This window comes from Cobetia sp. 2AS (genome assembly GCF_029846355.1).
Lineage (GTDB): Bacteria > Pseudomonadota > Gammaproteobacteria > Pseudomonadales > Halomonadaceae > Cobetia > Cobetia amphilecti.
Genome location: NZ_JARWKQ010000008.1, coordinates 1 through 57671, shown reverse-complemented (window position 1 = coordinate 57671; position 57671 = coordinate 1). Strand labels below are relative to the sequence as shown.

Annotated in this window: 51 protein-coding genes and 1 tRNA gene (1 of these 52 running past the window's edge); 36 read left to right on the top strand and 16 right to left on the bottom strand. The window is 63.0% G+C overall.

What is annotated here, in order from left to right; translation table 11 throughout:
• The 7 genes from QD356_RS16630 to QD356_RS16600 all read right to left on the bottom strand — a co-directional run.
• Nucleotides 1–767 carry the 5' portion of an FAD-dependent oxidoreductase gene (locus QD356_RS16630; protein ID WP_192839457.1) on the bottom strand. 580 nt of this gene lie to the left of the window's left edge, so only the first 767 of its 1347 coding nucleotides appear in the window; it begins with the start codon at nt 765–767; its stop codon lies off the left edge, out of view.
• Between the two features lie 96 nt (nt 768–863).
• Nucleotides 864–1676: an SDR family NAD(P)-dependent oxidoreductase gene (locus QD356_RS16625; RefSeq protein WP_192839456.1), complete on the bottom strand. Its 813-nt coding sequence runs from the start codon at nt 1674–1676 to the stop codon at nt 864–866.
• Nucleotides 1677–1846: 170 nt separating this feature from the next.
• Nucleotides 1847–2347 carry a nuclear transport factor 2 family protein gene (locus QD356_RS16620; protein WP_225996678.1) on the bottom strand — a complete coding sequence of 167 codons (501 nt, stop codon included), beginning with the start codon at nt 2345–2347 and terminating at the stop codon, nt 1847–1849.
• 66 nt (nt 2348–2413) lie between these two features.
• Nucleotides 2414–3910, bottom strand: a complete 1497-nt coding sequence (gene phrB, locus QD356_RS16615) for a deoxyribodipyrimidine photo-lyase (protein WP_192839455.1) — start codon at nt 3908–3910, stop codon at nt 2414–2416.
• A gap of 49 nt (nt 3911–3959) precedes the next feature.
• Complete coding sequence (locus QD356_RS16610) at nt 3960–4871, bottom strand: MerR family transcriptional regulator (protein WP_043335996.1); 912 nt, start codon at nt 4869–4871, stop codon at nt 3960–3962.
• Nucleotides 4872–5137: 266 nt separating this feature from the next.
• Nucleotides 5138–5524, bottom strand: coding sequence for a CbiX/SirB N-terminal domain-containing protein (locus QD356_RS16605; RefSeq protein WP_192839454.1), 387 nt, complete (start codon nt 5522–5524; stop codon nt 5138–5140).
• Nucleotides 5525–5563: 39 nt separating this feature from the next.
• Entirely contained in the window at nt 5564–6763 is a 1200-nt protein-coding gene (locus QD356_RS16600) for an FAD-dependent oxidoreductase (RefSeq protein WP_192839453.1), read from the bottom strand.
• 163 nt (nt 6764–6926) lie between these two features.
• On the opposite strand from QD356_RS16600, the gene QD356_RS16595 reads away from it, so the two are divergent.
• Nucleotides 6927–7862 (top strand): TIGR01777 family oxidoreductase, encoded by a 936-nt coding sequence (locus QD356_RS16595; RefSeq protein WP_054556918.1) that lies wholly within the window; start codon nt 6927–6929, stop codon nt 7860–7862.
• Nucleotides 7863–7882: 20 nt separating this feature from the next.
• Here QD356_RS16595 and QD356_RS16590 read toward each other — a convergent pair whose 3' ends face one another.
• The 3 genes from QD356_RS16590 to QD356_RS16580 form a co-directional block, all read right to left on the bottom strand.
• Nucleotides 7883–8644: an RluA family pseudouridine synthase gene (locus tag QD356_RS16590; protein ID WP_192839452.1), complete on the bottom strand. Its 762-nt coding sequence runs from the start codon at nt 8642–8644 to the stop codon at nt 7883–7885.
• Nucleotides 8645–8889: 245 nt separating this feature from the next.
• Entirely contained in the window at nt 8890–11832 is a 2943-nt protein-coding gene (gene rapA, locus QD356_RS16585; protein WP_107335838.1) for an RNA polymerase-associated protein RapA, read from the bottom strand.
• A gap of 138 nt (nt 11833–11970) precedes the next feature.
• Complete coding sequence (locus QD356_RS16580) at nt 11971–12828, bottom strand: TlpA disulfide reductase family protein (protein WP_192839451.1); 858 nt, start codon at nt 12826–12828, stop codon at nt 11971–11973.
• Between the two features lie 199 nt (nt 12829–13027).
• Here QD356_RS16580 and QD356_RS16575 point away from each other — a divergent pair, with 199 nt between their 5' ends.
• Nucleotides 13028–13288 (top strand): hypothetical protein, encoded by a 261-nt coding sequence (locus QD356_RS16575; RefSeq protein ID WP_043335981.1) that lies wholly within the window; start codon nt 13028–13030, stop codon nt 13286–13288.
• 35 nt (nt 13289–13323) lie between these two features.
• Here the strand turns inward: QD356_RS16575 and QD356_RS16570 are convergent, their stop codons facing one another.
• The 3 genes from QD356_RS16570 to ispB all read right to left on the bottom strand — a co-directional run bounded on the left by QD356_RS16570 (nt 13324) and on the right by ispB (nt 14999).
• Nucleotides 13324–13554, bottom strand: coding sequence for a hypothetical protein (locus QD356_RS16570; protein ID WP_054556922.1), 231 nt, complete (start codon nt 13552–13554; stop codon nt 13324–13326).
• A 136-nt stretch (nt 13555–13690) separates the two neighbouring features.
• A tRNA-Pro gene (locus tag QD356_RS16565) sits at nt 13691–13767 on the bottom strand.
• A 242-nt stretch (nt 13768–14009) separates the two neighbouring features.
• A complete protein-coding gene (gene ispB, locus QD356_RS16560; RefSeq protein WP_131432825.1) occupies nt 14010–14999 on the bottom strand; it encodes an octaprenyl diphosphate synthase in 990 nt (329 codons plus the stop codon).
• A gap of 283 nt (nt 15000–15282) precedes the next feature.
• On the opposite strand from ispB, the gene rplU reads away from it, so the two are divergent.
• The 26 genes from rplU to thiO all read left to right on the top strand — a co-directional run bounded on the left by rplU (nt 15283) and on the right by thiO (nt 43287).
• The gene (rplU, locus tag QD356_RS16555; RefSeq protein WP_043335971.1) at nt 15283–15594 is read left to right on the top strand and encodes a 50S ribosomal protein L21; all 312 of its coding nucleotides are present in this window, start codon (nt 15283–15285) and stop codon (nt 15592–15594) included.
• Between the two features lie 33 nt (nt 15595–15627).
• Nucleotides 15628–15885, top strand: a complete 258-nt coding sequence (gene rpmA, locus QD356_RS16550) for a 50S ribosomal protein L27 (RefSeq protein WP_043335969.1) — start codon at nt 15628–15630, stop codon at nt 15883–15885.
• A gap of 125 nt (nt 15886–16010) precedes the next feature.
• On the top strand, nt 16011–17207 hold the full coding sequence (gene cgtA / locus QD356_RS16545; RefSeq protein WP_043335967.1) for an Obg family GTPase CgtA: 1197 nt from the start codon (nt 16011–16013) through the stop codon (nt 17205–17207).
• Between the two features lie 203 nt (nt 17208–17410).
• A complete protein-coding gene (proB, locus tag QD356_RS16540; protein ID WP_107335842.1) occupies nt 17411–18592 on the top strand; it encodes a glutamate 5-kinase in 1182 nt (393 codons plus the stop codon).
• A 289-nt stretch (nt 18593–18881) separates the two neighbouring features.
• On the top strand, nt 18882–19148 hold the full coding sequence (rpsT, locus tag QD356_RS16535) for a 30S ribosomal protein S20 (RefSeq protein ID WP_043335965.1): 267 nt from the start codon (nt 18882–18884) through the stop codon (nt 19146–19148).
• A 279-nt stretch (nt 19149–19427) separates the two neighbouring features.
• Nucleotides 19428–20924, top strand: coding sequence for a murein biosynthesis integral membrane protein MurJ (gene murJ, locus QD356_RS16530; RefSeq protein ID WP_234368289.1), 1497 nt, complete (start codon nt 19428–19430; stop codon nt 20922–20924).
• 134 nt (nt 20925–21058) lie between these two features.
• Nucleotides 21059–22192, top strand: a complete 1134-nt coding sequence (gene ribF / locus QD356_RS16525; protein ID WP_153636667.1) for a bifunctional riboflavin kinase/FAD synthetase — start codon at nt 21059–21061, stop codon at nt 22190–22192.
• Nucleotides 22193–22203: 11 nt separating this feature from the next.
• Entirely contained in the window at nt 22204–25035 is a 2832-nt protein-coding gene (gene ileS, locus QD356_RS16520; protein WP_192839449.1) for an isoleucine--tRNA ligase, read from the top strand.
• Between the two features lie 118 nt (nt 25036–25153).
• Nucleotides 25154–25681: a signal peptidase II gene (gene lspA, locus QD356_RS16515; RefSeq protein WP_054556926.1), complete on the top strand. Its 528-nt coding sequence runs from the start codon at nt 25154–25156 to the stop codon at nt 25679–25681.
• Between the two features lie 20 nt (nt 25682–25701).
• Nucleotides 25702–26145: an FKBP-type peptidyl-prolyl cis-trans isomerase gene (gene fkpB, locus QD356_RS16510; RefSeq protein ID WP_043335961.1), complete on the top strand. Its 444-nt coding sequence runs from the start codon at nt 25702–25704 to the stop codon at nt 26143–26145.
• Between the two features lie 59 nt (nt 26146–26204).
• Nucleotides 26205–27173, top strand: coding sequence for a 4-hydroxy-3-methylbut-2-enyl diphosphate reductase (ispH, locus tag QD356_RS16505; RefSeq protein ID WP_054556927.1), 969 nt, complete (start codon nt 26205–26207; stop codon nt 27171–27173).
• 221 nt (nt 27174–27394) lie between these two features.
• The gene (locus tag QD356_RS16500) at nt 27395–27883 is read left to right on the top strand and encodes a type IV pilin protein (protein ID WP_107335846.1); all 489 of its coding nucleotides are present in this window, start codon (nt 27395–27397) and stop codon (nt 27881–27883) included.
• Between the two features lie 74 nt (nt 27884–27957).
• On the top strand, nt 27958–28458 hold the full coding sequence (locus QD356_RS16495) for a GspH/FimT family protein (protein ID WP_192839470.1): 501 nt from the start codon (nt 27958–27960) through the stop codon (nt 28456–28458).
• Entirely contained in the window at nt 28455–29021 is a 567-nt protein-coding gene (pilV, locus tag QD356_RS16490) for a type IV pilus modification protein PilV (RefSeq protein ID WP_192839448.1), read from the top strand. Before QD356_RS16495 ends, pilV begins: the two co-directional genes overlap by 4 nt.
• Nucleotides 29018–30007 carry a prepilin-type N-terminal cleavage/methylation domain-containing protein gene (locus tag QD356_RS16485; protein ID WP_192839447.1) on the top strand — a complete coding sequence of 330 codons (990 nt, stop codon included), beginning with the start codon at nt 29018–29020 and terminating at the stop codon, nt 30005–30007. Before pilV ends, QD356_RS16485 begins: the two co-directional genes overlap by 4 nt.
• Nucleotides 30007–30585, top strand: coding sequence for a hypothetical protein (locus tag QD356_RS16480; protein ID WP_192839446.1), 579 nt, complete (start codon nt 30007–30009; stop codon nt 30583–30585). The genes QD356_RS16485 and QD356_RS16480 overlap by 1 nt, the downstream gene beginning before the upstream one ends.
• A 13-nt stretch (nt 30586–30598) precedes the next feature.
• Nucleotides 30599–34219, top strand: a complete 3621-nt coding sequence (locus QD356_RS16475) for a PilC/PilY family type IV pilus protein (protein ID WP_192839445.1) — start codon at nt 30599–30601, stop codon at nt 34217–34219.
• 10 nt (nt 34220–34229) lie between these two features.
• On the top strand, nt 34230–34568 hold the full coding sequence (locus tag QD356_RS16470) for a hypothetical protein (protein WP_043335952.1): 339 nt from the start codon (nt 34230–34232) through the stop codon (nt 34566–34568).
• On the top strand, nt 34568–35053 hold the full coding sequence (locus QD356_RS16465) for a type IV pilin protein (RefSeq protein ID WP_192839444.1): 486 nt from the start codon (nt 34568–34570) through the stop codon (nt 35051–35053). Before QD356_RS16470 ends, QD356_RS16465 begins: the two co-directional genes overlap by 1 nt.
• A 244-nt stretch (nt 35054–35297) precedes the next feature.
• Nucleotides 35298–35843 carry a GspH/FimT family pseudopilin gene (locus QD356_RS16460; RefSeq protein WP_107335855.1) on the top strand — a complete coding sequence of 182 codons (546 nt, stop codon included), beginning with the start codon at nt 35298–35300 and terminating at the stop codon, nt 35841–35843.
• A 7-nt stretch (nt 35844–35850) separates the two neighbouring features.
• Nucleotides 35851–36333 carry a hypothetical protein gene (locus QD356_RS16455; protein WP_192839443.1) on the top strand — a complete coding sequence of 161 codons (483 nt, stop codon included), beginning with the start codon at nt 35851–35853 and terminating at the stop codon, nt 36331–36333.
• Complete coding sequence (locus QD356_RS16450) at nt 36333–37334, top strand: hypothetical protein (protein WP_192839442.1); 1002 nt, start codon at nt 36333–36335, stop codon at nt 37332–37334. The genes QD356_RS16455 and QD356_RS16450 overlap by 1 nt, the downstream gene beginning before the upstream one ends.
• The gene (locus QD356_RS16445; protein ID WP_192839441.1) at nt 37331–37870 is read left to right on the top strand and encodes a hypothetical protein; all 540 of its coding nucleotides are present in this window, start codon (nt 37331–37333) and stop codon (nt 37868–37870) included. Before QD356_RS16450 ends, QD356_RS16445 begins: the two co-directional genes overlap by 4 nt.
• 1240 nt (nt 37871–39110) lie before the next feature.
• Nucleotides 39111–41285, top strand: coding sequence for a PilC/PilY family type IV pilus protein (locus tag QD356_RS16440; protein ID WP_192839440.1), 2175 nt, complete (start codon nt 39111–39113; stop codon nt 41283–41285).
• 211 nt (nt 41286–41496) lie between these two features.
• Nucleotides 41497–41952, top strand: a complete 456-nt coding sequence (locus QD356_RS16435) for a type IV pilin protein (protein WP_192839439.1) — start codon at nt 41497–41499, stop codon at nt 41950–41952.
• 189 nt (nt 41953–42141) lie between these two features.
• The gene (thiO, locus tag QD356_RS16430) at nt 42142–43287 is read left to right on the top strand and encodes a glycine oxidase ThiO (protein ID WP_192839438.1); all 1146 of its coding nucleotides are present in this window, start codon (nt 42142–42144) and stop codon (nt 43285–43287) included.
• 49 nt (nt 43288–43336) lie between these two features.
• Here the strand turns inward: thiO and QD356_RS16425 are convergent, their stop codons facing one another.
• Nucleotides 43337–43600 carry a PP0621 family protein gene (locus QD356_RS16425; protein ID WP_043337174.1) on the bottom strand — a complete coding sequence of 88 codons (264 nt, stop codon included), beginning with the start codon at nt 43598–43600 and terminating at the stop codon, nt 43337–43339.
• 180 nt (nt 43601–43780) lie between these two features.
• On the opposite strand from QD356_RS16425, the gene QD356_RS16420 reads away from it, so the two are divergent.
• Nucleotides 43781–45415 (top strand): NAD+ synthase, encoded by a 1635-nt coding sequence (locus QD356_RS16420; RefSeq protein WP_192839437.1) that lies wholly within the window; start codon nt 43781–43783, stop codon nt 45413–45415.
• 126 nt (nt 45416–45541) lie between these two features.
• On the opposite strand, the gene QD356_RS16415 is transcribed toward QD356_RS16420, so the two are convergent.
• Nucleotides 45542–46333, bottom strand: coding sequence for an outer membrane protein assembly factor BamD (locus tag QD356_RS16415; RefSeq protein WP_192839436.1), 792 nt, complete (start codon nt 46331–46333; stop codon nt 45542–45544).
• A gap of 106 nt (nt 46334–46439) precedes the next feature.
• Here QD356_RS16415 and rluD point away from each other — a divergent pair, with 106 nt between their 5' ends.
• The 5 genes from rluD (at nt 46440) to ilvN (ending at nt 53969) form a co-directional block, all read left to right on the top strand.
• On the top strand, nt 46440–47393 hold the full coding sequence (gene rluD / locus QD356_RS16410; RefSeq protein WP_192839435.1) for a 23S rRNA pseudouridine(1911/1915/1917) synthase RluD: 954 nt from the start codon (nt 46440–46442) through the stop codon (nt 47391–47393).
• A gap of 39 nt (nt 47394–47432) precedes the next feature.
• The gene (gene pgeF / locus QD356_RS16405; protein WP_192839434.1) at nt 47433–48212 is read left to right on the top strand and encodes a peptidoglycan editing factor PgeF; all 780 of its coding nucleotides are present in this window, start codon (nt 47433–47435) and stop codon (nt 48210–48212) included.
• A 327-nt stretch (nt 48213–48539) separates the two neighbouring features.
• The gene (clpB, locus tag QD356_RS16400) at nt 48540–51176 is read left to right on the top strand and encodes an ATP-dependent chaperone ClpB (RefSeq protein ID WP_192839433.1); all 2637 of its coding nucleotides are present in this window, start codon (nt 48540–48542) and stop codon (nt 51174–51176) included.
• A 577-nt stretch (nt 51177–51753) separates the two neighbouring features.
• Nucleotides 51754–53478, top strand: coding sequence for an acetolactate synthase 3 large subunit (locus tag QD356_RS16395; protein ID WP_136939691.1), 1725 nt, complete (start codon nt 51754–51756; stop codon nt 53476–53478).
• On the top strand, nt 53478–53969 hold the full coding sequence (gene ilvN / locus QD356_RS16390; RefSeq protein ID WP_043337227.1) for an acetolactate synthase small subunit: 492 nt from the start codon (nt 53478–53480) through the stop codon (nt 53967–53969). Before QD356_RS16395 ends, ilvN begins: the two co-directional genes overlap by 1 nt.
• 114 nt (nt 53970–54083) lie before the next feature.
• Here the strand turns inward: ilvN and ilvY are convergent, their stop codons facing one another.
• Nucleotides 54084–55013, bottom strand: coding sequence for an HTH-type transcriptional activator IlvY (gene ilvY, locus QD356_RS16385; RefSeq protein ID WP_192839432.1), 930 nt, complete (start codon nt 55011–55013; stop codon nt 54084–54086).
• Between the two features lie 320 nt (nt 55014–55333).
• Between ilvY and ilvC the strand changes: the two genes are divergently transcribed.
• Both ilvC and pssA read left to right on the top strand, forming a co-directional pair.
• Nucleotides 55334–56350: a ketol-acid reductoisomerase gene (gene ilvC / locus QD356_RS16380; protein ID WP_043337232.1), complete on the top strand. Its 1017-nt coding sequence runs from the start codon at nt 55334–55336 to the stop codon at nt 56348–56350.
• 209 nt (nt 56351–56559) lie between these two features.
• Nucleotides 56560–57411, top strand: a complete 852-nt coding sequence (pssA, locus tag QD356_RS16375) for a CDP-diacylglycerol--serine O-phosphatidyltransferase (protein WP_077373497.1) — start codon at nt 56560–56562, stop codon at nt 57409–57411.
• Nucleotides 57412–57671: the final 260 nt, after the last annotated feature.

Below are 57671 nucleotides of genomic sequence, written 5' to 3'. Positions count from 1 at the left end.
CCGTCGGCGTCGCGCAGGACCCGGGTGATCTTGCTGTTGAGGCGAATGCGCTCGGCATAGCCCTCGGTCAGTGGTGCGATATAGGCGCGCGAGCCACCGACCAGCGTGAACCACTGTGGGCGGTCATTGACCGACAGCAGGCCGTGATGGCGGAAGAAGCGCACGAAGAAAAGCAGCGGGAACTGCGCGATATCCGCGATGCTGGCGGACCAGATCGCCGCGCCCATCGGCAGCAGGTAATGCTCACGGAATACCTGCGAGTAGCCATTGGCATCCAGGTAGCTGCCCAGGGTCGCGCCCTCGGCGAGCTTGCCGTCGTCCAGATCGGCGGCAGCCTGCTTGTTGAAGCGCAGGATGTCGCGCAGCAGGCGATAGAAGCGCGGGCGCAGCAGATTGCGCTTCTGGGCGAACAGCGACAGCAGGGTATGGCCGTTGTACTCGAAGTCCTCGGCGGTGGTGTGCACCGAGAAGCTCATCTCGGTGGGCTGATAGGCCACGTCGAGACGTTCCAGCAGGCGCTGGAAATGCGGGTAGGTGCGGTCATTGAAGACGATGAAGCCGGTGTCGATGGCCCAGTCGCTGCCATCGGCGCAATGCACATCCATGGTGGCGGTGTGGCCGCCCAGGCGCTCGGCTGACTCGAAGACATGCACTTCATGCTTACGACTCAGGTAGTAGGCCGCTGACATGCCGCTGATGCCGCTGCCGATGACGGCAATGCGCTGGCGGGGTAGAGGCGCTGTCGCGTAGGTCGTTGTCGTGTTCATGCCACTCCAGAAGAAGAACGCACCATGTCGTCATGAGCAGAAGCGTTGCCGGGTATTCGGCGCGGGCAGGCCTCGTCGGGTTTGCCTGCCGCGCACTCAGTCGCGGGTCATGCGTAGACCGATGCTGCGTCGCAAGGGGGCGGGCAGGATGCCCAGCAACTTGACCAGCAGCGTGAAGCGGCGCGGGAAATGGATGTCGAGCCGATGACGCGCGAGCCCCGCCACGATCGCCTCGACCGCCTGATCGACAGTGACCTGCATCGGCATCGGGAAGTCATTGCGCTCGGTCAGCGGTGTCTTGACGAAGCCGGGGTGAATCACGCTGACATCGATGCCCTGGTTGTCGAGATCCAGTCGCAGCGACTCCAGGAAGTAGCTCACCGCGGCCTTGGAGGCGCCATACGCCTCCGCGCGTGGCAGCGGCAGGTAGGCCGAGGCACTGGAGACCGCTGCCAGCTGCGGTCGCTCACCGCCGTCTGCCGCTGCCATGCGCAGTAGCGGCAAGGCGCTTTCGATCACATCCACGGCGGCCTGGAAGTTGGTCGCGAACACGCGGTGGACCAGGTCTGCCTCGAATTCCCGTGCATCCAGATATTCGCAGGTGCCAGCGTTGAGCAGTGCAAGGTCGAGTCCACCAAAGCGGGCCTCTATCTGGCTGGCCGCCGCGCGGATGGCCTCACGGTCGGTGAGGTCGAGCGTCACGACCAGCGCTTCCCCGGGGCCTTGCTCGGCATCGGCTGCGATAGCCTCCAGCTTGTCGGCGGAGCGCGCGCTCAGGGCGACCCGGTGGCCATCCGCCAGCAGCCGGCGTGCCAGACCTTCGCCGATGCCGGAGCTGGCGCCGGTCAGCCAGATGCGTTTGCGAGCCTTTGCGATCGTCGATGTGGTGCTCGAACCATGACTGGCCATTTCCCCTCCTTGGCATGTATGTGTCTGGCGTGCCTGTCTGTGTCTGCGTGTCTGACTGTGTCTGCGTGTCTGCGCCTTGCCTGCCTGGCCTGGCAAATCTGGGTGACACTGACTCACAGAACGCCGGGCGTGTCCGTATGGATGTCGCCAGAGCTCAACCCTCTTGCTGCTCAGTCCATGCGACGTTTCAGCAGGCCGATCACGTTGCGCAGTACGGGCACCTGCTCGTAGAGCAGCTCACCGGCATCGAAGAAATCACGGTGCTGGATGACCTTCCCGTCTCGGAACTCGAGGCGTGAGGCGCCCTGCACGCTGATGTCCTTGCCCCCGTTCAGACGGGGATGGCGATAGGTCATCGTCCAGCTGAGCCAGGCAAGTCCCTGTTCATTGCCTTCATCCGCATTGCCTTCATCCGCAGGGCCGGCGTCTTGCGCAGGCATTGGCCCCAGCGGGTGATGAAAGACGAAGTCGATGGCGGCGACATTCATGTACAACCCTGAGAAATAGGCGTTGAGTGCCGTCAGGCCGCGGACTTCATGCAGGGGGTCGCGAAAGACGATATCGTCACTGTAGACTGATTTGAGCAGTTCTGTAGAGGTTTTGTCCAGCTTTTCGTAAAGACGACATACCCGAGTCAGGGCCGGGCTCATCTCGTCGGGTAGCGATTGCATGGCAATGCTCCTGAAGGGGCGGGATACAAGAGCGGCCTGCTGAAGATCAGCAGGCCGCTTGAGGGGTCATTCGCTTTTTGACAGCGCCTTGAAGGTATCCAGCGCCCGCTGGCGGGCGGCCTTGTGGTCGACGATCGGTCGTGGATAGCCCGTCTGTTGGCAGTCATCCGCACTGGGCTGGTGGCGCCGCTTGGCCGGCAGCTCGGCCAGCTCCGGCACCATGCTCGCGATGAACTCGCCGTCCTTGTCGAAGCGCTGGCCCTGGGTGGTCGGATTGAAGATTCGGAAATAGGGCGCGGCATCGGTGCCGGTGGAGGCCGCCCATTGCCAGCCACCATTGTTGGCGCCCAGCTCACCATCGACGAGATGGGTCATGAAGAAGGCCTCGCCACGCCGCCAGTCGATCAGCAGATGCTTGGTGAGGAACATCGCCGTCACCATGCGCAGGCGATTGTGCATCCAGCCGGTCTGCACCAGCTGACGCATGGCGGCATCGACGATGGGGTAGCCGGTACGGCCCTCGCACCAGGCGGTAAAGCCTGCGTCGTCATCGCGCCACTGCAGGGCTTCGGTGTGGCGCTGGAAGGGGCGGTGGCGATTGACGCGCGGGAAGCCGACCAGGATGTGCTGATAGAACTCACGCCAGATCAGCTCGTTGACCCAGCTGGTCAGGCCGACATCGCCATCGGCGAGGCTGCCGTTCTCTGCCAGTACGGCGGCGTAGCATTGGCGGGCCGAGATCATGCCCAGAGCCAGATAGGGCGAGAGCTCGCTGGTGCCACGGGTGGCGGGGATATCGCGCTGCTCGTGGTAGCGGCGCGCGCGGAAGGTCAGAAAGCGTTCCAGCCGCTCCTGCGCGGCCTCTTCGCCGGCCGGCCACAGCTCGGCGTCCAGCGTTGCCGCCGGCTCGCCCTTGAGCGTCTCGGGCAGTGGCGGGATGGCGTCGCCGTGGATTTCGCGCCCCTGGGCGTCGCGGGGCGTGGCTTGCACTTCAGGTGCCTCGTTCAGCGCCAGACGACGGGTATCGACTTCCTTGTGCCAACGCTTGGAGAAGGGTGTGAAGACGCCGTAGTAATCGCCCTTGCCGGTCAGCAGCTCGCCGGGCGTGAAGGCCAGCATGTCGGTGTAGCGATGCAGGCGGACGTCGCGCTCGGCAAGGCGCTCGCGCACGCGCCGGTCGCGTTCACGCTCATTGACGGCATATTCGTCATTGAAGTGCAGGGCCCGGGCACCCAGCTCGTCGCACAGTGCAGCCAGCGCCTCGGGTACCTCAGCGAAGGTGTCGCAGTCGAGCACCTTGAGCGGGATGTGATAGCCGGCGAGTGCCTGTTGCAGGACATGCAGGCCGCGGCGCAGGAAGTCGAGCTTGTTGGCGCCGTGGCCGTGCTCGACCCACTGCGCCAGGCAGGGGGCGACGACGGCCACGACCGGGCCGCGTGCGGCGGCCTGCGAGAGAGCGGTGTTGTCGTGTACGCGCAGGTCACTGCGCAGCCAGACCAGCTGCAGGGGAGCCCCCGCTGGCGCGGAGGCGGGGGAAGAGGCGGATGGTGAGTCAGATGACATCGGGGCTCCTTGGCGATCGGTGAAACCAATGCCGAGCAGGAGCCTGCGATCAACGTGCCATCAAGGACCTCAGGCGAGCGACCGCCTGAATCGGGTCGGCCCCCAGGCCTTCAATGGGCCCGTCTACCAGCTCCTGCTGGCGAATCTGGGCGGCCGGGCCAGCGATGGCCAGCGGCACGCTCAATTGTTCTGCGACCCGTGGCAGCTGACGGCGCATGACATCCGAGCGCTCGGCCTGGGTGCCGACAAGTACCACGGCCTGTGCCTGCAGGCGCTCTGCGGCCAGCGGCAGCTCCGCCAGCGGCAGTGGGCCATCCAGCAGGCTGACGTGATAGCCGGCGTCGCTGGCGACCAGCGCGAACAGCAGCAGCCAGCTCAGGCCCGGCTCTTCCGGCAGGCGCGTCAGCGTGATGTGCGGGGCGTGACGCTCCTGATTGGCAAACACCAGCCGGGCACCGATGCGCGAACGCAGGAAGCTCTCGAAGAAGCACTGGGCCAGGCGGGTGCCGAAGGTGGCGGTGCCGCGCTCCTCGAGCTGCTCGAGCAGCGGACGCCACAGGCGCTCGACCACGCTGCTGACCGGGTACAGTGCCAGACTCTGGTTGTACAGCTCGGCCAGGCGCGCCTCGTCCTGGGCGTCGATGGCGGCCAGTGCCAGCTGCTGCTGGCCACTCCAGCTGCCTTCGTCCGGCATCGGCGTGCTTTCCGGCTGCGGCTGGTCGAGCAGCTCGCGTACCTGGCTGACAGGTACTCCGCGGTTGAGCCACTGCAGGATGTGTTCGATCCGCTCGATGTCCTCGCGGGCATACAGGCGATGCCCCTTGGGCGTACGGCGGGGCTCGATCAGTCCGTAGCGGCGTTCCCAGGCTCTCAGCGTGACCGAATTGACGCCGGTCAGGCGAGAGACTTCGCGGATCGGAAACAGCGGCGAACTGGCAGTTTCCGTGGCCTTGTCAGTCATGAATGGTGTTACCTCTGGCGGTGACGAGGCATCCCGGGTGAAGCACAGGTGAGGACGACACACAGGGTAAAGTTGAAGTGTCGTCACTTGGGGCGCTGTGGGATACCGGCAATGCATCTTGTGCACTAGCTGTACATGTGGGCATCAGGATGGCGCAGCCGCCAGAGCCTGACAAGAGGCAAGCTGCGTCGCATCCCCGGTGCGCATGTTTTGAAGGTGCATCACAGCGCCTTTGACGCCGAAGGTCCCGTCATGAAATCGGCCGTCTAGGCGTTGTCCTGTTGCTCCACAATCTGGATCAAGGCCTCGACAAAGGCCGGATGTGCACCCACCGGGTCAAGCAGACTGATGGGGCAGTCGGGGTGCTGGCGCTGCGAGTCTTCCAGCATGGCGGGCACGTCCTCGCGCAGATGACGGCCGGCCGCGAAGAACAGCGGCAGGATGTCGATACGCGCGGCACCGTCTGCCGCCAGGGCATCGATGGTGTCGGTCAGCAGCGGATCGCACAGCTCCATATAGGCCAGACGCGTCGGGCGCTTGAGGCGGGAAGCCAGTGTGGCTTCCAGTGCCTCGAAGGGCTCGCGCCAGCGCGGGTCACGTGACCCATGGGCCAATAGAATCAAGGCGTTGTCGTGATCTGTGGGCGTAGTCATGCAGCTATCCTGTGGGCGATGAGGGGTCGCGGCAGCGTATCAGCTGTCGGCGAAGGTGTTGAGCAGCTGTTCGGCTACCTCGTGTCCTGACAGCCAGGCGTCCTCGACGCGCGGGCCACGCAGGGCGTCTCCGGCCAGCCATAGCCCGGATGACCCTTGGTCATCGCCCTTCTGGTCATAGACATTGTGGACATGGACATTGTGGACATGGCCATTGTGGCCGGTTGCCGCTGAGGTCTGCGGCAGCGTCTGGGTCGGGTGAGCGTAGCGCCAGCGATGCGCCGCAAGGGTGACCTTGCCCTGGCTCCAGCCCGGCGCCAGCTCGCGGAGCTCCGGCAGTGCCTCGAAGGCCTGCCACAGCAAGGTCGCGACCTCCTGTGGCGACTTCTCCAGATTCGCCCGACTCCAGCCGGCGGTCGCCAGCAGGCTCAGGGTCTCCTTGGCATGTGACGGTGGCTGGCGGCCGGGACGCGAATGCTGGCGCATCACGCAGCGCAGCGGGCCATCATCACCGCGACTGACCAGCAACCCTTGCCAGTCAGCGTCGCCCCCCAGCGCGGGTAGCGGCGTCTCCAGAGTGGCCATCAGTGTCCAGGTCGGTGCCATCTCCACCTGCGCCAGCGCCTCACTCAGGGCCGGGGCCAGCGAGCCCTCGGCGAGCGCCGCCCCCTGGGCGTCGGTGCCGTCCGTGCTCAGCAGGGCGCGTGCCTGCGGTGCCGGTGCGCTGATCACCACGTGATCGAAGGGGCCGTGCTGATCACCGTCGCTGTCCTCGAGCCGCCAGCGCTTGCCTGGCGCCGTGCCTTCGTTCGCGATCAGGCGCGTGATGCGCGTTGCGCTGTGCAGACTGGCGTGGGCCGGCAGCTGTTCACTGAGGTGGCGGCTCAGGGCGCTCATGCGCGGACTGGCTACGTAGCGGGTGGAATCATCGCGCAGCCGCTGCCATTGGCTCTCGTCAGACGCCGACTTGCCGAGGCTCAACAGCCTCTCACCCCAAGTTGCGACGACGCCTGCGGCCCGCCACTGCTCGAGCGCGGACTGGAAGCGTGGATCACGCGCCGTGAAGTATTGCGCGCCGATGTCGATGGGGCCTTCGCTCGTGCGGCGACTGGCCAGACGTCCGCCGGGGCCGCGTGCCTTCTCGAAAATCGTCACCGCATGGCCCTGCGCGGCCAGTCGGGTGGCGGCTGACAATCCGGCGATACCGGCACCGATGATGGCGATGGACGATACTGGCATCTGGAGGCGACTCCTGCGCGGGCGGTGTTCAGGGGGGACGGGTCGTCATGTGACCCGACAGCAGATACGCTAAAGTTAACTTCTTGCGCATAATTGTACAATATAAGTATAGATTTATGGCGGAAGTCGGCACACTCGATGCTTCATCGCCGAGGAGGGCAACATGCGAATATTGATAACAGGTGCAACGGGGTTCGTCGGCCAGGCGCTGTGTCAGTCACTGGCCGCGGCGGGCCACTCGCTGGCGGTCGTATCGCGCCGCCCGGAGCGTGCTGAGCGCCAGTTTGCCGACCTGGGGCTGACGGTGGTCGCGGCGGATTCGTCGCTGGCCTTCAAGGATTGGCAGCCTGAGGGCATCGTCAATCTGGCGGGGGAGTCGATAGCCGGGCGGCGTTGGAGCGAGGATCACAAGCGTGAGCTGCGCCGTTCGCGGCTGGAGACCACCGAGCATCTGGTGATGCTGTGTCAGCAGCTGGCCGCCGAAGGCCATCCACCGCAGGTGATGGTGTCCGGTTCGGCGATGGGCTATTACGGCGCACAGCCCAAGGCGGGCGAGCCGGACGATGTCGAGATCGACGAGCAGGCGACGCCCCACGACGATTTCAATCATCGCCTGTGTCGCGACTGGGAAGCGGCCGCCATGCCCGTCACCGAATACGGCGTGCGGCTGGCCATCATCCGCACTGGCCTGGTGATGGAGGCCGATGGCGGCACACTGGCCAAGCTGCTGACGCCCTTCAAGCTCGGGCTCGGGGGGCGGCTGGGTGATGGGCGCCATTACATGCCGTGGATTCACCGCCACGACATGATTCGCATCATCGAGCGTCTGCTGGCGGATGACAGTCTCAGCGGTGCCTTCAATGCCAGCGCGCCGCATCCGGTTACCAACATGGGCTTCACCCACGCTCTGGCCCGCGGTCTGGGGCGTCCGGCAATTCTGCCGCTGCCGGCCAAGGCGCTTGAGCTGGGGTTGGGGGAGATGAGTACTCTACTGCTGGAAGGCGCCCGCATGGTGCCGGCGCGTCTGCTGGCTGCCGGTTTCACCTTCGATTACCCGACCCTCGACGTGGCCTTCGCCGATATCCTGTCACGCAAGTGAGCCTTGGCAGCAAGGCGACGCTAGAAGGGCAGCGGCGCTTCCAGCACCAGTGGCGGTGCCTCGCTGTCGCTGGCTGGCGGAATCACCAGACGCGCCGCATGCAGCAACAGGCGCGGGCTGGCATTGAGTGCCGCTCCGCGCGCATAGAAGCCATCACCGATGATCGGATGGCCGAGCGCCAGCATATGCAGGCGTAGCTGGTGTGAGCGCCCGGTATGCGGCGTCAGCGCTACACGACAGGCGGCGAGGGTCTGAGGCGTACCATTCGGGCGCTGGCCCTCGAGCGTCAGATGCTGCTCGACCCGATAATGCGTCAGGGCCGACTTGCCATGCGTGAAGTCGACGATCTGACGCGGGCGGCGTGGCCAGTCACAGCGCAGCGGCAGGGCGATGCTGCCCTCGGCGGGCGTGAGATGACCTGCCACCACGGCCAGGTAGCGTTTCTCGATGGTGCGCGACTGGAAGAGCCGTGACAGCCGCCGCTGGCCCTCGACGTTGCGCGCCACCAGCAGCACCCCGGAGGTCGCCACATCCAGACGGTGCACGGCGCGGGTATCGTCGCTCAGCTGACACAGGCGCGAATGGACACTGTCGAAGCGCGAAGGGTCACGCCCCGGCACCGAGGGCAGCTCGGCCGGCTTGTCGATGGCCCACCAGTCATCGCCCGCCGCCAGCAGCGACAGCCCCACCTTCGCGACACGCTCGCCTTCCTCGGCCAGGCGCTCTCCCTGCCAGCTCAGCCCTGACGCTGCCTCGTCGCTCTCTGGATATGATCTCGCCATGAGGGTGCTCTGTAGTAATGAAACGATAGGATGAAACGATAGGATGAAACGATAGGGGTGAAGCGGAAGTGATGAAGCGTACGTGATGGGCCGCGATTCGCGACGTGCAAGCGATGGCATCGTCGCGGCCGCTGGTCGATCTGGCAAGTCCAGCGGGCCATTGTCGCTGGCGCACATGGCAAAACGCCCCACCTGCCGATGGCAGGTGGGGCGTTTCAGGTTCATCACTGACGCCTGCGGTCAGCTCAACGCTCGTGGGCATCCACGGTGACGATGACGCGCACGCTGTCCAGGCGCAGACGGGTGGTCTCGATGGCGCCATCCAGCGCGGCACGCTCCTGACGCAGCGCTTCGAGCTCTTCCTCGCGCACGGCCGGGTTGTGGCTGGCCAGGGCTTCCAGGCGCGCCAGTTCGGCACTGAGCTGCTCGCGCATCTGCTGCTGGGCCTGCTCGACGATGGTCGGCAGTTCGCGTTCGGCTTCCTGCTCGGCATCGCTCATCAGCTTGCGCAGCGTGGCGTGGCTCTGCTTGATCAGGTCGCGCGCGACCGCCTTCTTGACCGGCTTGAGGTTCTTGGCCAGTCCGCCGAAGGACACCTTGTCGGACAGGTTGCTGCCGGTTTCATCCAACAGGACACGGATGGCGGTCGGCGGCAGGAAGCGGCCCAGACGCAGGCCGCGCGGCGCGGTGGACTGGGTGCGGAACACCACTTCCGTCATCAGGCGGCCACCGGGAATCGCCGGGTGCTTGAGCAGCGCCAGCGCGGTGTTGCCCATCGAGCCGTCCAGGATGCGGACCAGCATCTCGCGTACCAGCGGGTGCTCCCACGACAGGTGCTGCACGTCTTCGCGTGACAGCGCGGTGGCGCGGTCACTGGTGACGCTGAAGCCTTCCTCGCCCTTCACCAGCCCCGGCAGGCCATCGAGCATGTGCGGGCCCGGTGCCAGATAGGTGATGCCGTCGCCGAGGTCCCGGCTCTCGATGCCGAAGATGTCGAAGGCGCGCTCCAGATAGCCGGGCAGCGCCTTGTCATTGTCCAGCGTCTCGATGGCGGCGATGACTTCCTCGGCGCGCTCGTGACGGCAGGCATTGAGTTCCAGCAGGCGGTTGCGGCCGGACTGACGCTCTTCCTGCAGGGCGTCGAAGCGCTCGCGGGTCTGCTCGATGATGCTGTCGATCTCTTCGCTGTCGAGCAGGGCTTCTTCCAGCTCGTCGCCGAACTGGGCGTAGAGCTCGCTGCCGATGCCGTGCGGCGCGCTGAAGGCGTCCATGCCGTCACGGTACCAGCGCAGCAGCTGGGCGCCCGGCGAGCCTTCGAAGACCGGCACGTGGATCTCGATCGGGAACTGTTGACCGATGCGATCCAGGCGCCCGATGCGCTGTTCGAGCTGGTCCGGGTGTACCGGCAGGTCGAACATCACCAGGTGGTGACAGAACTGGAAGTTGCGACCTTCCGAGCCGATTTCCGAGCACACCAGCAGCTGCACGCCTTCCTCTTCGGAGGCGAAGGCCGCGGCGGCGCGGTCGCGCTCGACCAGGCTCATGCCCTCATGGAAGACCGGCGCATGCACGCCGCCCAGCACGCGCAGGCCTTCGGACAGCTCACGCGCGGTATCGGCGGTATGACAGATCACCAGTGCCTTCTCGTTGCCGAGGTCGGTCAGGGTTTCCAGCAGCCACATGACGCGCGGGTCGATCTGCCACCAGGGTTCCGCGTTCATGCGGTCATCGGGCAGGGCGCGATACATCTCGTCGAGGAACAGCACCACCTCGGGGTGGTTCATGCCGGTCTCGATCAGCAGGTCATCGAGATAGTCCTCGTCACGCTCCAGCTTGCGCACCACGCGACGGTAGGAGGAGGGCAGCTCCAGCTCGTGGACGTGCAGGCGACGCTCGGGGAAGCCAGCGACATGGGTACGTGAGTTGCGGAACATCACGCGGCCGGTGCCGTGGCGATCGAGCAGCTGGTCGCGCAGCTGGCGACGCGCGCTGTCGCGCTGGGCATCGTCGGCATCGCTGTCCATCAGGGTGTCGAGCAGGGCGCGGCTGTCGCTGTCATCCAGCACGCTGGCGAGGCTGTCGAGACCGGACTGATCGGCGGGCAGCGCTTCCAGGGCGTCGATGGCGCTGGCGACGGCCACATAGCCCTGTTCCTCGGCCTTGAAGCGCTCGATGTCGTGATAGCGCTCCGGGTCGAGCAGGCGCAGGCGCGCGAAGTGGCTCTCGAGCCCCATCTGCTCCGGCGTGGCGGTCAGCAGCAGCACACCGGCGGTCTGGCGAGCGAGGGATTCGACACAGGCGTAGCCCGGACCGACCTTGTCTTCGCTCCAGTCGAGGTGGTGGGCCTCATCGACGATCAGCATGTCCCAGTCGCAGGCGGCAGCCTGGACCTGACGCGACGGGTTGGCGAACAGCCAGTCCTGGCTGGCCAGAATGATCTGGTTGCCTTCGAAGGGATTGCGCGTGCCGTAGGCCTTGCACTGTTCCTCGTCGAGCAGCGAGACATCCAGCGCGAAGCGGCGCAGCATCTCGACCAGCCACTGGTGGGTCAGGCTGGCGGGCACCAGGATCAGCGCACGGCTGGCGCGGCCGCTGAGCAGCAGGCGGTGCAGGATCAGGCCGGCTTCGATGGTCTTGCCGAGGCCGACTTCATCGGCCAGCAGTACGCGCGGCGCGTGACGGCGCGAGACTTCATCGGCGATGTAGAGCTGGTGCGGCACCAGATCGACCTTGGGGCCGGACAGGCCCAGCGCCGGGCTCTGCTCGACACGATGGAAGTGGCGCAGGGTGCGGTAGCGCAGGTCGAACCAGTCATTGCGGTCGACCTGGCCGGTCAGCAGGCGGTCACGCGCCTGATTGAACTGCATCTTGTCGTTCAGGCGGGCTTCGGGAAGCTCGATGAGCTCGCCGGCATGCTCGCCGCTGCGCTCACAGATGTAGACGATCTGGCCGCGCACTTCCTTGAAGTCATCGACGATCAGCCATTCGCCATCGTCGGACTGGATGCGGTCGCCATTGCCGAAGGCCACCCGGGTAAGGGGCGCTTCGCGCAGACTGTAGGTGCGGGTTTCTTCGCTGGCGGCAAAGAGCACGGTGACGGTACGGAAGTCGACATTGAGGATGGTGCCAAGGCCGAGATCAGCCTCGCCGTCACTGATCCAGCGCTGACCGGGAATGAAGTCGCTCATGAAGCCTCGGGGTAGGACAAAGACGGGAATCGGGAATACAGGGGCGCGGTATCTTACCGGATCAGACGCCGTGGCTTAAGCGCCTTTTCTTGCGGCGAGCGTCTTTGTCGCACCGAGCGAGGCCAGCGGCGTGTCGCTCTATGGCCGCGACGCCGGTAGCAGGGCGTCCAGTTGGGCGCGGCTCAGCTCGCCGATATGACGCTCGATCAGTTGTCCGTCGCCATCGAAGACGAGGGTCGCGGGCAGCCCCTGCGCCTCGGCCAGCGCCATCAGTTGCATGGCGGGGTCGAGCAGCGCGTACTCGAGCGTCAGCTGTTCGCTTTTCAGAAAGCGGGTCACCGCCAGTGCCTGCTCGCCCTGATTGGCGAGTACCACGGTGACGCCGGGTCTCTGATCGGCCTCTGCCAGCAGTGGCATCTCGCGCCGGCAGGGCGGGCACCAGGTGGCCCACAGATTGACGATCACGCGCTCGTCCTGGATGTCATTCAGTGCCACGGGGCGGCGATCCAGATGATTGAGGGTGATGGCAGGCATCGCCTCGATGGCGGAGTCGTTGCCCAGCGGGTCGAGTTGCTTGAGGCCGAGGAAGGCGGTCAGGCCCAGGGTCAGACTGCCCAGCGCGATGATCTGGCGAATCGCGCCATGCCGGCGCAACAGCCACAGGCTGGCCAGGGTCGCGGCCAGCATGCCGCCGAGCAGGTGGTAGCCCGGTTGCCACAGCTTGAGGATATCCAGTGGTGCCTGCTGATAACTTGCCCAGTGCAGCGCGACATGAGTGAGGCGCGCACCGATCACCCAGCTGACCAGCATGCGATTGAACCAGCGCGAGGGGCTCAGCGGGGGAGAATCGTGAGCGGGCGCGGTCGTGCCCCTGGCGTGCATGCGTGCCAGCAGACGAATCAGCAGCGAGAACTCGATCAGCATCACCAGGGCTGCCACGAAGGCATAGAGGCGTTCGACGGAAATCAGGGCAGGGCCCAGGGCGATGGCGTCCATGCGGTTATCCTCTGGCGGTGTCCGGGGGAGCGTTCAGGGCAGCAATACCTGTCGGCCACTGTATGTGGCAAGTGCTTGGCAAACGCTCGGCAGGCGCTGCAGTCGCGAGGCTCGAGTATGCGATAATCGACGGACTTCGACATCCACGCCTCGCGCACTGATCAATGCTCTGCCGCGAGGACGCTGCAAGGATATCCCCATGCTGTCACATCATTATGACCGTAGCCGTGCGATCGCCGTTGCCAGTCAGGCCAGCGGCCTGATCGCCATCGTCGCGCTTGAGACCTGGCTTGGCGATGCCGCCCGCCCTTGGCAGGGGCTGGTATTCGCCCTGATGCTGGCCTTCGGTCTCGGCCTTGCCCTGCGCAGTTACTACCTCAAGCAAAAGGCCCGCCGCGACCGTGAACGTGCTGGTCGCGAGCGGGCCCGCAAGGCGAGTGACAGCTGGATGTCCGACTGACTCGCCGCTCGATATGGTTCAGTGCGCGCCATGAATCAGTAACTCTGCAGGCGGTAGCCGTCGCGCTCCATGCAGTATTTCAGCAGTGTCTGCTTCTCGTTGGCGGACTTGTCGGTCAGGCCAAGCTCGTACTGGCAGCCCGCATAGGTATTGTGGGCTTGTGTGCTGTTGGCGCCGGGCTTTTCCCATTGCGCACGTGGGCTGGCGCAGGCGGAGAGCAGTGAGGTCAGCAGCAGGGACAGCAAGGCAAGACGCAGTGTGTGCATGGGGCACCCTGAGGGATGTAGCGCGTTGGGGAGTGCGTCGCAGACGCGAGCAAGCAGAAGTAGGCTTGTGAGGCAGGAAAAACCTTCCGGCATCAAAAAAGCCGCTGATCAGTGATCAGCGGCTTTTTCATATATCTGGTCGGAGTAGCAGGATTCGAACCTACGACCTCTGCCTCCCGAAGGCAGCGCTCTACCAAGCTGAGCTATACTCCGATGCGTCGTGAGCTTGTCTCGACGGAGGTGAATTATACGCAGGCAGCTTTGCTTTGCAAGCCCTTGAGGTCAAAAAGTTTTATCTGAGTCTCAAGGGGCAATTCCGCTGTCGAGAAGCGCGCTTCTCTTCACCTCGTCCTGCCGGCGCTTCTCGCCACGTTGGCGGCGGTTTTCTGCTGTCATGATGGACTGACTGACCCACTGGCTGACGACCTGCCAGGCAGGCCATCGTCATGCGGATATCAGGCCTGGCGGCCGACGCTCAACAGCGCGATGCGCTCGAGGCTGTCGCGGAATTCGCTCTCCGGCAGTGCCTTGAGCTCGCTCAGGGCGTTGTCGGCCATTTCCTGGGCGCGGCTGCGGGTATAGTCGAGGCCGCCCGTGAGGCGCACCACTTCCAGTACCTCGTCGAGCTGCTCCAGCCCACCTTTCTCGATGGCGCCGCGCACCAGACTGGCCTGGGCCGGGCTTCCGACCTGCATGGCGCGAATCAACGGCAGGGTCGGCTTGCCTTCGGCCAGGTCATCACCGACGTTCTTGCCCATTGTCTCGGCATCGCCCTGATAGTCGAGCAGATCATCGATCAGCTGGAAGGCGAGGCCCAGGTAGCGGCCATAGTTCTGCAGCGCGCTGACCTGTGCCGGGGTGACGGTGTCGTCGGTTTCCCTGGCCAGAATCGCGCCAGCATGTGCGGCCGCCTCGAACAGCATGGCGGTCTTGCCATGGATGGTCTCGAAGTAGGCGGCTTCATCAATGTCGGCATTGCCGATGTTGGTCAGCTGCAGAACTTCGCCCTCGGCGATGGTGCAGGTGGCGGCGGAGAGAATCGCCATCACGTCCATCGAGCCGACTTCGACCATCATCTGGAAGGAGCGCGAATAGAGGAAGTCACCGACCAGCACCGAAGGCGCATTGCCCCAGGTGTCATTGGCGGTGGAGCGGCCACGCCGCAGGCTGGATTCATCCACGACATCATCGTGCAGCAGGGTCGAGGTGTGCATGAATTCGATCAGCGCGGCCAGATGGACGTGTTTCTCGCCTTGATAGCCCAGCGCGCGGGCTGCCAGCAGCACCAGCACCGGGCGCAGGCGTTTGCCACCACTCTGGATGATGTACTGACCGATGGTCTGGACCAGCGGCACGCGCGACTCGAGCTGCGCGAGGATGGTGCGGTCGACGGCGGCGAAGTCATCTGCCACTGCCGCGTGAAGGGTCGATGCGTCGGCTTGCATGAGATCGTCGTGCCCGTAGCGAGAGGTGAGGCCGCCGTGGCGTGCCGTTTGGCGGTAATGCTATGGGGCACCCCTATGGCCGTCAAGGCGTGCACCCGCGCAAGGACGCTGGCTGGCGGCCGATTGGTCGCGTAAACCTTGACATTGCTTGTCGGTCGCGGCACGTGGCGCTATAATACGCGGCCGTGACTCATCCCGCTCCCTGTCAGATGGCTCCAGAAGGGGCGCCACTCGCAGCAGGCCACCCAAGAGCACACCCTTGATGAGTCCGATGGAGAGAATCATGTACGCAGTTATCAAGAGCGGTGGCAAGCAGTACCGCGTTCAGGAAGGCCAGACCCTGAAGCTCGAGAAGCTTGAAGTCGCGACTGGCGAAGCTATCCAGTTTGACGAAGTCCTGATGGTCGCTGAAGGCGACGACATCAAGGTCGGCGCTCCGCTGGTTGAAGGTGCCAAGGTTTCTGCCGAGGTCGTGTCTCACGGCCGTGGCGACAAGGTCACCATCATCAAGTTCCGTCGCCGGAAGCACTCCATGCGTCGTGCGGGCCACCGTCAGTGGTTCACCGAAGTCAAGATCACTGGTATCTCTGCTTAATTGCAGCGCTACCCACCATAGGAGAATTATCCAATGGCACATAAGAAGGCGGCGGGCTCTACCCGCAACGGTCGCGATTCTGAATCCAAGCGCCTTGGTGTGAAGCTGTTCGGTGGCCAAGCGGCTATCGCCGGCAACATCATCGTGCGTCAGCGCGGCACCCGTTTCCACGCTGGTACTGGCGTCGGCATCGGCAAGGACCACACTCTCTTCGCGCTGGCCGACGGCCACGTGAAGTTCGAGACCAAGGGTCCGAAGAACCGCAAGTTCGTCAGCATCGTTTCTGCCTGAAACGTCTGATAGCTTACGCAGACTGCTCGATGCCCCGGTGTCGCATGGCAGTCTGCAAGGAAGCCCCGCTCAGGCGGGGCTTTTTTGTCGCATGACGGCCCGGGTCGTCGTCAGGAGAGAGCAGCATGCAGTTCCTTGATGAAGCGTCGATCATTGTAGAGGCCGGACGTGGCGGCAATGGTTGCCTGAGTTTTCGCCGTGAAAAATACGTGCCGCGCGGTGGTCCCGATGGGGGCGACGGCGGGCACGGCGGCAGTGTGTACCTGATCGGGGATGACTCCCTCAATACCCTGATCGACTTCAAGTTCCAGCGCTACTATCAGGCGGAGAGCGGCGATGCCGGTCAAGGCCGCCAGATGGCAGGCAAGGCGGGCGAGGACCTGATCGTCAAGGTGCCGGTCGGCACCACAGTGATCGACGAGGAAACCCTCGAGATCATCGGTGACGTGACGGAAATCGGTCAGCTGTTGCTGGTCGCGCAGGGCGGACGTCGTGGTCTGGGTAACATCCACTTCAAGTCCTCGACCAACCGCGCGCCGCGCCAGACCTCCAAGGGGACCTGGGGTGAGCGTCGCAACCTGCGCTTCGAGATGAAGGTGATGGCAGATGTCGGTCTGCTCGGCATGCCGAATGCCGGCAAGTCGACGCTGATCCGCGCCGTCTCCGCCGCCAAGCCCAAGGTCGCCAACTACCCGTTCACCACCCTGGTGCCGAACCTCGGTGTCGTGAAGATCGGTAGCCACCAGCACTTCGTGATGGCTGATATCCCCGGTCTGATCGAAGGCGCTGCTGACGGCGCTGGCCTGGGCCTGCGCTTCCTCAAGCACCTGACGCGTACGCGCCTGTTGCTGCACGTGGTGGATATTGCGCCCTTTGACGAGAGCGACCCGGCCTATGCGGTCGAGGCGATCCTCAAGGAGCTCAAGAACTTCTCCGCGGCACTGACGGAGCTGCCGCGCTGGCTGGTGATCAACAAGATCGACCTGCTGCCCGAGGACGATCGCGACGCGATGGTCAAGGACCTCGTCGAGCGCCTGGGCTGGGAGGGCGAGCTGTTCGTCGTCTCCGCGGCCAGCGGTATCGGCACTCAGGAGCTGGTGCAGGCCGCTCACCGCTGGCTGGGCGAGCAACGCCTGCAGCTGGCGGAAGATCCGGAAGCTGCCGAGGCACATGCCGCCCTGCTGGCGCGCATGGAGAACGAGTCGCTGGAGCGCGCTGAAGAGCGCCTGACACGTCGCAAGCGCAAGAAGGATGACGAAGAAGAGGACGATGACGACTTCAATGACGACGATTACGACGTCGAAGTCGAATACGCGCCCTGAGGTCTCAGTTCGTCCGGTGGCTGTCCTGCGCGGCAGCCACCGAGTGACGAGCGACCCGCTTCGCGATTCACGCCCCGCCCCGAGCCTCATGGTCTCGCGGCGGGGCGTTTTCGTTGTCGGGGCCGGCGAGGAGTGATGACAGCGGGCTGGCGGGAGCAGACAATGGCAAGCAGGGAGGCAGAGCCTGCCGGGCGAGGGATTACATGACAGGAGAGAGCGCGGTGTCGGAGCAGAAGGTGGCGGAAGTGGCGGAACTGGGCAGTCAATCGGGGCGCGAGGCCTTGGCCAATGCACGACGCGTGGTGGTCAAGATCGGCAGTGCGCTGCTGACCGATGACGGTCGCGGGCTGGATGATGCCGGTATCGGCCGTTGGGTCGATCAGATCGCGGCGCTGCACGCGCGGGGTGTCGAGGTGATCGTGGTGTCCTCCGGGGCGATCGCGGTCGGCATGTCGCGGCTGGGCTGGTCGGCTCGCCCCAGCGGCGTACATGAACTGCAGGCGGCAGCGGCGGTCGGGCAGAACGGCCTGACCCAGTGCTATGAAGAGCATTTCCATCGTCATGGCCTGACCACGGCGCAGATTCTGCTGACTCACGATGACCTCTCCAACCGCAAGCGCTACCTGAATGCACGCTCGGCGCTGCGCACCCTGGTCGACCTGCGGGTGGTGCCGGTGATCAACGAGAACGACACCGTGGTCACCGACGAGATCCGCTTCGGCGACAACGACACCCTCGGCGCGCTGGTCGCCAACCTGCTCGAGGCCGATGCGCTGTTGCTGCTCACCGATCAGGAAGGCCTCTATGATGCCGATCCGCGTCATGACCCGGCGGCCAGCCTGATCGAGGAAGCCCAGGCCGATGACCCGATACTGGTCAAGGTGGCCGGCGGTGGCGGCGTGCTCGGGCGTGGCGGCATGGCGACCAAGGTGCGCGCGGCGCGTCTGGCGGCGCGCAGTGGCGCATTGACCGTGATCGCCTCTGGTCGTCAGCCCGAGGTCATCACCCGGCTGGCTTCCGGTGAGCGATTCGGCACGCTCCTCTTGCCGGAGCATGCGCCGATCGCGGCGCGCAAGCGCTGGATCGCGGGGCAGCTGCAGGTGCGCGGCACCCTGACGCTGGATGCCGGCGCCGTCAATGTGTTGACCACGCGTGGCTCCAGCCTGTTGCCGGTGGGCGTCAGGAAGATCGAGGGCGCCTTCAAGCGCGGTGATCTGGTGCAGTGCGTCGATGAATCCGGCCAGCGCATCGCCAAGGGGCTGGTGAATTACAGCGCCGAAGATGCCGGACGGATTCTCGGCCTGCCCAGTCATCAGATCGAGGCGACGCTGGGCTATATCGAGGCGCCGGAACTGATCCACCGCGACAACCTCATCGTGCTGTAGCACCCATGAGGCCTGCTTCCTGGCTCTGTGCCTGGGGCCGGCGCAGGCAAGCTCAGACTGGCGATATGCGCTCGGGTCATGCTAGACTCTGCCGTCCTGTCGGGTGCTGGTCCGCCCCGATGGCGAAGGTTTGACGGGGCTTCCACGTCAAGTCGCTGATTTCTCGAAAGTCTTCACATCAGTGTCGAAAGGCGAGAGATGATCGGACTCGCTGTCGCGGTGCGACAACGTCTTCCAAATTCAAGTTCATGAGTACGCGCCTACGGGTGGACTCATAAGGAGCATCAAAGTGGCAAATTCCAAGCAAGCACGTAAGCGCGCTCGTCAGGCTGAAGTTCGTCGTCAGCACAACTCCGCACAGCGTTCCGCCGTGCGTACCAGCATCAAGAACGTGCTGAAGACCGTCAAGACTGGCGATCACGCTGCTTCCATGGCCGCTTTCAATGTCGCGCAGAAGGTCCTCGACCGTTACGCCGACAAGGACATTCTGTCCAAGAAGAAGGCCGCTCGTCTGAAGAGCCGTCTGAACACTCGCGTCAAGGCACTGGCTGTCTAAGACGTGTGAGTGTGAAAAAACCGGCTTCGGCCGGTTTTTTTGTGTCTGTCTGTCGAGTGGATGACATCGGTGTCAGGTCAGGGAAGCGAGAGGGGTGTCAGGGTGAGCAAGCCGCAGGATGAGTCGCCCGCAGGCGAAAAGGAAGTCAGGGGAGAAGACGGCAAGGCCGAGGCCGCCGCGCAGTCCGCTTCACAGGCGAGTGCCCAGGGCGAGACCCGCTCGGGCGACAGCCTGCCGGTGCGGGGTGGTCTGTTGCGCTCCGGGTTGATCGTCAGCGTGATGACGATGCTGTCGCGCGTGCTGGGTCTGGCGCGCGATGTGACCATCGCATCCCTGCTGGGCGCCGGCAGTGGGGCGGACGCTTTCTTCGTCGCCTTCAAGATCCCCAACTTCATGCGCCGCCTGTTTGCCGAGGGTGCCTTCAACCAGGCCTTCATTCCGGTGCTGTCGGAGTATGCGACTCGCCGGACGCGGGAAGAGGTCCGCGAGTTGTTGGACGCCGTCAGCGGCAGTCTTGGCGTCATACTCGCGTTGATCACCGCGCTGGCGATGCTGTGTGCGCCCTGGCTGGTGTGGGTCTTCGCGCCCGGGTTCGGTGACGATGCCGGCAAGCTGGCGCTGACCGGCGACATGCTGCGCCTGACCTTCCCGTATCTGCTGCTGATCTCGCTGACCGCCTTCGCAGGCAGCGTGCTCAATACCTGGAATCGCTTTGCGGTGCCGGCCATCACGCCGGTGCTGCTCAACCTGAGCCTGATCGGTGCGGCACTGTTGCTGGCCCCGCGCTTCGAAACACCCGCCATGGCGCTGGCCTGGGGGGTGCTGATCGCAGGTGGCGTGCAGTTGCTGTTCCAGGTGCCGTTCCTGCTGCGGCTTGGCCTGATGCCGAAGCCATGGCCGAATTTCGCCCATGAAGGCGTGCGCCGCATCCTCAAGTTGATGACCCCGGCGCTGTTCGGTGTCTCGGTCTCGCAGATCAATCTGCTGCTGGATACCGTGCTGGCCTCGTTTCTGGTCACCGGCAGCGTGTCGTGGCTCTATTACTCCGACCGCTTGGTCGAGTTGCCGCTGGGCATCATCGGCATCGCCATCGGGACGGTGATCCTGCCGGCACTCTCCAAGCGCCACGCCGAGCAATCACTGGAGCACTTCCAGAAGATGCTCGACTGGGCGCTGCGCTCGGTACTGTTGATCGGTGTGCCGGCGGCATTGGCACTCGGCGTGCTGGCCGAACCTCTGCTGATCACGCTGTTCCACTACGGCGCGATGACCGACAACGATGTGGTGATGTCGGCCCAGAGCCTGCGTGCCTACAGCTTCGGTCTGCTGGCCTTCATGCTGATCAAGGTGCTGGCGCCGGGCTTCTATGCGCGTCAGGACACGAAAACGCCGGTCAAGATCGGTATCATCGCGATGGTCGCCAACATGGCCTTCAACCTGGCGCTGATCGTGCCGCTGGCGCACGCTGGGCTCGCGCTGGCCACGGCGCTGTCGGCTTTCCTCAATGCGGGTCTGCTGGCACGCGGCCTGTATCGTGACGGCGTGCTGCGCTTCCAGCCCGGCTGGGGACGCTATTCGCTGACCCTGATCGGCGGTTGCGCCTTGATGGGCGGCGGCCTGATGTGGCTGTCGCCGGACTGGACCACCTGGCTTGGTTGGGGCCTGTGGGAGCGCTGTGCGATGATGGGAGCGCTGGTCGTCGGCGGTGTACTGGCCTATGCGGTGTGGTTGGGGCTGTGCGGTGTCCGCCCGCGCCATTTCCGCATGCAGAGCTGAGTCTGCTGCCCGGGTGCCACGCAGGTTGGTGCCCCCGGTTCCAGCTGTTTTCTCCCTGGCGGGGCAACGGTGGCTGTCAGCGCCGTGCCCCTTCGCTATAATCGACCACTTTCGGCGGCTTGTGTGATGCACGCATGGACTTGATCAGAGGACTCCACAATCTCGCCCGCCTGCGCAAGCAGGATGGCAGTCGCGGCTGTGTGGCCACCATCGGCAATTTCGATGGCGTGCATCTCGGCCACCAGGCGATTCTGGAGCAACTTCGCGAGCGCGCGGCGGCCTATGGTCTGCCCGCCACGGTGGTGGTGTTCGAGCCGCAGCCGCGTGAGTTCTTCGCGGGTGACAAGGCGCCGCCGCGGCTGACGCGTCTGGCGGACAAGGTGCGTCTGCTGGGCAGCCATGGCGCCGAGCGCGTACTGTGTCTGCCCTTCAATGAGACGCTGCGCTCGCTGTCGGCACGCGAGTTCATCGAGCAGGTGCTGATCGATGGGCTCGGCGTGCGTCATCTGGTGGTCGGTGACGACTTCCGCTTCGGCTGCGATCGCGCCGGAGACTTCGCGCTGCTGGAACGCATCGGCGCCGCCGAAGGCTTTGCGGTGGAGCATACCCGCACCTTCGAGATCGCCGGTGAGCGTGTTTCCAGCACCCGCGTGCGTGAGGTGCTGGCCGCAGGCGACATGGCGCTGGCCGCCCGGCTGCTGGGGCGTGCCCACCACTGGCAGGGACGCGTGGTCGCGGACCGCCAGCTGGGCCGCACGCTGGGCGTGCCGACCGCCAACCTGCCGTTGCCGAATGCGCCGCTGGCGGTCTCCGGCGTCTACGCGGTAATGGCGCACCTTGCCGACGGCCGCGACTGTCCGGCGGTGGCCAACATCGGCTGGCGCCCGACGGTCGGCACGCCGCGACCGGTGCTCGAGGTCCATCTGCTGGACTTCGCGGAAGACCTCTACGGCCAGCCGATGCGCGTCAGCTTCTGCGCCTTCCTGCGCGGTGAACAGCGCTTCGATGGCCTGGAAGCCCTCAAGGCCGCCATCTACGCCGACATCGCCCTGGCGAAGCGCTTCTTCGCGCTGGCCGCGGGCGAGACGCCTGCCGGTGATGAGCAGGCGTTGCTCGATTGCATGACCTCGATGGCTGACCTGCCGCTGGCCAGCCGTCCGCTGAGCGCACTGATGACGGATGCGCCGACGGCACCCTTACACGGCACTGCTGAGGTGTCTGATTCCACAGCTCGGGAAGCCCAGGCTTCCCGCCCCCACGACGGCTGACCCGAAAGGCTATGAGCGACTACAAGCACACTTTGAATCTGCCCGATACCGACTTCCCGATGCGCGGCAATCTCCCCAAGCGTGAGCCGGACCAACTGGCACGCTGGAACGAGATTGACCTCTATGCGCGTCTGCGTGAAGCAGGCAAGGGCCGTCCGAGCTTCGTGCTCCACGACGGCCCTCCCTATGCCAACGGCAATATTCACATCGGTCATGCCGTCAACAAGATTCTCAAGGACATCATCGTCAAGTCCAAGACGATGGCGGGTTTCGACGCGCCTTACGTGCCGGGTTGGGACTGTCATGGTCTGCCCATCGAGCACAAGGTCGAGACGACCCACGGCAAGCATCTCGAGTCCGAGAAGGCGCGTCATCTCTGCCGTGAATATGCCGGCGTGCAGGTGGAAGGTCAGAAGCACGAGTTCATCCGTCTCGGCATCGTCGGTGACTGGGGCAACCCGTATCGCTCCATGGACTTCGCCAATGAAGCCGGTGAGATCCGTGCGCTGGCCGAGATGGTCAAAGGCGGTTATGTCTTCAAGGGCCTGAAGCCGGTCAACTGGTGCTTCGACTGCGGCTCTGCACTGGCGGAAGCGGAAGTCGAGTACGCCGACAAGACCTCTGATGCCATCGACGTCGCCTTCGCGGCAGACGATAGCGCGGCGCTGGCCAAGGCCTTCGGCCTCGAGTCACTGAGCAAGCCGGCGGCGATCGTGATCTGGACCACCACCCCGTGGACCATCCCGGCCAACCAGGCGCTCAACGTTCACCCGGACTTCGTCTACTCGCTGGTCGACACCGGCGAGCGCCTGCTGGTGCTGGCCGAGGAACTGGTCGAGGACAGCCTGGCGCGCTTCGGCCTGAGCGGCGAGACGCTGGCGACCGTCAATGGTGCGGCGCTGGAGCTGATCAACTTCCGTCACCCGATCTACGATCGTCTGTCGCCGGTCTATCTGGCCGACTACGTCGAGACTGGCGCCGGTACCGGTATCGTCCACTCCGCGCCGGCCTACGGCGAGGATGACTTCCATACCTGCCGTCGTTACGGCATGAGCTTCGACGAGATCGAAAGCCCGGTGCAGGGCAACGGCGTCTACGTGCCGGACCTGCCGGAATTCGGTGGCCAGTTCATCTGGAAGGCCAACCCGAACATCGTCGCGCGTCTGGAAGAGCTCGGTGCGCTGATGGCGCACGAGAAGATTTCCCACAGCTACATGCACTGCTGGCGCCACAAGACGCCGGTCATCTATCGCGCGACGGCCCAGTGGTTCGTCGGCATGGACATTGCCGGCACCGACGGCGTGACTCTGCGTGACAAGGCGCTGTCCGCCATCGAGGACACCGCCTTCATCCCGGCCTGGGGTCAGGCGCGTCTGAAGAGCATGATCGCCAACCGTCCGGACTGGTGCATCTCGCGTCAGCGCAACTGGGGCGTGCCGATTCCGCTGTTCCTGCATCGCGCGACGGGGGAACTGCACCCCGACAGCGTGGCGCTGATGGAAACGGTCGCCGATCGCGTTGCCGAGCACGGCATCGATGCCTGGTGGTCACTCGACAGCCAGGAGCTGCTGGGCGATGAGGCCGAGAACTACGAGAAGGTCACCGACACGCTGGACGTGTGGTTCGACTCCGGGACGACCCACTGGCATGTGCTGCGTGGCTCGCATCCGCATGGTCACGAGCAAGGCCCGCGTGCCGACCTGTACCTGGAAGGCTCCGACCAGCACCGTGGTTGGTTCCACTCGTCACTGCTGACCGGCTGTGCCATTGACGGCCACGCGCCCTACAAGGCGCTGCTGACTCACGGCTTCACCGTGGATGCGCAGGGTCGCAAGATGTCCAAGTCCGTCGGCAACGTGGTCGCGCCGCAGCAGGTGATGGACAAGCTGGGCGCCGACATCCTGCGCCTGTGGGTGTCCTCCAATGACTACTCCGGCGAGATGGCCGTCTCGGACGAGATCCTCAAGCGGACCGCCGATGCCTATCGTCGTATTCGCAACACCTCGCGCTTCCTGCTGTCCAATCTGAACGGCTTCGAGCCCGAGCGTGATGCGCTGGCCTTTGACGACATGCTGGCGCTGGATCAGTGGGTGGTCGATCGTGCCGCCCAGCTGCAGGCACGTGTCGAGCTGGCCTACGAGGAATACCGCTTCCTCGACATCTATCAGCAGGTGCTGACCTTCTGCTCGCGTGAGCTGGGCGGCTTCTATCTGGATGTCATCAAGGACCGCCAGTACACCACGCAGCCGAACTCGCGTGCGCGTCGTAGCTGCCAGACGGCGCTGTATCACGTGATCGAGGCACTGGCACGCTGGATGGCGCCGATCCTCTCCTTCACCGGTGAAGAGATCTACGCCAACATCCCGGGCCCGCGCAAGGACACCATCTTCCTCGAGACGGCCTACACCGGCCTGACCACCCTGGCGGATGATGCGGCCATGGGGCGTGAGTTCTGGGAGCAGGTGCTGCACGTCAAGCAGGCGGTCAACAAGACGCTGGAAGGCGCGCGCAACGCCGGTCTGGTCAAGAATGGCCTGGCGGCGGAAGTCACTCTCTACGTCAACGACGAGCTCAACGCGCTGCTGGCAAGTCTCGGCGACGAGCTGCGCTTCGTGATGCTGACCAGCGGCGTGACCCTGGCGCCTCTCGAGGCGGCCGGTGAGGCAGAAGAGACCGAAGTGTCCGGCCTCAAGGTGGCGGTCAAGGTCAGCGAGAATGACAAGTGCGAGCGTTGCTGGCACCACCGTCCGGAAGTCGGCACCCTGCCGGAACATCCGACGCTGTGCAGCCGCTGCGTGACCAACCTGCCGGATGGCGAAGGCGAGACGCGTCACTTCGCTTGATCGCTGATGCGACCGCGGCATCGTTCAGCCTCCGCTGAGCGCTGATATCGAACGCCGGGCTCTGGCCCGGCGTTCGTGTCTTGCCGGTCGCAGACTCATTTCACGACAGGAAGGTAACATGACGTCTTCTTCACAAGGCCCCGCGACGGATACCCCCTCGGCCGGCAGTGAGCCGATGCGCTCGCCGCTGCGCTGGTTGTGGCTGTCGCTGGTGATCGTGGTGCTGGACCTGGCCACCAAGTGGCTGGCCAGCAGTTCGCTGGTCTATGGTCAGGCCAACGAAGTGCTGCCGATCTTCAATCTGACGCTGCTCCACAACACCGGCGCGGCGTTCAGTTTTCTGGCTGGCCATGATGGCTGGCAGCGCTGGTTGTTTGCGGGCATCGCGGTGGTGGCAGCCATCGGCCTGAGCATCTGGCTTGCGCGCCTCAAGCGTCACGAGACCTTCACCGCGCTGGGCATCGCGCTGGTGCTGGGGGGCGCGCTTGGCAATCTCTATGATCGTGTCGTGCATGGCTACGTGGTGGACTTCCTGTCCTTCCACTGGGGCAATGCCTTCTTCCCGGCCTTCAACGTGGCGGACGTCGCCATCAGCCTGGGAGCCGTGGCACTGATTCTTGAATCTTTCCGTGGCCGCTCCGAATGAGCGCCACAAGCGAGGTCAGCATGAGCGAGCACCGTATCGCCGATAACATGGAGGTCAGCCTCCATTTCCGTCTGCGTCTGGAAGACGGCACCGAGGTGGACTCCACCTTCGACAAGACACCGGCCACCTTCCAGGTGGGTGACGGCAATCTGCCGCCGGGCTTCGAGCGTTCGATCATGGGCATGGCGGCGGGCGAGACCGGCAGCTTCACGATCACGCCGGAGCATGCCTTCGGTCAGCACAATCCGCAGAACGTCCAGACCGTGGCGCGCAAGAGCTTCGATGAAGAGATCGAGGTCGGCATGGTGATGTCCTTCGCCGAGCCGTCGGGTTCGGAGCTGCCGGGCATCATCCGCGAGATTGATGAGCGTGACGTCAAGGTCGACTTCAATCACCCGCTGGCCGGGCGTACCCTGACCTTCGAGGTCGAGGTACTGTCAGTCGCCCCCGCGACCACGCACTGAGTCTTCTTTCCAGAGGTGCGCTCCCCGTGAGCGCACCTCGCCATCAAGCGGAGCCTGTCATGCAGATCAAGCTGGCCAACCCGCGCGGTTTCTGCGCCGGAGTGGATCGCGCCATCGATATCGTCAACGGGGCGCTCGACGTGTTCGGGCCGCCGATCTACGTGCGTCACGAGGTGGTGCACAACCGTTTCGTGGTCGACTCCCTCAAGGAGCGCGGCGCCATCTTCGTCGAGGAACTGCACGAAGTGCCGGATGACGTCATCGTCATCTTCTCGGCGCACGGTGTCTCGCGTGCCGTGCAGGAAGAGGCCGAGCGTCGCAACCTCAAGGTCTTCGATGCCACCTGTCCGCTGGTGACCAAGGTGCACATGGAAGTCCTGCGCTATGCGCGCAAGGGCCAGGATTGTGTGCTGATCGGTCATGAGGGCCACCCGGAAGTCGAGGGCACCATGGGCCGCTATGACACTTCCCAGGGTGGCACCATCCATCTGGTGGAAGACGAGTCCGATGTGGCGCGTCTGGAGGTCAAGGACCCGGAGCAGCTGGCCTTCGTCACCCAGACCACGCTCTCGATGGATGACACGGCGCGGGTGATCGACGCGCTGCGCGAACGCTTCCCGGCGATTCAGGGCCCGCGCAAGGATGACATCTGCTACGCGACCCAGAATCGTCAGGACGCCGTGCGCATGCTGGCGGAAGCCTGCGATGTGGTGCTGGTGGTCGGCAGCCCCAACAGCTCCAACTCCAATCGCCTGCGCGAACTGGCCGAGCGTATGCAGACCCCGGCCTGGTTGATCGACGATGCGCAGCAGATCGAGGCCAGCTGGCTCGAGGGTATCGGCAGCATCGGTATCACCGCCGGGGCCAGTGCCCCCGAAGTGCTGGTGCAGGGCGTGATCGATCGTCTGATGGCGCTGGGAGCCTCGGCGCCCGAGGAGCTCGAGGGCCAGGAGGAAAACATCGTCTTCTCGATGCCCAAGGAGCTCAAGGAGCGCTTGATCGCCTCGGATCAGATCCGCGAGCTGTAACGCCTTGTAAGTTTCTGCCAGTGAAGAAGCCGCGACCCTGTCGCGGCTTTTTTGTGCGCGCCATTCGCATTTTGCCATCTAATTCAGCAGCTTCTTGTATAAGCAACGGCATTCTTGAGCACGATCGTTGATCAATCTAGTGCGTATTGAAAAAAAATGTAATGCGCAGTTACCAAAATGATACATAATAGAGGTATGGTTCGTACTCTGGAGAATTCCCCATGCCACGACTGTTCTCGGTCACCGGTGTCAGCAGTGCAGGTGCACGCCGCAAGCCGAGACCGGGGCGCGGGGCAGCTGGCAGGCGTCGGGCCAAGGGCTTCACCCTGATCGAGATGATGATGGTGGTCGCGATCATCGGCATTCTGGCGGCGGTCGCCATTCCCTCCTATCTCGGTTATGTGGAGCGCAGCTGGCGCTCGCATGCTCAGCAGGCACTGGGGCAGCAGGCCAGACAGCTGCATGGCTTCTACTACCAGAATTTTTCCGAGGCGCCCGTGGGGGATGATGACCAGCCGACGGATGGCGTCAGCCGTATAGAGGACGGCGGTGGCAATCTTCGCTACCTGATCACGTATCGCAGTCTGTCTGCCTCGGCCTTCGTTCTGCAGGCGACGCCTCAAGGGGCACAACTCAATGATGACTGCGGCGTGCTGTGGATGGACCAGGACATGAATACCGGTGCCGAAGGAGGAGGTCGGTGCTGGTGATGGTGGGCCCCCAGAAGACAGACTCGAGTCCGGCATGGCCGGTCGACCCTCAGCGGCAAGGAGAAGTATCTCTCATGCGCCAATCCCGTGGTTTCACCCTGATCGAGCTGGTCGTGACAGTGGCGATCATTGCCATCATCGCGACCTGGGCGGTGCCGGCCTGGCAAGGCCTGGTGCAGCGCTCTCAGGTGGAGTCCGATGTGCGTGCCCTGACCCATGCGCTCGGCATGGCGCGCAGCACCGCTACCACGCGCGGTGTGGATGTGAGTGTCTGTCCCTATGCGCCGAGCGTCGCCACCCCCAACCCCACGACCTGCGACGATGACTGGGCGAATGGCTGGGTCGTCTATGTCGGGAATGCTTCCAACTTCACCCTCGACGACCGCCTGTGGATCCATCAGGACAGCAATGCGGTTGCCCAGTCGGGGGGCGCCGCCAGGATCACCTACAACGATCGCGGCACGCTGACTAGTGGCAACAGTACGCTGGTGTTCTGTGCGGCCTCCGATGCTACCTCTGTGGTAGTGGCGCCTTCAGGCCGTGTACGCCTTGAATCAGGAGGGGACTGCTCATGACAGCATCGTTGATGACCACATCCCTCAAGCAAGCCCTGCAGCCGCGAGCGCTGAGAAAGACATTGCTGTCTCGCCTGCAGCGGCGCTGTTCCGCTCGGCATTCACAGCGCGGCGTCGGCCTGATCGAGGCGCTGGTCGCGGTCATGCTGCTGGGGGTTTCCCTGCTGGGGCTGGGGTTGTTGCAAGTTCAGACGCTTCAACATCAGCGCGTCAGCTACAGCAATACCGTGGCACAACTGCTGTCGCTGGACATGGCTGAGCGTATCCGCGCCAACCTTGAGGCCATCGATCAATATGATGATGCCGATACCACCAATGCGCCGGCGGATGGATGCAGCTCGGACTGCGTGCCCGCAGAGCTGGCGGACCAGGACATCATTGATTGGCGTGACGCCATCATCGGCTCCACGCTGACCAGCGGCGTCGGCAGCGTGGACGTCGACGAGCGTGTTGTCGGCGGCGCCGGCATCGGCGTTCACGATGTCAGTGTACAGGTGCAGTGGAGTGACCCCATCAGCGGGGGAGTTGACCAGCAGACCTATCGTTTCGAGGTAGAGCCATGAATCGCTGTTCCCCTGCATCGGTCCGCCGACGCTTCGCCCCCGCCACCACCCGCCCTCATGGCATGAAACGCCAGGCGGGTGTGGGGCTTGTCGAGCTGATGATCAGCCTGGTGCTGGGGCTGTTGATCACGGCGATGGCCGTGCAGATGTTCTCGACCTCACGCAGCACCGTGAGCACCCAGGAGGCGCTTTCCTATCTGCAGGAATCGGCCCGTTACGTGTCCTTCCGGCTCCAGCCGCTGATGCGCAATGTGGGCTACGCAGGCTGTGCCAATAGCCGCGATATCACCAATGCCAGCTCGGTGGATGCCTCCCATGACCTCACGGCGCCTTTCGGTGGTCAGCAGCGTACCCAGCGGGGCCTCAGCTATTTCAATCTGACGTTCGTCGCTGCCAGCAAGGACGGCGATGAAACCACGCTGACCAGCAGCATGACGTCGCTGGGCGGCCCGCTGTCCGTACGCAACGGCAGCGAAGATGCCTTCGTGACCAACGAGTATGCGCTGGTCAGTGATTGCAGCAGCACCGATGTCTTCAGGGTGTCGGGCACCACCCAGGGCAATGTGGAAACCAATGACACCCTGTCACGTTCCTACGGCAGCTCTCAGTCTTCGAACGCCTATCTCTACCCGGTGCAGGCCTGGGAGCTGCGGCTGGATGACCAGGCTGACGATTCTTCGGTGCGTTCACTGTATATCGACCGTATCGATGCCGCTTTCGCACGCGAAGAACTGGCCTCCGGCGTACAGGGCTTCGATGTCAGCTTCAGTCTGGATACCACCGGCAATGGCAGTGTCGATCGCGTCAAGGTGCCGGCCGCCACGGTGCGCAGCGAAGGCCGTTGGGATGAGGTGCGCCGTATCGAGATCGCACTCACGCTCGAGAGCCTGCCGGGAGTGGTGCCGGGCGGGGATAACGATGGGCGTTTGACGCGAACCTTCAATCTCACGTTCACACCGCGCAATCTGCAACTGAGGGGCAGCTGATGAATACATCGTCTTCAACGTCCAGAGTCTGCGCGGTCACTCGGGGGCCAGCACGTCAGCAAGGCATCGCCTTGCTGATCGTGTTGATCATGCTGGTCGTGATCGGCCTGCTGGCCGTGACCGGGGTTGAGGACAGTCAGCTGCAGACACGCATGGCCGTCAACAGCCGCAACTTCGAGCAGTCCTATTACAACGCGGAAACCAGCCTGAGCATCGGCGAGCGCGCGCTTCAGGAAAGCCTGGAGGATGGCACCTGGAGCCTGAACAGCTTCGATGACTCGGCCGGCCTGATGCTGGCACTGCCCGAGGATGCACCGCCGATCAACCCGCTCTCGGAAGCGGATTGGCAAGCCAGCGGTATCCAGACGCTGGACAGTGATACCGGTGCGGTCATCGGGGCCTATGTGATCGAGTATCTGGGCAAGGTCGGCGAGCCGCCGCTGAATGCCAGCAACGAAGTGAATGCGGTGGGCACGCGCCTGGATGCCTTCCGTATCAACGCGATGGGCACGGGGGGCGGCAATGGTGCCTCCTGGACAGTAGTGCAAAGCGAGATGGAACTGGGCCCTTACTTCTGAGAGGAGCATGAATATGCGTTATCTGCTGAGTGGTGCCCTGTGCCTTGTCGCCTTGCCCTGTCTGGCGGCCCCCGGGGAAATCGCCCGCGCCCCGGTCACGGAAGCGACCGGGGTTCAGCCCAATATCCTGTTCATTCTGGATGATTCGGGCAGCATGGCCTGGGAGGACACTCTCAACAAGGGAGTGGAACACTGGGGGTATCAGCCGGCTTCCTCGCTGATGGGTTACACCGGGGTGTATTCCAATAGCAGGACCGGGATAGAGAACAACCACGATGCCGATGATCGTATCGTTTACTCTTCGGACCTTGGCGGGGCGGTCGGGGCCTGCATGGGCTTCAATGTCATGGCCTACAACCCAGCGCTGACCTACACCCCGTGGGCGGGGGCAGACCGACTGGGAATCGCCTATCAAAACATGAGCCTGTCGAATGTCCGTGAGGATCCTTACGAGCCCACCAGCTCGGCCAGGATGAAGGATGATGTCTACTACGTTCGCTGGGACGACAATGGCGACGGGGACTATGACTATGGTGAATGCGGCGTCTATAGCAACAATTCGGGGCGCTTGTATCTAGACGAAGATCATGTCGTTGAAGTGGAAGACCTGTCCGCGGCTCAGCAAGTCAACTTCGCCAACTGGTTTACCTACTATCGCGACCGTATGCTGGTTGCCAAATCCGCCATGGCCGGTGTGATCAACGCCAACGAGTCCCGGGTGGGGCTGCGCACCATCCAGGGCCGCAACAATCGCAACGTTGCGGACATGACGGATGTCGATGAGCGTGAAGACCTGCTGGAGGAGCTGTTTACCGCCTATCCCTCCGGTGGCACCCCTCTGCGTACCGCGCTCAAGAATGCCGGTGAGTATTACTCCAGCACTGGTCGCTCGGCTCCCATACTGAGTGCGGATGAGGGCGGCATGTGCCAGCAGAACTATTCCATCATGATGACCGATGGCTACTGGAATGGCTCCAGCCCCAGTGTCGGCAACGTCGACGGTGGCAGCGGCGACTTCATCAGTGCCAGTCACCGTGACAGCTATTCCAATACGCTTGGCGATGTCGCGATGAAATATTATCGCGAGGACCTGCGGACTGACTTGATCGACAGCGTGCCTACCATACCGGGAGTGGACGAAAACTCCGCTCAGCACATGGTGACCTACACCGTCGCTTTCGGTGTGGATGGCTCGCTGTCCGAGAACCCTGCTGACCTCGAGTCTGCCTTCACCTGGCCGCAGCCTTCCGCCAATGCCAATACCACCATCGATGATCTGCGTCATGCGGCCTGGAACGGGCGTGGTGAATATCTCAGCGCCGCCAATCCGCAGGCATTGATTGATGCGCTGAACAATATCGCGCAGTCCATCGCAGGGCGCGCGGCCAGCACCGGTAGCCTGGACATCAGCAGTGGTGGGCAGACCAGCGGCGCTTATGTGATTCAGACCATCTATGATCCCGCCGATTGGTCGGGCGATGTGGTTGCACGCAAGATCGGCACCAATGGCGCCTTGAGCGCCACCTCGGACTGGTCCGTCGCGGAGTGGTTGCGTGACGATGATAGCCGTAGCTCCAGCCGCAAGGTGATCACCTACAACCCGGGGATCTCCGAAGTGGATGAGAAGGCGTTCTTCTTCAATATCGAGGAGGCCGGATCACTGGAGGCCGAACAGGTACTGGACCTCGTGGGCTTCCTCGATGAGACCCTGCTGTCAGAAACGCTGTTGGCAACGCTGCGTAGAACCGTCCGGGATGATGACGACGACGACGACGACGACGACGACGAAGATGACGATGATGATGATGGCATTCTTGGCGGAGTCGGCTCAGTGGTCGGAGGCGTCACCAGTGGCGTGACTCAGCTGACGGGACGCGTCCTGGATACTACCGGTACCTTCCTGAAGCTGGATGGCGCTGACCTTGGTGTCAGAACGTCGGATCTCGAGAATCTGATCGGTTATCTCAAGGGTGACGATGCCTACGAAGGCACCTTGTTCCGCGAGCGTGACGACAACTATCTCGGGGATATCGTGCATGCCTCGCCGGCGATCGTCGGGCCGCCTTCGGCCAGCTATCGCAATGACATGGAAGTGTCTTCGTACCGCTCTTTCAAGACGCTGCATGAGGACCGCCAGAACATGATCTACATCGGTGCCAACGACGGCATGCTGCACGCCATCGACATGGAGACCGGTGAAGAGAAGTTCGCCTACATGCCGTATGCCGCCTTCAGCATCGAGAGCGGGCGCGGTATTCGCCAGCTCGCTGATCAGAACTATGTGCACCAGTACTATGTCGATGCCACTCCGGTCGCGCGTGACGTGCATGTCCAGTTGGGGGATGAGGATGCGCCCGGTTGGCACTCGGTCCTGCTGGGTGGGCTGGGCGCTGGCGGCAAGGCGGTCTACATGCTGGATATCACCGATCCTGAAGGCTTCGAATCATTGGGTGAATCCAACGGCACCTCGCCGGCCGAGATCGTGCAGTGGGAATTCACGCACGAGGACCTCGGCTATACCTTCAGCGATATTCAGGTAGCGCGTCTGGATGACGGCAAGTGGTATGCCATCTTCGGCAATGGCTACAACGCCGACAGCGATGGACGTGCCAAGTTGTTCATCGTGGACCTGGAAGACCCCGACAACTATGCGCTGCTGGATTCTCAACAGGGCAGTAATGCCGGTGGGTCGTGCACCTCTGGCAGCAGTGACTGCAATGGCATGTCGAGCCCTGAGCTAGCCGACGTCGATGCCGATGGCATCACCGACTGGGTCTATGCCGGCGATCTGCATGGCAATGTCTGGGTGTTCGACATGCGCGAGTTCTCGCTGAGCAACATCGGCAGCAGCGAAATGTCGCGTCTGTTCCAGTCATGTGCCGTTGCCTTGAACAGCACGTCATCGACCTGTCCGGCAGCTTCCCGACAGCCCATCACATCGCGGGTAGCCGTGGCACGCAGCGGTGTCTTCAACAGCACCGTCGATACGCCGTACCTGAATGTGTACTGGGGCACCGGGCAATTGCTGACGCTGCAGGATGCGGTCGATACCTCGACGCAATCCTTCTACAGCGTGCTGCATACCGGTTCTTCGACTCGCCGTCATCATGGCCAGCTGGAAAAGCAAAGCTTTTCCAATATCAGCGGCGTGAGTGACGCGCGGACGGTCACGGGGGTAGGCGTCGATTATTCCAATCAGAACAACAATGGTATGCAGTATGGCTGGTACCTGGAGCTACCGGACTCCGGCGAGCGTCTGGTGACCATCCCGGCTGTCCGTGGTGATCTGATTGTCTTCAATACCACCATCCCGGGCTCCAATGGCCCCTGTACTGGCGGTGCCAGTGGTTGGCTGAATGCGCTCAGCTTGCGCAACGGCCTGCAGCCGGTACGCAGTTACAACAATGTGCAGCAGGTCTTTGATTACAACGCTGATGGCGAGGTCAACGCGAGCGACAACGTCAACAATCAGGTCGTACTCTCGATCAAGACAGAAGGCGAGCCCACCTCACCGAAATTCCTGGGTGATACCCAGTATGTCGGTCAGGGTGGCACCAATCAGGTGGTCGAAATGGCCATGGACTTCGGGATCGATGGGCTGGAAGGCCGTAGTGCCTGGTATCAGCTGCGCTAGGAGAGAGACCATGAAGACATCACGACTCAAGCTGACTGGTAGTGGACTGATGCTGGCGGCGGGCTTGCTCTTCACGAGCTGGGGCTCCCAGGCCCTGGCGGAAGATGCCCCGATTCCGCTGGTCATGGAGCAGAGCGTCACCGGCGTCATCGACGAGCGAGAGGGGGATCAGCTGCTCGTCGACGACATGGGGTTCGTGCTTCAGCCGGATAGCCGGATACTCAATCGCAATGGGCGCGAGCTGAAGGCCTTCCACCTCACGCCGGGGCAGGAGGTCGAGGTACGCTTCGACCCACGTGGTGAGCCGAAGCAGGTCATCGACATCACGCTGCTGCGTCGGGGGCGCTGATGATTAGACGAACAGTGGGTTCTCGGGCACAAGGCGGCTTCGGTCTGCTGGAACTCATGATTGCCGTGGCCATCATCGGCATTCTGGCGGCGATCGCCTATCCCAGCTATCAGGATCAGGTGGAGCGTTCACGTCGCACCGACGCCACCACCGCCTTGCTGGCACTGGCCCAGACCCAGGAGCGCATCATGGCAACCTGCGGTGAATACGCGACGGCCAGCGTGACAGCGGCGACCAGCTGTGGAGATGCGCTTGGAGGCGGTGGCGGTGGTATCGGGCTGGGACAGGCAGATGCCGTCAGCGAGGAAGGCTTCTACAACCTGGCCGTCGCAGGCGATGCAGACAGCTATACCCTGACTGCCACTGCTACCGGCAGTCAGGCCAATGATGAGGACTGCGCCACCTTTACGCTCACGGAGTTGGGAGTGAAGGGAGCGGCAGTCCTTGAGGACTCGGAAGACACCGATAGCAGTGATTGTTGGTAGTCACTGACAGCCGACATTGCATGGCAAGCACCTGAAGCCTCGATCTACGATGATCGGGGCTTTTTTTGTTTGGTAGGCGAGGCCCAGTCGAGAAATATGGAATAACGGTGATTATGGGGAGTTTTCGGAATGATGGGTAATCTTGTGTAACATAATGATTCCATCTGTGGTTCATAGACGTTAAATTGCCCAATTTCACGCCCTGCAGGGTGCTTTGGCCTGCGTGGCTTTCAGGGGTAAGACGATGCAGCTTTTTCCTGCACTTCGGCATGGATGTCAGCAGGGCCGCCAGCAAGGCTTCACGTTGATTGAGCTGATGATCACGCTGGCCATTCTCGTGATCACGATCACGATTGCCGTCCCCGCCTGGCAGGGGGTGGTCGCGCGCAACGCCGTCACCGGCACGGCCGAGACGCTCGTGACTTCCATCAACTATGCGCGTAGCGAGGCGGTGGCCAGCGGCAACGACATCACGCTCTGCCCTCTGAATGCGCAGGGTGACGCCTGCATGAATTCCACCAGCTGGAGCAATGGCTGGGCGGTGGTGCAGGGCAGTCAGGCCGAGGCACGGGCGTCGCTGGGCGATGACCTGTTGCGCGTGTTTGATGCCGCCATCACCGTGCAGGCGGGTGTTGCCGGCGTGACTTTCGATGATCAGGGCGCGACCTCTGATTCCACCTGGTTGTTGATCTGTGATCAGTCGGGCGGGCAGGGCCATCGCCAGCTTGAATTGACTCCCATCGGACGAGTAGTGACGGAGACTTATGGCAGCGATGACCAGAGTTGCTGAGCTTGGCATGCCCCGCGCAAGCGGTGGCCAGCAAGGTACCAGCCTGCTGGAGGCGTTGATCGCTCTGCTGTTGATGGGGCTGACATTGCTGGGGTTCGGGCTCATGCAGATGGAAAGTCTGCAGGCCAACAACGAGAGTTACGCGCGTACCGAAGCCCGTATTCTCCTGGTCAGCATGGCAGAGCGCATTCAGGCCAATCCCGATGGCGTGGATGACTACGATGGGCTTTCCACTGCGGGGGCAGGAAATCCGGGCGGTTGTCCCTGCAGTGTTGCCGAGCTAGCGGCCCGTGATGTGGCGGTGTGGGCGGACAGGCTTGAGGACAGCAGTCTGAACGCGCCGGTCGGGTCCATCGCCAGCAGCGGCAGTGACCTTCTCACTCTGACCCTCGGCTGGAGCGGTGCCGCGCAGCTCGGGCAGAACGAAGACAGCATGGACGCCGATGCTCAGGCATTGAGCGAGACCCTACAGATACGAGTGGTGCCCTGATGTCGTCGAAAGCCTCCCTCCCGCTGCGAGCCTTCGCGTCGCGCTCGCCTCGGGCGCCGCGCTCGATTCCCTCACGGCGTGCCCAGCAGGGTGTCGGCCTGGTCGAATTGATGCTGGCGCTGGTGCTGGGACTGTTCATTTCCGCCATGGCGCTGGAATACTTTCTGGCCTCGCGCTCGACCCTCAACACCACGTCTGCCGTGTCTTACCTGCAGGAGTCTGCGCGCCATGTCACACGCCGCCTGCAGCCATTGGTGCGCAATGCCGGCTTTTCCGGCTGTGCGTCGGTGAGCAGTGTCAGCGATGGTACCGGCAGCCATGCGCTGTCCGATTCTCCTCTGACGGCCGAGTCCGACACGGTGGCGGGGATCACCTACGACCGTCTGGCCTTGCAGGTACCGGCGCTGGGAGCGCAGCGCGGTTGGCAGCTCGGGGCGAGCGTCGCCCAGGGCGATACCTCGCTGACCCTGGAGGACTACGCCTCCGGCACGCTGGAGACGGATAGCGTCGTGCTGATCAGCGACTGTGAGAGCGGCGACATTGCACGCCTCTCGGGCGATGGCAACAACTCGCTCGATCTGTCGAGCGCCGTCGAGCACGGCTATGGCGGCACCATACAGACCCAGGCATATGTCTATCCGCTGCAGCGTTGGTACCTGTTGCTGTCACAGGCCGATGACGACTCCCCCGTTCGGCTCTGCCTGAACGGCGAGGATGTCGCTGGCGATCCGGCAGCAGGCTGTGGCGAAGAAGTGGCACGATACGTCGAAGCGCTGGACCTGACCTTCGATACGGCCTCCGGCAGCGGTAGCGCGAGTCGCTTTGCCGTGGAGCGCAGCGTGGCGGAAGTGGAAGCCGCGAACGACTGGAGCAGCGTCAGACGGATCCACATCAGCCTGACCCTCAAGACGCCCCCGACGATCAATGTCGAGGGAGAGGGGGACGGTGAGTTGCAACGCACCTTCGATATCACCCTGAGCCCGAGGAATATCGGCCTATGAACCAGGCAAGTTCTCCCAGGCCGCCACGCCAGCAAGGCATGGCATTGCTGGTCGTGCTGATCATGCTGATCGTGGTGGGCGTGATGGCGGTAACAGGCAATGAAGATACCCAGTTGCAGACCCGGATGTTGATGAATACCCAGTTCTACGACAACGCCTACGCGGAGGCCGAGAGCCTTCAGCAACAGGCTGAGAGTCGTCTGCTCGAGGGGGAGCTGACCCTGGATGATTTCGATGGGGACGGCTTCTACGACGTGACGGCGGGGGAGGAGCTGGGCTTCGATCCTCTGCAGGCAGACGCCTGGGAGGGAGAGGGGGTCTTGAGTGGTGATGCGGCTGACAACGGCAACTACGTCATCGAGTATCTCGGAGAGACGACGGAAGGCGTTCTGAATGACGATAATCTGAGCAGCAGTCAGTTGTTGAATGCCTTCCGCATCACGGCCGCCGGTTGGAGTCTTGAGAGCGCAGGTGACCCCGACAGCAGGAAGCGTGCACTGGCAGTGGTGCAAAGCGAAATCATGATGGCCGATTGAAGGGAATCTATCGATGAAATCGAAGCACTCACCCCGCCGCAGCGGCTTGCGTCGTATTCACCTGCCGGTCTTGCTGTCAGGCGGACTGCTGGTCTCCTTGCCTGTGCTGGCAGACAGCGACACGCTACTTCAGTTGCCCACCACCCAGAGTGTCGGTGTTACCCCCAACGTCCTGCTGGTGCTGGATGATTCGGGCTCGATGTCCTTTGAAGACACTTTTGAGGGTGGGGAGTCGGAGCAGTCTTACGATCTGGTTTACAACGATTGCTGGACCAAAGGTAACCGTACGATTTGCGGGGATTATCAGCCATTGGACTTGGATAACAAGTTCTTTTGTGCAGAAGAAAATAAGCAGGCATACGACCCGAGTCAAACTTATCTTCCTTGGAAAAAAGGTGAATCTGAAGAACGTTATGATGATATGGATCCTACTGCTGCATGGATTGACTTCAGCAAAGGGGCTTCATGGGGTAATGTGGTTGATTTGACCGATCCTGAGCTTAATTTCCGTTACTATACTGGTAAGGGGTGCAAAAACAACACTAAGGTCAAGATATCTGGATCAACTCTTTCTAAGGAAGAGAAAGTCAATTATGCAAACTGGTTTACTTACTATCGTAATCGATTAAGTGTGGGTAAAGCCGCGAGTTTGGAGCTATTGGCTGGTACTGATTATCGTACTGGCTACTTGACTATTAACCCACGATCTAGTTCAGAAAAAGTTGTTGTTGATGATATCGTCGACAAAATAGTCGAGTTGGTGACTAATGTACTAGGTGTTGTGGTCGAGTTGGTTACTACCAGTGATAGCGGTAATAAGCATCTAGAAGAAGTCCAAGAAGCTATAGTGGATACGGAGATAAGTGACAACTCTAGTTATCGCGGCACGCCCTTGCGGGAAGCGCTCTACCATGCAGGTGAATACTATAAGGGGAATTACACAACCTTAGGTAGCTCTCCCATTCTCTCTCATGACGAGGGAGGGATGTGCCAACAGAATTTCACAGTATTGATTACAGATGGTTTTTGGAATTCAGGAAGTACAGCCTTATCATCTGAACTAGAAAACGTTATCGGTGATGCTAATAAAGATGGTAGGTCATGGTATGATCTAGTTTACTCTTGGTTTTCTTATAAGTATGTTGAGGCTGGTAGCACTACCTTGGCTGATGTGTCTTATTATTATGCTAATAATGATTTGCTTCCTGATCTTGGGAGTGGCACCTATGAAAAGCAAGTAATGACGACTTACACTGTCGCATTTGGGGTGGATTCAGACAGCGATGAATGGAGCGATAATAAGCGTGTTTTGGAGAGCAGCTCCAGCACCATCGATGACCTGGAGCAGGCGGCCATCGATGGCGGTGGCTCCTACTTCAATGCCTCCAGCCCGACGGACCTCGTCTCGGCCCTGGCGGCGATCGCCTCCGAGATCGTCGCGGTAGGCAACAGTGTCAGCGGCCTCTCCACCAACCTGACGACGGCCAGTGTCGAGACGGATAGCCAGCTGATCGAGAGCCGCTATTCCGCCTCGACCTGGACGGGGGATGTGGTGGCCTCGTCGGTACAGGAGGGCAGGGATGTCGAGGATGACGACCAGGTCTGGAGTGCTGCCACCCAGTTGAGTGAGGCATTGGAAGAGAAGGATGGTGTTGAGTCGCGTACGGTCTTCACCATGTCCGGCGGTAACGGAGTCGAGTTCACGACCGACAACGCGGGCCGTCTGAGCTCCAGTCAGCGCAATGATCTCGCGCGCATGGAGGTCGGTGGCAACTCCACCGATGACCATGTGGAGGCGGCGATCGAATGGTTGCGGGGCAGCGATGAATACGAAGGCGATGGCCTGCGCAATCGCACTGGCGTCCAGCTGGGCGACATCATCGGCTCGTCGCCTGTCGTCGTGACTCGTGACGACTTGACGACAGAGGGCAGTGTCTTCGTCGGGGCCAACGACGGCATGCTGCATGCCTTTGACCTCAAGACCGGCAACGAGCAGTTCGCTTACATTCCGGAGCTGCTCTACAGCGAAGAGGACGACGCAGGGCTGGGGTATCTGACGGACCCGGGTTATCAGCATCGCTACTATGTCGACGGTGAACTGCGTCTGGCCAGCCTGAATGGTGAGGAGTGGCTGGCATCCGGTCTCGCTGGCGGTGGGCGCGGCCTGTTCGCACTCAATGTCACCAAGGCCGTGGCAGGCGAAGACTTCGACGAAGATGATGTGGTGCGCTGGGAATTCGGTGCCAGTGACGATGATGATATGGGGCATGTCTACGGCAGCGCGCATATCGTCACCCTCAACAACGGCGACAGCGCGGTGCTGGTCGGCAACGGGCTGGAAACGGCCGATGAGAACGCCGCGCCGACGTTGTTCGCGCTGGAGCTTGATGGAGTCAATGCCGGCGGCGTGATCGCCAAGCTGTCCCCCAGCGGGGTGACCGGCGGATTGGCAAACCTGCAGGTCGCGGACCTCGACAGCAATGGCACCGTCGATTTCGCCTATGGCGGAGACCTGCAAGGGCGACTGTGGAAGTTCGACCTCAGTGACGACGACAGCAGCAAGTGGAGTGTCACGCGCCTGTTCACGGCCTGTGCTACCAGCCTGACCGGCGGGGAGTGCCAGACGGACGCGCTGCAGCCGATCACCGTCAAGCCGACACTCAGTCGCTACTCCGGCGAGACGCACACCATGACCTCGCCCAATCTGCTGGTGTCCTTCGGGACCGGCCAGGACATGTATGCCGACGCCGAAGATGAAGCCTGGGTCACGCAGAGCCTCTACACCGTGCTGGATACCGGCGGCAGTCATACCAGCCTGACGCGCAGTGACCTTGAGGCACGCAACTTCGTCAGCGGCAGCTACACCAACGGCGAGCTGACAGGCCGGACCCTTGGCGGCGACAGCTTTGCCTACTATCCCAGCCAGCTCGAGGATCAAGACACGGATCGCTTCGGCTGGTATCTGGATCTGGACGCCTCCGAGCAGGAAGAGCTGGTCGAGCCGGCCAATCTGCTCTCCAACCTGGTGGTCTTCTCCACCAGCACGTCCAGTACCGGAACCAACTTCTGTGAAAGTACCGGCGGTGGCTGGCTGGTCGCGCTGGACGCTGAGACAGGCCTGCCGACCTACGACGATAGCGAAGGCAGCTACGTGACCATCTTCGATTTCAATCAGGATGAGGCCTTCAGCGCTGATGACCTGGTCGGTACCCTCGTTGATGACACCGTCGCCGTCGGCAATGTCATCGTCAGCGTCAAGTTGAGCGGTACACCGACGTCCAGTGTCAGTGTCGGCGATACGGTCTACGTGGGCACCAGTTCGCTAGGCAGCGAGGAGGGTGGTGTCTCGTCCTATGATCTCAACGTGTCCAGCTCGACGGATACCGGCCGTGTCTCCTGGTATCAGCTGCGCTGAGCCCGCCTCGGACATGAGGCAAGGATGACACTCTGCGCCGCCACGCCTTCCCCGGGGTGGCGGCGCCTTGCCTTTCATCAGGGTTTACTTCCTTCAGGCAGGCTTGCTCGATGCCTTTTAGCCGAGGCTTTCGCCCGAGTCTTTCACTGAAGTCTTTCGCCCTGGTCTTTCACCCAAGCCCCTTCATTCACGTTCTTCAAGGAAGCACTTCATGGCCAGTCTTCTCTCTTCCCGTTCGCGCCTCTCTCGGCGCCGGTTCACCTCAGGCTTCACGCTGACGGAGATCATGATCGTGATCGTCATCGTCGGCATTCTCGCGGCGATCGCCTACCCGAGCTATCAGGACCAGGTGATCCGCTCGCGTCGTGCCGATGGGCAGGCGGCACTGATGTCATTGGCCCAGGCCCAGGAGCGCTACATGGCGCGTTGCGGTGGCTACGCGACCAGCATCGCCGGCGACAGTGATTGTGATGAGGAAGGACTGGGGCGTGCCACCGAGTCGCCGGAAGGCTATTACACCCTGAGCCTGGAGGATGGCGCCACGACCACGCGCTTCACGCTCATCGCGACCGCGGTGGCGCCTCAGAGCGCCGATGCCGACTGCCCCGCGCTGACCCTCACCAATACCGGTGTCCGAGATACAACCGGCGATGGCGATTGCTGGTAGCCGTGAAGCGCTCGGCTCTGCACGATGCTGGAGACTCTGTTCAATGCTGGAGGCTCTGCTCAATGCTGGAGGCTCTGCGCAATGCTGGAGGCTCTGCGCAATGCTGGATTGCACGCGGCTCGCTTGCACCGCCTTGCGGGCGGCGTATTCTTGATTCCTTTCCCGGGCTGATGGCAGGAGCGAACAGGCGTGAATGACTTTGTGGTGGTAGGCGGTGGCGTGATCGGCATGCTGACCGCGCTGGAGCTGGCGGATGGCGGTGCCGAGGTCACGCTGGTCGAGCGAGGCCAGTGTGGGCGTGAGGCGTCATGGGCGGGCGGCGGTATCGTCTCGCCGTTGTATCCGTGGCGTTATAGCGCGCCAATCTCGCGCCTGTCTGCCTGGTCGGAAGGCTTCTACCCCACGCTGGCCGAGCGCCTGATCGAGACCACCGGCATCGACCCCGAATATCGCCAGCAGGGCCTGCTGTACCTGAATGTCGAGGATGCCGAGCAGGCACTGGCCTGGTCCCGGGAATATGCCAAGCCGCTGACGCGCGTGGACGCCGACTTCGTCTATGACAAGGCTCCGGCGGTCGCGCCCGGCTGCGAGTCGGCGCTGTGGATGCCGACGCTTGGCAGCATCCGCAATCCGCGCCTTGGCAAGTCACTGCGTGCCGCGCTCGACGCTCACCCGCGCGTGCGCCTGCTGGAGAATGTCGCGGTGCAGGGCATTCTGCTGCAGGACGACACCGCCATCGGCGTACAGACCGCCAATTCGGTGCTGTCTGCCGGGCAGGTCGTGGTCTGCGGTGGTGCCTGGAGTCGAGAGATTCTGAGTGAGGCGGGGCTTGCGCTGCCGGTGCGGCCGGTACGCGGCCAGATGGTGCTGTTCAAGGCACCCAAGGGGCTGGTGGAGCGCGTGGTGCTCAAGAATGGTCGCTACGTGATACCGCGTGGCGATGGCCGCACCGTGGCTGGCTCGACGCTGGAGGAGGTCGGCTTCGACAAGGCGACCACCGCCGAGGCGCGTGAGTCACTGATCAAGAGCGCCTGCGAGATCATCCCTGCGCTGGCGGAGTGTGAGGTCGAGCACCACTGGGCGGGACTGCGCCCCGGTTCGCCGACCGGCACGCCGTTCATCGGCGCCGTGCCTGAACGCCGCCACCTGCACGTCAATGCCGGCCATTACCGCAATGGACTGGTACTGGCGCCGGCCTCGACCCGTCTGCTGGCGGATCAACTGCTTGGGCGCACGCCGATCATCGACCCCGCGCCTTACCAGCCCGAGACCCTGCTGGCCGAGATCGCCACGCTGGATGCGTCGTCAGATGCCGGTGAGATCCGTTGGGCCTGAGGGATTGGTAGCCGTCTTTCGCCATCGAGCATCTCGTCTCGGTGGCGAATCATTTGCGCGGTCCTTCGTCGAGGAAGTGCTGCTGGTGTTCCTGGCAGCAGAAGTGCAGCGCCTCATGGCGGATGGCGTCATTTTCCGGCAGATGCAGGTCGCAGTAGGCGCAGCGCACCATGTTCTGCGCCTCGCGTTCGGCGGGGCTGTCGTTGCCGTAGTCGTCCTGGCTCAGCTTCCATTGGCGATACATGCGGTAAAGGCGCAGGCCGGCCCAGAACAGGGCGACGAAAACCAGCAGACGAATGATCAACAGGCTCATTCCTATATGACTCCCAGATGAGGCGGCGCGCGTGGTTTTTGCCAGCGGCGCGACCTTGCGGGACAATGGCGGCCAACATGATGACAGGTGGGCCGGTGCACGGCTCAGTGATCTGAGCCAGATGTCTGGCCACAGTGTACTGGCCCCTTATCGAACCGCCAATCGAGAGATCCTTACCGCATGCAAGATCTGACTCTGGTGATGGCCCAGCTCGACCCGCTGGTCGGTGATATTCCCGGCAACACTGCGCGTGCCATCGAATCGGTGCGTGAAGCGAGTCTTGAGCACAAGGCCGATGTCGTAGTGCTGCCCGAGTTGTGTCTGACCGGCTACCCGCCGGAAGACCTGCTGCTGCGCGAGTCCATGGAATCCCGCCTCGAGGAGGCGCGCGCCCAGATGGCGAAGAAGGTCGCGCCGGGCGTGATGGTCATCGTCGGCTACCCCGGCATGCGTGACGGCAAGCGTTACAACCTGGCCGGTGTGCTCAAGGATGGTGAGTGGATCGCCGAGTATGCCAAGCAGGCCTTGCCCAACTATCAGGTCTTCGATGAGCAGCGCTATTTCACGCCGGGCAGCGAGCCGTGTGTGGTCGAGTGCCGCGGTGCCCGTCTGGGCATCGTCATCTGCGAAGACCTGTGGGACGGCGCGCCGATCCGTCAGGCGCGCGATGCCGGTGCCGAGATTCTCGTCAGCCTCAACGCCTCGCCCTATCACCTGGAGAAGCCGGCCGAGCGCAATCAGCTGTTCGCCGAGCGGGCAGCCGAGGTCAATTGCCCGCTGGTCTACGTCAATCAGATCGGCGGTCAGGATGAGCTGGTCTTCGACGGGGGCTCTGCCGCCATCGATGCCGACGGCAAGACCTGCGTGCAGGCACCGTGGTGGGATGTCGGCCTGATGCCGGTGCAGTTCCTCAAGGCGGAGGGGGGCAACTGGGTGCCGCAGAGTGGCGAGATCGCCGAGCTGCTGTCGCCGGAGGAGTCACTCTACTGTGCGCTGGTCACCGGACTGCGTGACTACGTCAACAAGAGCGGCTTCAAGGGTGTGGTGCTGGGGCTTTCCGGGGGCATCGATTCCGGCCTGTCGCTGGCCATCGCCGTCGATGCGCTGGGCGCGGACCGCGTGCACGCCGTGATGATGCCGTATCACTACACCGCGGACATCTCCAAGGAAGACGCCGCCGAGCAGGCCAGGCTGCTGGGCGTGAATTATGAGGTGATGCCCATCGCGCCGATGGTCGAGGCCTTCACCGAGACCCTGGCGGAGAGCTTCGCCGGCAGCGAGCGCGACACCACCGAGGAGAATCTGCAGTCGCGGTGCCGTGGCGTGCTGCTGATGGCCATCTCCAACAAGAAGGGCCTGATGGTGCTGACCACCGGCAACAAGAGCGAGATGGCGGTGGGTTACGCCACGCTCTACGGCGACATGGTCGGCGGCTACAACGCGCTCAAGGATGTCTACAAGAGCTGGGTGTACCGTCTCGCCAACTGGCGCAACACCATGGGCCCGGCGATACCGGAGCGCGTCATCACGCGCCCGCCGTCCGCCGAGCTCGCCGAAGACCAGCTCGACAGCGATTCGCTGCCGGACTACGACACTCTGGATGCGATTCTCACCCACTACATCGAGGGTGACATGAGCGCCGAGGCGATCATCCGCTCAGGCTTCGAGGAAGAGGATGTCTATCGCGTGGTGCGTCTGGTCGACCGTACCGAGTACAAGCGTCGTCAGGCACCGGTAGGCGTGCGCGTCACGCCGCGCGGCTTCGGGCGGGACCGCCGCTATCCGATCGTCAATGGCTGGGTGGCCGGCGAATGACGGATTGCGGATTCTTTGCGCAAGACGCTGAAAGCGCCTGAACTCGACGATTCTGGCCATGCTGGCAGCACGAAAAAGCCCGTGATCGATGATCACGGGCTTTTCGATGGTGACGCCTGCCGGTCGTCAGACCGTCAGGTCATCAGCCTTCACGTAACGCGGCTCGAAGGTGCGGCCATCCAGACGTTCGTTGTCCGGATCATTCTGGATCAGCACCTTGAGCGTCTCGCTGGCACGGTCACGCAGACCGAGGCCCAGATAGCCTTCGACCATCACGGCCAGCGCATCGCGAGTGGCAGGAGTGTTAGGGTAGTGCTCGATCACCCACTCACCACGCTTCACGGCGGCCAGATAGGCCTGCTTGCGCAGATAGAAATCCGCTGTCTGCAGCTCGCCACGCGCGAGTACGTTGCGCAGATAGATGATGCGCTGACGCGAATCTGCGGCGTAGGTGCTGTTGGGGAAGCGGCGCACCAGCTCGCCGAAGTCGACGTAGGCGTCCCGCGTCGCACCGAGATCCCGCTTGGAGATGTCGATCAGGTCCAGCGATTCCAGGCTGAAGCGCCCTGCACTATAGGCTGCCAGTCCACGCATGTAGTAGGCATAATCGACCTGCGGGTGGTCCGGGTGCAGCCGAATGAAGCGGCTGGCCGCCGCGCGTGCGGCTTCCCAGTTGTCCACCTGGTAGTAGGCGTAGATCAGCTCCAGCTGCGACTGTTCGGCATAGCTGCCGAACGGGAAGCGAGTATCCAGTGCTTCAAGTTGTTGCACGGCGGAGTTGAAGCGGCTGGTATCCAGGGAAACCTGAGCCTGACGGTACAGCTCCTGCTCCTGAAGATCCGGTGCCGGCTCGTTGGACGCACAGCCGACCAGCAAGGTGCTGGCCAGGGCGAAGGCAGTCAAGGGAAGGGCGCGCATCGGTTTCCTCATCTCGGGCAATCCATGGCGGGCATGCTAGAATCCGCCGATCCGCACTCACTATAAAGCAAAGGCCCTTTCCTGCGAAACGGCCTCAGAGAGCAATATGCCAGACACCATCAACCGCGAAGAGCGGATCCCGGAGGCGATGATTGGCATGCGCCTTGATCAGGCCTGCGCCGAGATCTTCTCCGACTATTCCCGCGAGCGCCTCAAGCACTGGATCAAGACCGGTGCCTTGACCCTCGACGGTGCCGCCGTCAAACCCCGCGAGAAGGTCTATGGCGGTGAACGTCTGGCCCTGACCGCCGAGCTTGAAGAAGAAGTCAGTCATGGCCCCGAGGACATCGAGCTCGAGATCGTCTTCGAGGATGACGACGTGCTGGTCATCAACAAGGAGCACGGCATGGTCGTGCACCCGGGGGCCGGCAATCCGGATGGCACGCTGCTCAATGCCATCCTGCACCATTGTCCGGGCAATGCCATGCTGCCGCGTGCCGGTATCGTGCATCGTCTCGACAAGGACACCAGTGGCCTGATGGTGGTCGCCAAGTCGCTGACCGCCCAGGCGGACCTGGTCGAGCAGCTGCAGGCGCGTACCGTGTCTCGCGAGTACGATGCCGTCGTGACCGGTGTGCTGACGGCGGGCGGTACCGTGGATGCGCCCATCGGGCGTCACCCCAAGGATCGCAAGCGTCAGGCCGTGACCCATAGCGGCAAGATGGCGATCACGCATTTTCGCGTGGTGGAGCGCTTCCGGGGGCATACCCATATCCGCTGCAAGCTGGAAACCGGACGTACCCACCAGATCCGTGTGCACATGGCGCACCAGCGCTATCCGCTGATCGGGGACCCGGTCTACGGAGGCCGTCTGAAGCTTCCGCCGGGGGCCAGTGACCCGCTCAAGGAGTTGCTGCGTCAGTTCCCGCGTCAGGCGCTGCATGCCCGTCGCCTCGCCTTCATCCACCCGATCACGGGCAAGGAAGTCGAATTCCGCGCCGAGATGCCGGGTGACATGCTGGTCTTGATCGACTATCTCAAGGAAGACATCGCCCGCTGAGGGGCTCGGTTCGCGTATCCCATCGCGCCAGGAGAGGTTATGCACGACGAGAGTCTACGCCCGACCCTGATTCTGCCGGACTGGCCAGCACCCAGTCCGGTGCAGGCCTTCGTGACCACGCGTGAGAGTGGCCCGAGTCAGGGGCCATACGCTGGCTTCAATCCGGCGCGGCATGTCGGGGATGATCCGGCGATGGTCGCGCGGGTGCGTGATCTGCTCGCGGCGGAGGTCGATGATGGTCGTCCACTGGCGTGGCTGGATCAGGTGCATGGGACTCAGGTGGTGGATGCCTTTGACGTCTGTCACGCCGATGAGCGCCATGAGGCGGTGCCACCACGTGCTGACGCCTGCATCAGTACCGGTACGGGGCAGGCCTGCGTGGTGATGACGGCGGACTGCCTGCCGGTGCTGTTCTGTGATCGTCAGGGGACGCGGGTCGGGGTGGCGCATGCGGGCTGGCGTGGCCTGGTGGAAGGTGTGCTGGAAGCCACTGTCGCTCGTCTTGGAGATGACCCGGGCGAGCTGATGGCCTGGCTGGGCCCGGCGATCTCCAATGCCCAGTTCGAGGTCGGCCCCGAGGTGCGTGACGCCTTCATCGCGGATCTCCCCGAGGCCGACGACGCCTTCGAATCCAGCCCCTATCGGCTGGGCCACTACATGGGCGACCTCTACAAGCTGGCTCGCCTGCGGCTGGAGCGTGCGGGGGTCGGCCATGTCAGTGGCGGTCACTTCTGTACCGCCTCGGAATCGCGCTTCTACTCCCATCGCCGTGATGATGGCGTGACGGGGCGAATGGCCACGGTGATCTGGCTGCGCTGATAGCGTGAAATGGAGACCTGGCCGCCGCGATGCACCGACGCTCGGCAAGCCGAAAGACAAAAGCGCCCCGTTGACCTGATCACTCAGGTTGGCGGGGCGCTTTTCCGTGTCGAGCGGAAGCCCCTGGCGACATCTTCAGGCGCTGAGGGCCAACCTGCTGCAGGGGAACCTGATCTGGATCATGCTTCGCGGACAACATGCTGCGTTGCCGCAAATCACGCCTTGAAAGCGACCCCCCAGCCCCCCATCTCTAGGGTTAGATACGAAATGTTACAGGCGAAGCTCCTGAGAAGAGGAGTACCGCCATGACTCTCAGGAGAAGGCACCATGCGCATCGACAAACTCACCAGCAAGCTGCAGAACGCGCTTGCGGATGCCCAGTCGCTCGCCGTCGGGCGAGGCCACAATGAAATCCATCCCCAGCACCTGCTGCTGGCCCTGCTGGAGGACCGCGATGGCGGTCTCAAGGCGTTGGTCAACAAGGCGGGCGGTGATGCCACCAGCTTGATGAGCGGGCTCAAGCGTCAACTGGATGACCTGCCCACCGTGTCCCAGTTCGACGGCAATGTCGCGCCTTCCCAGGCGCTCGGCAAGCTTCTGAATCTGGCCGACCGCGAAGCCCAGAAACGCGGCGATCAATACATCGCTTCCGAGCTCGCGTTGCTGGCCGCGCTGGAGCTGGGCGGTGATCTCGGCAAGTTGTTCACCTCCTCGGGCATCAAGAAGCCCGCCCTGACCTCCGCCATCGATGCACTGCGCGGTGGCGAGGCGGTGGGAGATGCCGACGCCGAGAACAATCGAGAGGCACTCAACAAGTACACGATGGACCTCACCCAGCGTGCGCGCGACGGCAAGCTCGATCCGGTGATCGGGCGTGACGAGGAGATTCGTCGCACGATTCAGGTCCTTCAGCGTCGCACCAAGAACAACCCGGTGTTGATCGGTGAGCCCGGTGTCGGCAAGACCGCCATCGTCGAGGGGCTGGCCAGCCGTATCGTCAATGGCGAGGTGCCGGAAGGCCTCAAGAACAAGCGTGTGCTGTCTCTCGACATGGGCTCGCTGCTGGCGGGGGCCAAGTTCCGCGGTGAGTTCGAGGAGCGCCTCAAGTCCGTCCTCAAGGAGCTGTCGCAGGAAGAAGGCCAGGTCATCCTGTTCATCGATGAGCTGCACACCATGGTCGGCGCGGGCAAGGCCGAGGGCGCGATGGATGCCGGCAACATGCTCAAGCCGGCGCTGGCGCGTGGCGAGCTGCACTGTGTCGGTGCCACCACGCTTGACGAGTATCGTCAGTACATCGAGAAGGACGCCGCGCTGGAGCGCCGCTTCCAGAAGGTGCAGGTCGACCAGCCCAGCGAGGAAGACACCATCGCCATCCTGCGTGGCCTGAAGGAGCGCTACGAGGTGCACCACGGCGTCGACATCACCGACAGCGCCATCATCGCCGCCGCGCGGTTGTCCTCGCGCTACATCACGGACCGCCAGCTGCCGGACAAGGCGATCGACCTGATCGATGAGGCCGCGTCACGCATCCGCATGGAACTGGATTCCAAGCCGGAGGAGATGGACCGTCTCGACCGCCGCCTGATCCAGCTCAAGATGGAGCGTGAAGCGCTCAAGAAGGAAACCGACGAGGCGGCGCTCAAGCGTCTCGGCGCGCTTGAGGACCAGATCTCGGAGCTGGAGCGGGAATATGCCGATCTCGATGAGGTCTGGAAGGCCGAGAAGGCCAGTATCCAGGGGGCAGCGCAGTTCAAGGCCGAACTGGAACAGGCGCGCATCGATCTGGAACAGGCGCGGCGTGCCGGCGACCTCAGCCGCATGTCGGAACTGCAGTACGGCGTGATTCCGGGGCTCGAGAAGCAGATCAGCGAAGCCGGCGAAGGCGAGGCGGATACCTCCGCCCACGTGCTGCTGCGCTCCAATGTCACCGAGGAGGAGATTGCCGAGGTCGTCTCGCGCTGGACCGGCATTCCGGTCTCCAAGATGCTCGAAGGCGAGCGCGACAAGCTGCTGCGCATGGAAGAGGCGCTGCACGAGAAGGTGATCGGTCAGGACGAGGCGGTGATCGCGGTGGCCAATGCGGTGCGTCGCTCACGCGCCGGGCTGTCGGACCCGAATCGCCCCAACGGCTCCTTCCTGTTCCTCGGCCCGACCGGGGTCGGCAAGACGGAGCTCTGCAAGTCGCTGGCCAGCTTCCTGTTCGATACCGAAGAGGCGATGGTGCGCATCGACATGTCCGAGTTCATGGAGAAGCACTCGGTGGCTCGTCTGATCGGCGCGCCTCCCGGCTATGTCGGCTATGAAGAGGGTGGCTATCTGACCGAGGCCGTGCGTCGCAAGCCGTACTCCGTGCTGTTGCTCGATGAGGTCGAGAAGGCGCATCCGGATGTCTTCAACATCCTGCTGCAGGTATTGGAAGATGGCCGCCTGACCGATGGGCAGGGGCGTACCGTCGACTTCCGCAATACCGTGATCGTGATGACCTCGAATCTGGGGTCCGAGATGATCCAGCGCATGAGCGGTCTCAATGGCGAGCTGGCGGACGAGGAAGACACGCAAGAGAGTGTCGATCGCAAGGCGGCCTTCCAGTACGACGACATGAAGACGGCGGTCATGGAAGTCGTCGGCAATCACTTCCGGCCGGAGCTGATCAACCGCATCGATGAAGTGGTGGTCTTCCACGCGTTGGGGCAGGCGCAGATCGCCTCCATCGCCGGCATTCAGCTCGAGCGGCTCAAGGCGCGGCTGGCCGAACGTGATCTCGGCTTCGAGATCACCGATGCCGCGATGGCGCTGCTGGCCAAGGCAGGCTTCGATCCGGTCTACGGTGCGCGTCCGCTCAAGCGCGCCATCCAGAGTCGTATCGAGAACCCGCTGGCCCAGGCGCTGCTGGGCGGTGAATTCGTGCCCGGTGACGTGATCCAGGTCGGCGAAGAGGGCGGAGAGCTGACCTTCACGCGCTGAATCGCGCGCCCGTGAGTGACGCCCCACCGTGACGGAAGTCTGTCTTCCGCTTGCGGTGGGGCGTTTTCGTGTCTGTCGTCTGGGCGCAAAATGACAACCCGGCGGCAGGGATGCTGAAAATCACGAGGCAGAAAATTGCGAATTAAATGCCATCTGTGAGGTTTTACGCACGCATATGGCCGGATTTCCCGTTATCGGTGTGGCATTTGGCGTAGGCGGCGCACACTGGCGTAAGGTTGAGTTGACAGCCCCTTGCGGCTGTTGGACTCTTGACCATTCCTGATTGCGGGCGTGGCCATTCGGGCGACCCTCGAAGCGCCACGTGAAGGACAGACGCTGAGTCGCTGTCCGCCTGTCGAAGGATATGCCGATCAGGGTACGCCAACCGTACCGATCGGCCATCAGCCCCGACCGCATCCAACCGATGCGACAAGAGTGCAGGCCCTAACCGGGCCGCAGACGCCAGGGTTTGGCATCAGGTGCCGCAACTGTTGCGGTAGCGACATTCAGGTCGCACTCGATCCGGCTTGCGTATTGCTGCCGGACGCACTCGAGACCTCCAGGGGAGAACAACCAAGTGGAATTGCTTTCCGGCGCTGACATGATCGCCCGCGCGCTGCATGACGAGGGCGTGGAGTATATATACGGCTATCCCGGTGGAGCGGCGCTGCACATCTATGACGCCCTGTTCCGTCAGGACAAGGTCCAGCACATTCTGGTCCGCCACGAACAGGCTGCTACCCACGCAGCCGATGGCTACGCACGCGCTTCCGGCAAGCCGGGCGTGGTGCTGGTCACCTCAGGCCCCGGCGCGACCAATGCCGTCACCGGTATCGCCACGGCCTACATGGACTCGATTCCCATGGTCGTGCTGTGTGGTCAGGTCGCCAGCCACCTGATCGGTGAAGACGCCTTCCAGGAAACCGACATCGTCGGTGTGACTCGCCCGATCGTGAAGCACAGCTTCTCGATCAAGCACCCGAGCGAGATTCCGGAAGTCATCAAGAAGGCCTTCTATCTGGCCTCCAGCGGACGCCCGGGGCCGGTCGTCATCGACATCCCGAAGGACATGACCGCCCCGACCGAGCGTTACGAGTACAGCTACCCCAAGAAGGTACGCATGCGCTCCTACAGCCCGGTCACCCGTGGCCACAGCGGCCAGATCAAGAAGGCCGTCGAGCTGATGCTCAAGGCCCGCCGCCCGCTGTTCTTCACCGGCGGTGGCGTGGTCTCCGGTCGTGCCAGCGAAGCGCTGACCGACCTGGTGCGCCGTCTGAACTTCCCGATCACCACCTCGTTGATGGGCATCGGTGCCTATCCGCAGGGCGATCGCCAGTGTCTGGGCTGGCCCGGCATGCACGGCTCCTATGAGTCGAACAATGCCATGCACCACACCGATCTGATCATCTGCATCGGTGCGCGCTTCGATGACCGCGTGACCAACAACACCTCGAAGTTCTGCCCGACGGCCAAGATCATCCACGTCGACATCGACCCGAGTTCAGTCTCCAAGACCGTGCGCGCCGATGTGCCGATCGTCGGTCCGGCCGATGCCGTGATCAACGAGATGATCAGCCTCGTGCAGGGGCGTGAGCTGGCCAACCCCGATGCACTGGAGGCCTGGTGGTCCCAGATCGATGGCTGGCGTGCCGAGCGTGAAGGCAAGCTGTATGAGCCGTCCGCCCCGGGCGAGCCGCTCAAGCCGCAGCAGGTGGTGGAAGCCGTGCACCGCGCGACGCGTGGCGAAGCCTTCGTCGCCACCGATGTCGGTCAGCACCAGATGTTCGCCGCCCAGTACTACAAGTTCCAGCGCCCCAACCGCTGGATCACCTCCGGTGGTCTGGGCACCATGGGCTTCGGCTTCCCGGCGGCCATGGGCATCAAGATGTCCTACCCGGATGACGATGTGGTGCTGTTCACCGGGGAAGGCAGCTTCCAGATGATGATGCAGGAGTTCTCGACCTGTAAGCAGTACGGGATCGGGGTCAAGATCATCAACCTCAACAACCAGTCGCTGGGCATGGTGCGTCAGTGGCAGGACCTGAACTACAAGTCCCGTCACTCGCATTCCTATATGGAGTCGCTGCCTGACTTCGTGCAGCTGGCGGGCGCCTATGGCTTCCGTGCCATCAAGGTGCACACGGTGGAGGAGCTCGAGCCTGCGCTGGAAGAAGCCTTCCGCAACAAGGACGAGCTGGTGTTCCTCGACATCTATGTCGACCCGCGTGAACACGTCTATCCGATGCAGGTGCCTCTCGGCTCCATGCGTGACATGCTGCTTACGAAGACGGAGCGGACCTGATGCGCCATATCATCTCCATTCTGATGGAAAACGAACCGGGCGCGCTGTCACGGGTCGTCGGCCTGTTTTCACAGCGCAATTTCAACATCGAGACCCTCAACGTGGCCCCGACCGAGGACGCGACCCTGTCACGTCTGACCGTCACCACGGTCGGCGAAGATCGCGTCATCGAGCAGATCACCAAGCACCTCAACAAGCTGGTGGATGTGGTCAAGCTGGTGGATCTCACCGAGGGCAGCCACATCGAGCGCGAGCTGATGCTGGTCAAGGTCAAGGCGTTGGGCGCCCAGCGTGACGAGATCAAGCGCACGGCGGACATCTTCCGTGCCCAGATCGTCGACATCACGCCGAGCCTCTACACCATCCAGATCACCGGTGACGGTGGCAAGCTGGATGCCTTCCTGGCGGCGATGCAGCCGGTAGGGGTGCTGGAAGTGGCTCGTACCGGTGTCTCCGGCATCGCCCGCGGTGAGAAGGTGTTGAGCCTGTAAGACGGTGATTGTGGAAACGCGATACAAGAACGGCGCCCCTCGGGGCGCCGTTTTCGTTGTGGCGTGGGGCGGGCCATGTAGCGCAATGTTCCGTGGCGCAGGGTCACTGCGTCATCACTCCTCTGGCCGTCGCGGGGTACCGGGCAGCTGTTCCCAGAGTGCGCGTACCAGTGGATGTCGAAGACGTTTCTCCTGTACGCACAGCCCGACCTTGTAGGGGGTCAGCGGCGGATCGACATCGAGGATGCGCACCTGATCGGCCAGCGGGGAGTTGTCGAGCACGATCTGCGGCACCACGCCGATCCCGAAGCCCAATCCGACCATGCTGACGATGGCCTCGTTGCCGGCGACCTGGGCATACAGGCGCGGCTTGATGCCACGAGTGTGGCACCAGGCATCGAAGCGCTCGCGCGCCAGGCCGGTCTCGGAGAGGATCATCGGGACGCGCGCCCAGTCGATATGGTCGTCCCCCGCCGCCGAATCGTCTGCCCCGCCGATGCCTTCCAGCTGATGGCCGGGGCCATCACGACGCGGGGCAATGAAGCGCAGCGGCGACTCGGCGAAGTCGGTGAAGGCCAGGCGCGAGGGCAGCACGTCCGGGCGTGCGGCGATCGCCAGGTCCTCGTGGCCCATCAGCACGCGCTCCAATGCCACGGCGGGGTCACCGGTATGCAGTTTGAGCTCCACATGCGGATGGCGGGCCCGGAAGGAGGCGAGAATCTCATACAGGAAGCTGTAGCTGGCGGTCACCGAGCAGTACAGGGATAGCTCGCCACGCAGTTCGTCGCTGTCTTCCAGCAATGACTGACGAATGTCATCCCACTGACTCAGGAGTTCGCGAGCATGACGACGGAAGCGCTCTCCCGCCGGTGTCAGTGCGACGCTGCGGTTGTCGCGCTCGAACAGGCTGACGCCCAGTTCCTCTTCCATGGCGCGAATGGCACGTGACAGGGCAGAGGCGCTCAGGTGCAGGGCAGTGCTGGCGCGTCCGAAATGCAGCGTTTCGGCGAGGGTCAGGAATTGCTTGAGTTGACGATTGTCCATGCCGGAGTCCGCTGTCGATGAGTGCTGAAGGGGGAAATGCCTTGTGTTGCGCTATATGGCATATGATGGTGCAAATATAGCATTTTACGCAATGTCGAGGTGCGGGTAAGGTGGACTCATCGCCGCGCAGGAGGAGGACGGCAGACCTTGATCCAAGGCGCACGACCTCCCAGGGACGCAGAGCGGTCAGGATAGATGGCCGTCGGCGCTGGACACTGACATACGCCCTTCCCTCGCGGGAAGGGTCGCAAGAACAACAGACACTCTTTCAAGATCTCACGCCATCCCGCTGACGGGGTGAGCCGCCAGGAGCAATGACGATGAAACTCTATTACGACAAGGATTGTGACCTCTCCCTCATCCAGGGCAAGAAAGTGGTCATCCTCGGTTACGGTTCCCAGGGCCACGCCCACGCGAACAACCTGAAGGAATCCGGCGTCGACGTCACCGTAGCCCTGCGTCGCTCTTCCTCCAGCTGGGCCAAGGCCGAAGCGGCTGGCCTGAAGGTTGCTGAAGTCGAGGAAGCGGTCAAGGCGGCCGACCTGGTCATGATCCTGGCGCCGGACGAGAACCAGAAGGCCATCTACGAGAACCAGGTGGAACCGAACCTGAAGCAGGGCGCGACACTGGCCTTCGCTCACGGCTTCAACGTCCACTACAACCAGGTCGTGCCGCGTGCTGACCTCGACGTCATCATGATCGCGCCGAAGGCACCGGGTCACACCGTGCGTTCCGAGTTCGTGAAGGGCGGCGGTATCCCGGACCTGATCGCCATCCACCAGGATGCGACTGGCCAGGCCAAGGACATCGCGCTGTCCTACGCGGCAGGCGTCGGCGGCGGTCGTACCGGCATCATCGAGACCACCTTCAAGGACGAGACCGAAACCGATCTGTTCGGTGAGCAGGCTGTCCTGTGTGGTGGCGCGGTCGAGCTGGTCAAGATGGGCTTCGAGACCCTGACCGAAGCCGGCTACGCACCGGAAATGGCCTACTTCGAGTGTCTGCACGAGCTCAAGCTGATCGTCGACCTGATGTACGAAGGTGGCATCGCCAACATGAACTACTCCATCTCCAACAATGCGGAGTATGGCGAGTACGTGACCGGCACCGAAGTCATCAACGAGCAGTCCCGTGTCGCCATGCGCAATGCACTCAAGCGCATCCAGAGCGGTGAATACGCCAAGATGTTCATCCAGGAAGGCAACACCAACTACCCGTCCATGACGGCCCGTCGTCGTCAGAACGCCGAGCACCCGATCGAGCAGACTGGTGAGAAGCTGCGCGGCATGATGCCGTGGATCACTGCCAACCAGCTGGTCGACAAGTCACGCAACTGATCCTGCCTATTGGATCCGGCGTGAAATGAGCGGGGCGCTCTCCATCAGGAGGGCGCCCCGCTTGCGTTGTTGCTCTATAAGCGCTATCGAATGGGGGAGGGAAGTGACAGTCGACGGTGAGGCCGCTAGGGTGTCACTACTATTCGCGCTCACTGGCAGGTGTAGAATGTGGTTACCCTGCCACGACGAGGCATGATGCAAGGAATCCCATGACTGACGAAAATCGACATCCCGGCGCAGAAGATGCCCCCGAAGAACCGACCCGCCGTAGCAGTTCCGTGCTGGACAAGGTGGTGGAAGAATTCACCGACGACAGCGAAGTCGTGGAAGAGGCCATCGAGGATGGCAAGCCCGTTCGTCGGCGTGGCATCTACCTGCTGCCCAACCTGTTCACCACGTCGGCATTGTTCTCTGGCTTCTTCGCTGTGGTATGTGCGCTGAACGGCGAGTTTGCCAATGCCTCCATCGCCATCTTCGTCTCGATGGTGCTGGATGGTCTCGATGGACGTGTGGCTCGCCTGACCAATACGCAAAGCGCCTTTGGTGCGGAGTACGACAGCCTGGCGGACATGTTGTCCTTCGGCGTGGCACCGGCACTGGTCACCTTCAGCTGGATTCTGCAGGATGTCGGCAAGATCGGCTGGATCGCCGCCTTCGTCTATGTCGCGGGTGCGGCGCTGCGCCTGGCGCGCTTCAATGTCCAGATAGGCTCCACCGACAAGAAGTGGTTCATCGGCCTGCCCAGTCCGGCAGCGGCGGCACTCGTGGCTGGCTGTGTGTGGACCATGCACAACTTTGACGCCGAGACCTTCGCCTTTAAGTCGCTGATGGTCTTCGTGGTCGCGGCTGCCGGTATCCTGATGGTGTCGAACATCAGGTACTACAGCTTCAAGGAGATCGACCTCAAGGGGCCGGTGCCCTTCGTCGCGCTGCTCGCCATCGTGCTGGCCTTCGTGGTCATCTCGCTGGAGCCGTCCGTGATGCTGCTGGGCCTGTTCGGTTGCTATGTCGCCAGTGGTCCGATCATGGCACTGGGCCGCAAGCTGCGCGGCAACAAGTAAGCGCCAGCTGCCATTGGTGTGATGATCGATATTCGGCCCCGCCATTTCTGGCGGGGCCGAATGCGTTTCTGGCCGGGGGAAGATGTCAGCAAGCAACGGCGCGACGAGGACAAGAAGAAAAGAGAAGCAGTATGAGGAGGGGAGAGAAAGGCAGAGCAGAGATGTCACCCGTATGTCCCGAGAATGACAATCTCTTGAAAAAGCCCTTGCCCTCACGGCGGTTCGTGCGTAAAGTACGCATCCGCTGCCGGGGACGCATG

Coding starts and splice junctions, on each gene's coding strand:
- QD356_RS16625 (WP_192839456.1), bottom strand. CDS start 1,676: ATGGCCAGTCATGGTTCGAGCACCACATCGACGATCGCAAAGGCTCGC.
- QD356_RS16620 (WP_225996678.1), bottom strand. CDS start 2,347: ATGCAATCGCTACCCGACGAGATGAGCCCGGCCCTGACTCGGGTATGT.
- phrB (WP_192839455.1), bottom strand. CDS start 3,910: ATGTCATCTGACTCACCATCCGCCTCTTCCCCCGCCTCCGCGCCAGCG.
- QD356_RS16610 (WP_043335996.1), bottom strand. CDS start 4,871: ATGACTGACAAGGCCACGGAAACTGCCAGTTCGCCGCTGTTTCCGATC.
- QD356_RS16605 (WP_192839454.1), bottom strand. CDS start 5,524: ATGACTACGCCCACAGATCACGACAACGCCTTGATTCTATTGGCCCAT.
- QD356_RS16600 (WP_192839453.1), bottom strand. CDS start 6,763: ATGCCAGTATCGTCCATCGCCATCATCGGTGCCGGTATCGCCGGATTG.
- QD356_RS16595 (WP_054556918.1), top strand. CDS start 6,927: ATGCGAATATTGATAACAGGTGCAACGGGGTTCGTCGGCCAGGCGCTG.
- QD356_RS16590 (WP_192839452.1), bottom strand. CDS start 8,644: ATGGCGAGATCATATCCAGAGAGCGACGAGGCAGCGTCAGGGCTGAGC.
- rapA (WP_107335838.1), bottom strand. CDS start 11,832: ATGAGCGACTTCATTCCCGGTCAGCGCTGGATCAGTGACGGCGAGGCT.
- QD356_RS16580 (WP_192839451.1), bottom strand. CDS start 12,828: ATGGACGCCATCGCCCTGGGCCCTGCCCTGATTTCCGTCGAACGCCTC.
- QD356_RS16575 (WP_043335981.1), top strand. CDS start 13,028: ATGCTGTCACATCATTATGACCGTAGCCGTGCGATCGCCGTTGCCAGT.
- QD356_RS16570 (WP_054556922.1), bottom strand. CDS start 13,554: ATGCACACACTGCGTCTTGCCTTGCTGTCCCTGCTGCTGACCTCACTG.
- ispB (WP_131432825.1), bottom strand. CDS start 14,999: ATGCAAGCCGACGCATCGACCCTTCACGCGGCAGTGGCAGATGACTTC.
- rplU (WP_043335971.1), top strand. CDS start 15,283: ATGTACGCAGTTATCAAGAGCGGTGGCAAGCAGTACCGCGTTCAGGAA.
- rpmA (WP_043335969.1), top strand. CDS start 15,628: ATGGCACATAAGAAGGCGGCGGGCTCTACCCGCAACGGTCGCGATTCT.
- cgtA (WP_043335967.1), top strand. CDS start 16,011: ATGCAGTTCCTTGATGAAGCGTCGATCATTGTAGAGGCCGGACGTGGC.
- proB (WP_107335842.1), top strand. CDS start 17,411: ATGACAGGAGAGAGCGCGGTGTCGGAGCAGAAGGTGGCGGAAGTGGCG.
- murJ (WP_234368289.1), top strand. CDS start 19,428: ATGACGATGCTGTCGCGCGTGCTGGGTCTGGCGCGCGATGTGACCATC.
- ribF (WP_153636667.1), top strand. CDS start 21,059: ATGGACTTGATCAGAGGACTCCACAATCTCGCCCGCCTGCGCAAGCAG.
- ileS (WP_192839449.1), top strand. CDS start 22,204: ATGAGCGACTACAAGCACACTTTGAATCTGCCCGATACCGACTTCCCG.
- lspA (WP_054556926.1), top strand. CDS start 25,154: ATGACGTCTTCTTCACAAGGCCCCGCGACGGATACCCCCTCGGCCGGC.
- fkpB (WP_043335961.1), top strand. CDS start 25,702: ATGAGCGAGCACCGTATCGCCGATAACATGGAGGTCAGCCTCCATTTC.
- ispH (WP_054556927.1), top strand. CDS start 26,205: ATGCAGATCAAGCTGGCCAACCCGCGCGGTTTCTGCGCCGGAGTGGAT.
- QD356_RS16500 (WP_107335846.1), top strand. CDS start 27,395: ATGCCACGACTGTTCTCGGTCACCGGTGTCAGCAGTGCAGGTGCACGC.
- QD356_RS16495 (WP_192839470.1), top strand. CDS start 27,958: ATGCGCCAATCCCGTGGTTTCACCCTGATCGAGCTGGTCGTGACAGTG.
- pilV (WP_192839448.1), top strand. CDS start 28,455: ATGACAGCATCGTTGATGACCACATCCCTCAAGCAAGCCCTGCAGCCG.
- QD356_RS16485 (WP_192839447.1), top strand. CDS start 29,018: ATGAATCGCTGTTCCCCTGCATCGGTCCGCCGACGCTTCGCCCCCGCC.
- QD356_RS16480 (WP_192839446.1), top strand. CDS start 30,007: ATGAATACATCGTCTTCAACGTCCAGAGTCTGCGCGGTCACTCGGGGG.
- QD356_RS16475 (WP_192839445.1), top strand. CDS start 30,599: ATGCGTTATCTGCTGAGTGGTGCCCTGTGCCTTGTCGCCTTGCCCTGT.
- QD356_RS16470 (WP_043335952.1), top strand. CDS start 34,230: ATGAAGACATCACGACTCAAGCTGACTGGTAGTGGACTGATGCTGGCG.
- QD356_RS16465 (WP_192839444.1), top strand. CDS start 34,568: ATGATTAGACGAACAGTGGGTTCTCGGGCACAAGGCGGCTTCGGTCTG.
- QD356_RS16460 (WP_107335855.1), top strand. CDS start 35,298: ATGCAGCTTTTTCCTGCACTTCGGCATGGATGTCAGCAGGGCCGCCAG.
- QD356_RS16455 (WP_192839443.1), top strand. CDS start 35,851: ATGCCCCGCGCAAGCGGTGGCCAGCAAGGTACCAGCCTGCTGGAGGCG.
- QD356_RS16450 (WP_192839442.1), top strand. CDS start 36,333: ATGTCGTCGAAAGCCTCCCTCCCGCTGCGAGCCTTCGCGTCGCGCTCG.
- QD356_RS16445 (WP_192839441.1), top strand. CDS start 37,331: ATGAACCAGGCAAGTTCTCCCAGGCCGCCACGCCAGCAAGGCATGGCA.
- QD356_RS16440 (WP_192839440.1), top strand. CDS start 39,111: ATGACGACTTACACTGTCGCATTTGGGGTGGATTCAGACAGCGATGAA.
- QD356_RS16435 (WP_192839439.1), top strand. CDS start 41,497: ATGGCCAGTCTTCTCTCTTCCCGTTCGCGCCTCTCTCGGCGCCGGTTC.
- QD356_RS16425 (WP_043337174.1), bottom strand. CDS start 43,600: ATGAGCCTGTTGATCATTCGTCTGCTGGTTTTCGTCGCCCTGTTCTGG.
- QD356_RS16420 (WP_192839437.1), top strand. CDS start 43,781: ATGCAAGATCTGACTCTGGTGATGGCCCAGCTCGACCCGCTGGTCGGT.
- QD356_RS16415 (WP_192839436.1), bottom strand. CDS start 46,333: ATGCGCGCCCTTCCCTTGACTGCCTTCGCCCTGGCCAGCACCTTGCTG.
- rluD (WP_192839435.1), top strand. CDS start 46,440: ATGCCAGACACCATCAACCGCGAAGAGCGGATCCCGGAGGCGATGATT.
- pgeF (WP_192839434.1), top strand. CDS start 47,433: ATGCACGACGAGAGTCTACGCCCGACCCTGATTCTGCCGGACTGGCCA.
- clpB (WP_192839433.1), top strand. CDS start 48,540: ATGCGCATCGACAAACTCACCAGCAAGCTGCAGAACGCGCTTGCGGAT.
- ilvN (WP_043337227.1), top strand. CDS start 53,478: ATGCGCCATATCATCTCCATTCTGATGGAAAACGAACCGGGCGCGCTG.
- ilvY (WP_192839432.1), bottom strand. CDS start 55,013: ATGGACAATCGTCAACTCAAGCAATTCCTGACCCTCGCCGAAACGCTG.
- ilvC (WP_043337232.1), top strand. CDS start 55,334: ATGAAACTCTATTACGACAAGGATTGTGACCTCTCCCTCATCCAGGGC.
- pssA (WP_077373497.1), top strand. CDS start 56,560: ATGACTGACGAAAATCGACATCCCGGCGCAGAAGATGCCCCCGAAGAA.